Origin of the sequence: Streptomyces sp. NPDC051364 (assembly GCF_040682115.1) — a bacterium.
GTDB lineage: Bacteria > Actinomycetota > Actinomycetes > Streptomycetales > Streptomycetaceae > Streptomyces.
This window is the reverse complement of record NZ_JBFBAH010000021.1, coordinates 55,300-110,784: the sequence shown is the minus strand read 5'-3', so window position 1 is coordinate 110,784 and position 55,485 is coordinate 55,300. Positions and strand designations below refer to the sequence as shown.

51 protein-coding genes and 2 pseudogenes (2 of these 53 cut by a window edge) are annotated in these 55,485 nt (G+C 73.7%); 28 read left to right on the top strand and 25 right to left on the bottom strand.

Going from position 1 to position 55,485, the window contains the following annotated elements; translation table 11 throughout:
• From AB0M76_RS31690 to AB0M76_RS31680, 3 genes are all read left to right on the top strand, one after another.
• Positions 1-1,065 carry the 3' portion of an MFS transporter gene (locus AB0M76_RS31690; RefSeq protein WP_365956174.1) on the top strand. It extends 183 nt beyond the left edge of the window, so the window shows 1,065 of its 1,248 coding nt (coding positions 184-1,248); the start codon falls outside the window, past its left edge; it ends in the stop codon at positions 1,063-1,065.
• 155 nt (positions 1,066-1,220) lie between these two features.
• On the top strand, positions 1,221-2,147 hold the full coding sequence (gene surE / locus AB0M76_RS31685; RefSeq protein WP_365956173.1) for a 5'/3'-nucleotidase SurE: 927 nt from the start codon (positions 1,221-1,223) through the stop codon (positions 2,145-2,147).
• Entirely contained in the window at positions 2,144-3,754 is a 1,611-nt protein-coding gene (locus tag AB0M76_RS31680; RefSeq protein ID WP_365956172.1) for a carboxylesterase family protein, read from the top strand. The genes surE and AB0M76_RS31680 overlap by 4 nt, the downstream gene beginning before the upstream one ends.
• An 87-nt stretch (positions 3,755-3,841) precedes the next feature.
• On the opposite strand, the gene AB0M76_RS31675 is transcribed toward AB0M76_RS31680, so the two are convergent.
• Entirely contained in the window at positions 3,842-4,912 is a 1,071-nt protein-coding gene (locus tag AB0M76_RS31675) for a DUF2330 domain-containing protein (RefSeq protein WP_365956171.1), read from the bottom strand.
• A 151-nt stretch (positions 4,913-5,063) separates the two neighbouring features.
• Between AB0M76_RS31675 and AB0M76_RS31670 the strand changes: the two genes are divergently transcribed.
• Complete coding sequence (locus AB0M76_RS31670) at positions 5,064-5,543, top strand: hypothetical protein (protein WP_365956170.1); 480 nt, start codon at positions 5,064-5,066, stop codon at positions 5,541-5,543.
• On the opposite strand, the gene AB0M76_RS31665 is transcribed toward AB0M76_RS31670, so the two are convergent.
• Genes AB0M76_RS31665 through AB0M76_RS31645 form a run of 5 tightly spaced genes read right to left on the bottom strand, consistent with a single transcriptional unit; the run spans position 5,501 to position 10,287 of the window.
• Positions 5,501-6,214 (bottom strand): HAD family phosphatase, encoded by a 714-nt coding sequence (locus tag AB0M76_RS31665; RefSeq protein ID WP_365956169.1) that lies wholly within the window; start codon positions 6,212-6,214, stop codon positions 5,501-5,503. The two genes, AB0M76_RS31670 and AB0M76_RS31665, sit on opposite strands and share 43 nt — an antisense overlap.
• On the bottom strand, positions 6,211-7,317 hold the full coding sequence (locus AB0M76_RS31660) for an ABC transporter ATP-binding protein (protein ID WP_365956168.1): 1,107 nt from the start codon (positions 7,315-7,317) through the stop codon (positions 6,211-6,213). The genes AB0M76_RS31665 and AB0M76_RS31660 overlap by 4 nt, the downstream gene beginning before the upstream one ends.
• Before the next feature lie 5 nt (positions 7,318-7,322).
• Positions 7,323-8,267, bottom strand: a complete 945-nt coding sequence (locus AB0M76_RS31655; RefSeq protein WP_365956167.1) for an ABC transporter permease subunit — start codon at positions 8,265-8,267, stop codon at positions 7,323-7,325.
• Positions 8,255-9,163, bottom strand: coding sequence for an ABC transporter permease subunit (locus AB0M76_RS31650; protein WP_365956166.1), 909 nt, complete (start codon positions 9,161-9,163; stop codon positions 8,255-8,257). Before AB0M76_RS31650 ends, AB0M76_RS31655 begins: the two co-directional genes overlap by 13 nt.
• Positions 9,163-10,287 carry an extracellular solute-binding protein gene (locus AB0M76_RS31645; protein ID WP_365956184.1) on the bottom strand — a complete coding sequence of 375 codons (1,125 nt, stop codon included), beginning with the start codon at positions 10,285-10,287 and terminating at the stop codon, positions 9,163-9,165. Before AB0M76_RS31645 ends, AB0M76_RS31650 begins: the two co-directional genes overlap by 1 nt.
• A gap of 279 nt (positions 10,288-10,566) precedes the next feature.
• On the opposite strand from AB0M76_RS31645, the gene AB0M76_RS31640 reads away from it, so the two are divergent.
• Positions 10,567-11,313 carry a GntR family transcriptional regulator gene (locus AB0M76_RS31640; protein ID WP_365956165.1) on the top strand — a complete coding sequence of 249 codons (747 nt, stop codon included), beginning with the start codon at positions 10,567-10,569 and terminating at the stop codon, positions 11,311-11,313.
• A 4-nt stretch (positions 11,314-11,317) separates the two neighbouring features.
• Here the strand turns inward: AB0M76_RS31640 and AB0M76_RS31635 are convergent, their stop codons facing one another.
• Positions 11,318-12,184 carry an NAD-dependent epimerase/dehydratase family protein gene (locus tag AB0M76_RS31635; RefSeq protein WP_365956164.1) on the bottom strand — a complete coding sequence of 289 codons (867 nt, stop codon included), beginning with the start codon at positions 12,182-12,184 and terminating at the stop codon, positions 11,318-11,320.
• 71 nt (positions 12,185-12,255) lie between these two features.
• On the opposite strand from AB0M76_RS31635, the pseudogene AB0M76_RS31630 reads away from it, so the two are divergent.
• Both AB0M76_RS31630 and AB0M76_RS31625 read left to right on the top strand, forming a co-directional pair.
• A pseudogene (locus tag AB0M76_RS31630) lies at positions 12,256-12,465 on the top strand (LysR family transcriptional regulator); the annotation flags it as partial.
• A gap of 2 nt (positions 12,466-12,467) precedes the next feature.
• Positions 12,468-13,544 carry a hypothetical protein gene (locus AB0M76_RS31625; RefSeq protein ID WP_365956163.1) on the top strand — a complete coding sequence of 359 codons (1,077 nt, stop codon included), beginning with the start codon at positions 12,468-12,470 and terminating at the stop codon, positions 13,542-13,544.
• Between the two features lie 239 nt (positions 13,545-13,783).
• On the opposite strand, the gene AB0M76_RS31620 is transcribed toward AB0M76_RS31625, so the two are convergent.
• The gene (locus AB0M76_RS31620) at positions 13,784-14,494 is read right to left on the bottom strand and encodes an ABC transporter ATP-binding protein (RefSeq protein ID WP_365956161.1); all 711 of its coding nucleotides are present in this window, start codon (positions 14,492-14,494) and stop codon (positions 13,784-13,786) included.
• Between the two features lie 180 nt (positions 14,495-14,674).
• On the opposite strand from AB0M76_RS31620, the gene AB0M76_RS31615 reads away from it, so the two are divergent.
• The 4 genes from AB0M76_RS31615 (at position 14,675) to AB0M76_RS31600 (ending at position 23,315) form a co-directional block, all read left to right on the top strand.
• A complete protein-coding gene (locus tag AB0M76_RS31615) occupies positions 14,675-17,953 on the top strand; it encodes an ABC transporter permease (RefSeq protein WP_365956160.1) in 3,279 nt (1,092 codons plus the stop codon).
• Positions 17,950-20,745, top strand: a complete 2,796-nt coding sequence (locus AB0M76_RS31610; protein ID WP_365956159.1) for a hypothetical protein — start codon at positions 17,950-17,952, stop codon at positions 20,743-20,745. The genes AB0M76_RS31615 and AB0M76_RS31610 overlap by 4 nt, the downstream gene beginning before the upstream one ends.
• Entirely contained in the window at positions 20,742-21,707 is a 966-nt protein-coding gene (locus tag AB0M76_RS31605) for an ABC transporter ATP-binding protein (RefSeq protein ID WP_365956158.1), read from the top strand. The genes AB0M76_RS31610 and AB0M76_RS31605 overlap by 4 nt, the downstream gene beginning before the upstream one ends.
• A 93-nt stretch (positions 21,708-21,800) precedes the next feature.
• Positions 21,801-23,315 carry a condensation domain-containing protein gene (locus AB0M76_RS31600; protein WP_365956157.1) on the top strand — a complete coding sequence of 505 codons (1,515 nt, stop codon included), beginning with the start codon at positions 21,801-21,803 and terminating at the stop codon, positions 23,313-23,315.
• Between the two features lie 19 nt (positions 23,316-23,334).
• On the opposite strand, the gene AB0M76_RS31595 is transcribed toward AB0M76_RS31600, so the two are convergent.
• Together AB0M76_RS31595 and AB0M76_RS31590 are read right to left on the bottom strand one after the other, a co-directional pair.
• Complete coding sequence (locus AB0M76_RS31595) at positions 23,335-24,555, bottom strand: RNA polymerase sigma factor (protein ID WP_365956156.1); 1,221 nt, start codon at positions 24,553-24,555, stop codon at positions 23,335-23,337.
• A gap of 79 nt (positions 24,556-24,634) precedes the next feature.
• On the bottom strand, positions 24,635-24,994 hold the full coding sequence (locus AB0M76_RS31590; RefSeq protein WP_266632097.1) for a YciI family protein: 360 nt from the start codon (positions 24,992-24,994) through the stop codon (positions 24,635-24,637).
• A gap of 174 nt (positions 24,995-25,168) precedes the next feature.
• On the opposite strand from AB0M76_RS31590, the gene AB0M76_RS31585 reads away from it, so the two are divergent.
• The gene (locus tag AB0M76_RS31585) at positions 25,169-25,543 is read left to right on the top strand and encodes a hypothetical protein (RefSeq protein ID WP_365956155.1); all 375 of its coding nucleotides are present in this window, start codon (positions 25,169-25,171) and stop codon (positions 25,541-25,543) included.
• A gap of 28 nt (positions 25,544-25,571) precedes the next feature.
• On the opposite strand, the gene AB0M76_RS31580 is transcribed toward AB0M76_RS31585, so the two are convergent.
• The gene (locus tag AB0M76_RS31580) at positions 25,572-25,841 is read right to left on the bottom strand and encodes a hypothetical protein (protein WP_365956154.1); all 270 of its coding nucleotides are present in this window, start codon (positions 25,839-25,841) and stop codon (positions 25,572-25,574) included.
• Positions 25,842-26,238: 397 nt separating this feature from the next.
• Between AB0M76_RS31580 and AB0M76_RS31575 the strand changes: the two genes are divergently transcribed.
• The 3 genes from AB0M76_RS31575 (at position 26,239) to AB0M76_RS31565 (ending at position 28,110) form a co-directional block, all read left to right on the top strand.
• Complete coding sequence (locus tag AB0M76_RS31575; protein WP_365956153.1) at positions 26,239-26,577, top strand: thioredoxin domain-containing protein; 339 nt, start codon at positions 26,239-26,241, stop codon at positions 26,575-26,577.
• 136 nt (positions 26,578-26,713) lie between these two features.
• The gene (locus AB0M76_RS31570) at positions 26,714-27,901 is read left to right on the top strand and encodes a cytochrome P450 (protein ID WP_365956152.1); all 1,188 of its coding nucleotides are present in this window, start codon (positions 26,714-26,716) and stop codon (positions 27,899-27,901) included.
• A 5-nt stretch (positions 27,902-27,906) separates the two neighbouring features.
• The gene (locus AB0M76_RS31565) at positions 27,907-28,110 is read left to right on the top strand and encodes a ferredoxin (RefSeq protein WP_365956151.1); all 204 of its coding nucleotides are present in this window, start codon (positions 27,907-27,909) and stop codon (positions 28,108-28,110) included.
• A 47-nt stretch (positions 28,111-28,157) separates the two neighbouring features.
• Here AB0M76_RS31565 and AB0M76_RS31560 read toward each other — a convergent pair whose 3' ends face one another.
• The gene (locus tag AB0M76_RS31560) at positions 28,158-29,156 is read right to left on the bottom strand and encodes a BtrH N-terminal domain-containing protein (protein ID WP_365956150.1); all 999 of its coding nucleotides are present in this window, start codon (positions 29,154-29,156) and stop codon (positions 28,158-28,160) included.
• A gap of 112 nt (positions 29,157-29,268) precedes the next feature.
• Between AB0M76_RS31560 and AB0M76_RS31555 the strand changes: the two genes are divergently transcribed.
• Together AB0M76_RS31555 and AB0M76_RS31550 are read left to right on the top strand one after the other, a co-directional pair.
• Positions 29,269-29,622 (top strand): DUF1304 domain-containing protein, encoded by a 354-nt coding sequence (locus tag AB0M76_RS31555; protein WP_365956149.1) that lies wholly within the window; start codon positions 29,269-29,271, stop codon positions 29,620-29,622.
• Positions 29,619-30,218 (top strand): TetR/AcrR family transcriptional regulator, encoded by a 600-nt coding sequence (locus AB0M76_RS31550; protein WP_365956148.1) that lies wholly within the window; start codon positions 29,619-29,621, stop codon positions 30,216-30,218. Before AB0M76_RS31555 ends, AB0M76_RS31550 begins: the two co-directional genes overlap by 4 nt.
• Before the next feature lie 65 nt (positions 30,219-30,283).
• On the opposite strand, the gene AB0M76_RS31545 is transcribed toward AB0M76_RS31550, so the two are convergent.
• Complete coding sequence (locus AB0M76_RS31545; protein WP_365956147.1) at positions 30,284-30,490, bottom strand: cold-shock protein; 207 nt, start codon at positions 30,488-30,490, stop codon at positions 30,284-30,286.
• Between the two features lie 124 nt (positions 30,491-30,614).
• Positions 30,615-30,983 (bottom strand): HGxxPAAW family protein, encoded by a 369-nt coding sequence (locus tag AB0M76_RS31540; RefSeq protein ID WP_365956146.1) that lies wholly within the window; start codon positions 30,981-30,983, stop codon positions 30,615-30,617.
• Between the two features lie 108 nt (positions 30,984-31,091).
• On the opposite strand from AB0M76_RS31540, the gene AB0M76_RS31535 reads away from it, so the two are divergent.
• Together AB0M76_RS31535 and AB0M76_RS31530 are read left to right on the top strand one after the other, a co-directional pair.
• A complete protein-coding gene (locus tag AB0M76_RS31535) occupies positions 31,092-31,601 on the top strand; it encodes a MarR family transcriptional regulator (RefSeq protein WP_365956144.1) in 510 nt (169 codons plus the stop codon).
• A 70-nt stretch (positions 31,602-31,671) separates the two neighbouring features.
• Positions 31,672-33,171, top strand: a complete 1,500-nt coding sequence (locus AB0M76_RS31530) for a DEAD/DEAH box helicase (RefSeq protein ID WP_365956143.1) — start codon at positions 31,672-31,674, stop codon at positions 33,169-33,171.
• Between the two features lie 79 nt (positions 33,172-33,250).
• Here AB0M76_RS31530 and AB0M76_RS31525 read toward each other — a convergent pair whose 3' ends face one another.
• From AB0M76_RS31525 to AB0M76_RS31495, 7 genes are all read right to left on the bottom strand, one after another.
• Positions 33,251-34,228, bottom strand: a complete 978-nt coding sequence (locus AB0M76_RS31525; protein ID WP_365956142.1) for a class I SAM-dependent methyltransferase — start codon at positions 34,226-34,228, stop codon at positions 33,251-33,253.
• Between the two features lie 166 nt (positions 34,229-34,394).
• The gene (locus AB0M76_RS31520) at positions 34,395-34,922 is read right to left on the bottom strand and encodes a hypothetical protein (RefSeq protein ID WP_365956141.1); all 528 of its coding nucleotides are present in this window, start codon (positions 34,920-34,922) and stop codon (positions 34,395-34,397) included.
• 84 nt (positions 34,923-35,006) lie between these two features.
• Complete coding sequence (locus AB0M76_RS31515; RefSeq protein WP_365956140.1) at positions 35,007-35,339, bottom strand: hypothetical protein; 333 nt, start codon at positions 35,337-35,339, stop codon at positions 35,007-35,009.
• Positions 35,340-35,344: 5 nt separating this feature from the next.
• On the bottom strand, positions 35,345-36,079 hold the full coding sequence (locus AB0M76_RS31510; protein WP_365956139.1) for an SDR family oxidoreductase: 735 nt from the start codon (positions 36,077-36,079) through the stop codon (positions 35,345-35,347).
• Positions 36,080-36,229: 150 nt separating this feature from the next.
• Positions 36,230-36,760, bottom strand: a complete 531-nt coding sequence (locus AB0M76_RS31505) for an SRPBCC family protein (protein WP_365956138.1) — start codon at positions 36,758-36,760, stop codon at positions 36,230-36,232.
• Positions 36,761-36,933: 173 nt separating this feature from the next.
• Positions 36,934-37,560 carry a hypothetical protein gene (locus AB0M76_RS31500; RefSeq protein WP_365956137.1) on the bottom strand — a complete coding sequence of 209 codons (627 nt, stop codon included), beginning with the start codon at positions 37,558-37,560 and terminating at the stop codon, positions 36,934-36,936.
• A 42-nt stretch (positions 37,561-37,602) separates the two neighbouring features.
• Positions 37,603-38,616: an NUDIX domain-containing protein gene (locus AB0M76_RS31495; RefSeq protein WP_365956135.1), complete on the bottom strand. Its 1,014-nt coding sequence runs from the start codon at positions 38,614-38,616 to the stop codon at positions 37,603-37,605.
• Positions 38,617-38,911: 295 nt separating this feature from the next.
• Here AB0M76_RS31495 and AB0M76_RS31490 point away from each other — a divergent pair, with 295 nt between their 5' ends.
• The 3 genes from AB0M76_RS31490 to AB0M76_RS31480 all read left to right on the top strand — a co-directional run bounded on the left by AB0M76_RS31490 (position 38,912) and on the right by AB0M76_RS31480 (position 41,527).
• Entirely contained in the window at positions 38,912-40,195 is a 1,284-nt protein-coding gene (locus AB0M76_RS31490) for a DUF418 domain-containing protein (protein WP_365956134.1), read from the top strand.
• 77 nt (positions 40,196-40,272) lie between these two features.
• Entirely contained in the window at positions 40,273-40,743 is a 471-nt protein-coding gene (locus tag AB0M76_RS31485; RefSeq protein ID WP_365956133.1) for a hypothetical protein, read from the top strand.
• 133 nt (positions 40,744-40,876) lie between these two features.
• Complete coding sequence (locus AB0M76_RS31480) at positions 40,877-41,527, top strand: NAD(P)H-binding protein (protein WP_365956132.1); 651 nt, start codon at positions 40,877-40,879, stop codon at positions 41,525-41,527.
• Here AB0M76_RS31480 and AB0M76_RS31475 read toward each other — a convergent pair.
• Entirely contained in the window at positions 41,521-42,492 is a 972-nt protein-coding gene (locus AB0M76_RS31475; RefSeq protein WP_365956131.1) for a WYL domain-containing protein, read from the bottom strand. The genes AB0M76_RS31480 and AB0M76_RS31475 overlap by 7 nt on opposite strands.
• 101 nt (positions 42,493-42,593) lie before the next feature.
• Here AB0M76_RS31475 and AB0M76_RS31470 point away from each other — a divergent pair, with 101 nt between their 5' ends.
• The 6 genes and pseudogenes from AB0M76_RS31470 to AB0M76_RS31445 all read left to right on the top strand — a co-directional run bounded on the left by AB0M76_RS31470 (position 42,594) and on the right by AB0M76_RS31445 (position 52,259).
• A complete protein-coding gene (locus tag AB0M76_RS31470) occupies positions 42,594-43,211 on the top strand; it encodes a TIGR03086 family metal-binding protein (RefSeq protein ID WP_365956130.1) in 618 nt (205 codons plus the stop codon).
• Between the two features lie 96 nt (positions 43,212-43,307).
• Positions 43,308-45,104 carry an RNA ligase family protein gene (locus AB0M76_RS31465; RefSeq protein WP_365956183.1) on the top strand — a complete coding sequence of 599 codons (1,797 nt, stop codon included), beginning with the start codon at positions 43,308-43,310 and terminating at the stop codon, positions 45,102-45,104.
• On the top strand, positions 45,104-48,040 hold the full coding sequence (locus AB0M76_RS31460; RefSeq protein ID WP_365956129.1) for a poly(A) polymerase: 2,937 nt from the start codon (positions 45,104-45,106) through the stop codon (positions 48,038-48,040). The genes AB0M76_RS31465 and AB0M76_RS31460 overlap by 1 nt, the downstream gene beginning before the upstream one ends.
• A 326-nt stretch (positions 48,041-48,366) precedes the next feature.
• Positions 48,367-50,523, top strand: coding sequence for a discoidin domain-containing protein (locus AB0M76_RS31455; RefSeq protein WP_365956128.1), 2,157 nt, complete (start codon positions 48,367-48,369; stop codon positions 50,521-50,523).
• A gap of 155 nt (positions 50,524-50,678) precedes the next feature.
• Positions 50,679-51,323 (top strand): annotated as a pseudogene (locus tag AB0M76_RS31450) (paraslipin); the annotation flags it as partial.
• Positions 51,324-51,383: 60 nt separating this feature from the next.
• Positions 51,384-52,259, top strand: coding sequence for a serine/threonine-protein kinase (locus AB0M76_RS31445; RefSeq protein ID WP_365956182.1), 876 nt, complete (start codon positions 51,384-51,386; stop codon positions 52,257-52,259).
• Positions 52,260-52,271: 12 nt separating this feature from the next.
• Here the strand turns inward: AB0M76_RS31445 and AB0M76_RS31440 are convergent, their stop codons facing one another.
• The 3 genes from AB0M76_RS31440 to AB0M76_RS31430 all read right to left on the bottom strand — a co-directional run.
• Positions 52,272-53,189: an NADP-dependent oxidoreductase gene (locus AB0M76_RS31440; protein ID WP_365956181.1), complete on the bottom strand. Its 918-nt coding sequence runs from the start codon at positions 53,187-53,189 to the stop codon at positions 52,272-52,274.
• A gap of 128 nt (positions 53,190-53,317) precedes the next feature.
• On the bottom strand, positions 53,318-54,715 hold the full coding sequence (locus AB0M76_RS31435; RefSeq protein WP_365956127.1) for a GH1 family beta-glucosidase: 1,398 nt from the start codon (positions 54,713-54,715) through the stop codon (positions 53,318-53,320).
• 22 nt (positions 54,716-54,737) lie between these two features.
• Positions 54,738-55,485, bottom strand: partial view of a carbohydrate ABC transporter permease gene (locus AB0M76_RS31430; protein WP_365956126.1) — the 3' portion only. Its footprint extends 119 nt past the window's final position; only the last 748 of its 867 coding nucleotides appear in the window; the start codon falls outside the window, past its right edge; its stop codon occupies positions 54,738-54,740.

Here is a 55,485-nt window from a genome sequence, read left to right as displayed (position 1 = left end):
CTCGGTGTGATCGGCGGGATCAGCGCGGTCTTCGCGACCGCCTTCAACCCGATCGCCGGCGCGCTCTCCGACCGCAGCGGCCGCCGCAACCCGTGGATCCTCGGCGGCGCCTTCGCCTCGCTCGCCGCCCTGGCCTTCGTCGGATACGCGACCACCGCGCTGCTGGTCGGCATCGGCTGGTGCCTCGTACAGGCGACCATGAACGTCTACCAGGCCGCGGTCACCGCGATCGTCCCCGACCGGGTGCCCGTCACCCGGCGCGGCACCGCGTCCGCGCTCGTCGGGCTGGGCCTGCCGATCGGCGGCACGGTCGGGGTGCTGATCGCCTCCAAGACCGCGGACCACCTGCAGACCGGATACCTGGTCTTCGGCGCGATCGTCGCCGCTTCCGCACTGCTGCTCACCCTCCTGTGCCGGGACGTCCCGCGTACCGGTCCCGCCCCGGCCGCCGCCCCGAAGCGGGCCCAACTCGCCGCGTTCCTCTCGGCGTTGGCGAACCACGACTTCCGGTGGGCGTTCATCGGCCGGGCCCTGATGGTCCTCGGCTACTTCTCCGTCGTCGGCTACCAGCTGTACATCCTGGACGACCACATCAGCCTGCCCTCCGGGCTGACCCCGCCCGCCGCGATGGCGGTGCTCACCCCCGTGTCGATGGTCGCGATGGCCGTCTCGACCGTGGTGGGCGGGATGCTGTCCGACCGGTGGGACCGCCGCAAGGTGTTCGTCGGCGTCTCGGCCGCCCTCGCCGGGCTCGTCATGGTGGTCCCCGTCATCAGCCCCACCTGGACCGGCATGCTCGTCTTCAGCGCGCTCAACGGGCTCGCGTTCGGCTGCTTCATGGCCGTCGACACGGCACTGGTCACCCTGGTCCTGCCCCGGGCCGAGGACGCCGCCCGCGACATGGGCGTCCTCAACGTCGCGAACGCCGGGCCGCAGATCATCGCCCCCTTCGTCGCCTCGGCCGTGGTGACCGCCCTCGGCGGATACACCCCGCTCTTCCTCGTCGGCGGGGCCCTCTCGCTGATCGGCGCACTCGCCATCCTCCCGATCCGCAGCGTGCGCTGATCCCCGGGCCGCCGCTGCCGCATCGCGGCGGCCCGGCTCGAACTCCGGCGGGCGCATGCCGAGGGTCGTGCGCCCGCCGGTCCTGCACCACACCCTCCTCGCACCACCCGTACCGCACCCTCGCCTCCCTCCCCTCCCCTTCCAAGGAGTTCTCTGTGAGACGCAAGCGAGTTCTGCCGCCGGCCGTGTTCATCGTGTGCACCGCAGCCCTCGCGGGTACGGCGCCCGCGGTCGCCTCGCCGCAGACCGCGCCCGCAGCGAGTACGGCGGCGCCCGCGGCCCCGCTGCGGATCCTGCTCACGAACGACGACGGCTACAACGCGCCCGGCATCCGCAAGGCGTTCGAGCGGCTGACCGCCGCCGGGCACGACGTCACCATCGTCGCCCCGCTCACCAACCAGAGCGGCGCCGGCACGAAGATGATGAGCGCCCCCACCATCGCGGTGAAACACCCCGAGCCGAAGGTGTGGGCCGTGGACGGCACGCCCGGTGACTCCGTCGCCTTCGGACTCTCCGAGGTCTTCGAGGGACGCGCCCCCGACCTGGTGGTCTCCGGCACCAACTTCGGCCCGAACGTGGCCGGTCTCGCCACCCACTCCGGTACGGTCGGCGGCGCCGTCGCCGCCCTCGAGAGCGGCGTCCCGGCGATCGCGCTGAGCACCGGCGGACTGGCCGTTCCCGATCCCACCGCCACCGTCAATGCGATGGGCCCCACCGTCGACTTCGCCGTGAAGCTGATCGACCGGCTGCGCAGCCGGGCAAGGTCGGGCCCGCTGCTGCCGAAGGGCGTCGGCCTGAACATCAACCACCCGATCGTCGGAGCGGACGGCAAGGGCACCGCCGCCGGTGTGGCCGCGACCTTCCAGGACCCGCAGGCCCCGCTCCAGCCGGACTTCACCGACTCCGGGGACGGCACCTGGAAGGTGAACGTGCAGTTCCGCCCGCAGCCGGCCGCCAAGGGCGGTGACGTGGAGGCGGTGAGTGCCGACAAGATCGCCATCAGCCCGATGAACGCCGACTGGAACACCGGGCCGGCCGACTTCGCGGTCACCTCGGCCCTCATCGCCGGGCTCCGCCCATGAGGCGGCCGCGTACGGCACGGTCGCTGCTCGCCGCCGCATGTGCGCTGGCGGCCCTGCTCACCCCGGCGCTCCCCGCAGCGGCGGCCACGGCGGCTTCGTCCGGCGGGTCTGCGCGCCCGCAGGCCACTGTCGCGCAGGGCGTGCTGCGCGGTCGGCACGACGACGGCTCCGGCGCCCAGGAGTTCCTCGGCGTCCCCTACGCCGCTCCCCCGGTCGGGGACGCGCGGCTGCGCGCGCCGCAGCAGCCACGCCGCTGGACCGGGGTCCGGGAGGCTGTCCAACAGGCCCCGGCGTGCCTGCAGTTCTCGCCGTTCGGGCTGCGTGATCCGCAGGCCGTCAGCGAGGACTGCCTGTACCTCGACGTGTACCGGCCCCGCACGGCCCACGCCGGAGCCCGGCTGCCGGTGATCGTGTGGATGCACGGGGGTGCGTACAGCCAGGGCACGGGCACGCAGTTCGGCGGCCGTACCATGGCCGATCTGACCGGCAGTGTCGTGGTCAGCATCAACTACCGGCTGGGGCAGCTCGGTTATCTCGGGCTGCCCGAGATAACCGGGGAGAATGCGCAGCGCTCCGGCTCCTTCGGGCTGATGGACCAGATGGCGGCGCTGCGCTGGACCCGGGAGAACATCGCCGGTTTCGGCGGGAACCCCGGGAACGTCACGGTCTCCGGGCAGTCGGCGGGCAGCGGTTCCGTCTGCTCCCTGCTGGCCGCGCCGTCGGCGGCCGGGCTGTTCCACCGGGCGGTGCTGCAGAGCGGGCCGTGCACACTGCTGCGTCCGCCGGACGGCGCGCGGGCCGAGTCGCAGGCGCGGGCTTTCGCCGCGGCCGCGGGCTGTACGGAGACGGCCGCGCTGGCCGGGTGCCTGCGGGCCGCTTCCGGGGCGGCGCTGGTCGAGGCGGCCCGTACGGTGCCCACCTCGGGTCCTGCGTCCGGTGACGGGCTGCTGCCGGTTGATCCGGCGACGGCCATCGGGAGCGGGCGCTGGAACAAGGTGCCGGTGTTGATCGGGAGCACCCGCTCCGAGGCGCGCCTGTTCGTCGCGCTGACCCAGCCGTACCTGACGCAGGAGCAGTACACCGCGCAGGTCCTGGCGGGGTACGGGGCGGCCGGCCCGGAGGTGCTCGCCCGGTATCCGGTGTCGGCGTACGGGTCCCCGTACCTGGCGCTGTCTGCGGTCACGACGGACTCGACGTTCGCCTGCCAGACGGCGTGGACGGCGCAGCTGTTCGCCTCCCAAGTGCCCACGTATCTCTATGAGTTCGACGACCCGAACTCGCCGACGCTGGCAGGGGCGCAGGTACCCGGTCTCGACGAGTCGAATGCGCACAGTGCGGAGCTGGCCTATCTGCACGACTTCACCATGGGCGACCGGCCGCTGACCGCGGAGCAGGTCGCGCTCGCGACCCGGATGAAGCGCTACTGGGGTGCGTTCGCGCGCTACGGCGTCCCGGCGGTGCCGGGGCAGACGGCGTGGCCGGCGGCGGGGGCCGGGGCCACTGTCACGGTGCTCACGCTCAACCCCGCGGCGACGCGGACCGGTACCTCGTTCGGGTCGGACCACCAGTGCGCGTTCTGGCGGACGCAGCCGCCCCGGCCGGTGTAGATCCAGCCGAGCGCATTGGTACGGGGCGGCCGCGGCACCGGGTTCTCGGCGATCCCGGTGCCGCGGCCGCGCTGTGCGCCGGGTCGGTCAGGCGCTCGTACTGCGGGACCTGCGTCGGAGCAGGGTGAAGGTGCCCGCCGCGAGGGCGACGAGGACGGCCCCGACGGTCAGCAGCCAGGCCGGGATCCCGCCGACGGTGAGTAGTTCGCCGGTGTAGATCACCTTGTGGTACGGGGTGTCGGCGGCGGTGGCGCGCAGTTCGTGGTCGCCGTCGATGCGGCCCGGCTCCGGGAACTCCTGGTCGATCGCCGTCAGGAACGCCGGCTTGCCGCCGGTGAGCGTGGCGAGGCCGCCCTCCGGGGTGACCGTGTCGGCGAAGGTGACCTTCGGCTTGGCGCCGCCGATCGGGGAGGCGGGCTCCATGCGGTGGTCGGCCAGGATGTACAGCCCGAGGGACTGCGGGGTCTTGGCCAGCCGGGACAGCCGCATCGGATAGATCAGCCGGTTGCTGTCGAAGCGGATCTTCAGCGGGTCGAGGGTGCCCGTCAGGGTCTTTCCCTGCTGCCGGGGGGCGAGGCGTACGGCGACGTACTCCCACTTCTGGTCGACGTACGGCTTCAGCTCGGCGGCGAGGCCCTCGGGCAGCTTGAAGCCGTTGGCTTCCAGCCAGTTGCGCAGTGCGTCGGGATCGGTCGCGGTGAGGCGTGCGACGTCGAAGTCGCCGAGCTGTTCACGGCCGACGACGCCGACCGAGGGGTCGCCCGCGCCGGGCATCGGGGCTCCGACGGAGTCGCCCGTACCGGAGGAGAACGGCCAGTCCCGGTCGCGCGGCCAGAAGTAGCTGCGGGTCTTGAACTGCGGCCGGGTCAGCCAGGTCAGCTGCCGGAACATCTCCCCGTCGCCCAGCTCCACCGTGGCCCGCCCGGGTACCGGCATGATCCACGCCGCTCGCGGGGCGTCCCCGCGGACGACGAACCGCATCACGATCTGTTCCGTACGGCCGTCGAAGCGCACGACGGAGGTCTCCCGTTCGACGCCGATGCGGGCGTAGCCCTCGGGGATCATCGCGCCGCAGCCGCAGGCGTAGGCCGGGCTGATCAGGGATCCCAGCTGTGTCGCGAGCAGGGCCAGCAGCAGGGCGGCAATTCTTCGTTTCATCCACACGGGGTCTCAGACGTGGGCCCCCGCGATCCGGTTCCGGCCATGATCCGGAACTCTGTCCGGTCCCCGCTCCCGCCCCTGGTCACGAGGCCGTTCCGACTGGCGGAACCCCCTGGTCAGTCCGGTCCCCGATCCCCATACTGCTCGCATGAGAGGGACGGACAAGCCGCGCAGCAGCCCCTTGGTGCCCGACGCGGTGGGGGCGGAGATCGCCCGGCACGACTGGGAGATCGTCACGTGCGGCTGCGGCCGCAGCGCGGGGCATCTCGTGGACACCCTGTGGGCGGTGGCCGAGGGACACCCGGCCGCCTTCCGCGCGTTGGAGGGCCACGCCTTCCTGTCCGGGCATCTGCACCCGCCCGCTCCGGCGGTGTGCGGGGTGCTGATGGCCGTCTGGTCGGCGGGCCCGCCGCGGCTGGCCACCCGCGAGGCGCTGCTGTGGACCCTGCTGTCCCTGCTCGGCACCGAGGACGACGGGTCCTCGCACGAGGCCGGGCTGTACGGGCAGTGCGCGGCGTTCGTCCGTGCCGCTCTGCCCTCGCTGCGCCACACGGCGGCCGCCGCTCCGGGCTCCGTGTCGGCCGCCTACGTGGACGGCGTCGTGGAGCTGCTCGGCCTGGTTTCCTGACGGTCCTGCCGCGGAACACCCCCGGCGAGGCAGCGCCGCAGCAGGTCCGGAGTCACGTCCTCCAGGGACTGCGCGAAGGTCCGTACGGGTGAGGCCGGCACCTCCAGCAGCGACGGGACCACCAGCACCCCGCACCCGGCGGCTTCCGCGGAGGCCGCCCCGTCGGGCGAGTCCTCCACCGCCACGCAGTCCCGTACCGCGGCGCCGAGCCGGTCGGCGGCCGCCCGGTACGGGTCCGGGTGCGGCTTCGTCCGGTCCGTGTCGTCGGCGGACAGGGTGAACGCGAACGGGACATGGGCCAGCGAACCGCCGACGACCGAGTCGACGACCAGCCGCGGCGAGGCGCTGACCAGGGCGAAGGGCACGCCCTCGGCCTCGAGCGCGGTCAGCAGGCGCTGGGCGCCGGGCCGCATCGGCGCCCCGGCCTCCACCCGGCGGAAGAAGTCCGCGGTCAGGGCCTGCGCCACCTCGGACGGATCTCCCCCTCCGGAGACCCGTACGAGGTGGGCAGCCGTGTCCTCGACGGCCCGGCCGACGACCTCGGGCGCGTCCGCGCCGGTGAGTTCGTGGCCGAGGCCCTGCGCGATCCGCTCGGTGGTCCGCCACCACAGCACCTCGGTGTCGACCAGGGTGCCGTCCATGTCGAACAGGACGGCGGCGAGGCCGGTCACGCGGACCGGGCCACGACGAGCACCGGACGCTCGGCCAGGCCGACGGCGGCCCGCGCACCCGGCGCCAGCTCGCCCGCGTCCCGCGAGGGCAGGTCCGCCTTGACGGAGGTGCCGCCGGGCAGTTCGAGGTGGAGCCGGGTCACCGCGCCGAAGAAGGACGCGGAGACCACGGTGGCCGTGCCTTCGGGGTCGGCGGTCGCCGTCACGTTCTCGGGCCGGACCAGCACCTCCACCTCCCGCGTCGCCGTCGGGACCGGGCCGTCGACGGGCAGCCGGGTGCCGGCCACCTCCACCAGGCCGGAGTCGGTGAGCTGTCCGGGCAGCCGGTTCATGGTGCCGACGAACTCGGCGACGAACGGCGTCGCGGGGCGCTCGTACAGCTCGGCCGGGGCCGCGCACTGCTCGAGGCGGCCGGCGTTCAGGACGGCGACGCGGTCGGCCATCGACAGCGCCTCCTCCTGGTCGTGCGTGACGAACACGGTGGTGATGCCGAGGGAGAGCTGGAGCCGGCGGATCTCGTCGCGCAGGTTGGCCCGTACCTTGGCGTCGAGCGCGGAGAGCGGCTCGTCGAGCAGCAGCACGCGCGGGCGCAGTGCCAGGGCGCGGGCGAGTGCGACGCGCTGCTGCTGGCCGCCCGACATCTGGTGCGGGTAGCGGTCGCCGTGGTCCGGCAGGCCGACCAGGTCGAGGAGTTCGGCGGCCCGCTCGCGGCGCTGGGCCGCGCCGACCTTGCGTACGCGCAGGCCGAAGGCCACGTTGTCGCGGGCGCTGAGGTTCGGGAAGAGGCTGTACGACTGGAAGACCATCCCGGCGTCGCGCCGGTTGGCCGGTACGCGGGTGATGTCCTCGCCGTCGACCAGGACTTCACCGGAGTCGGGCTGTTCGAAGCCCGCGACCACGCGCAGGGCGGTGGTCTTTCCGCAGCCCGACGGGCCGAGCAGGGCGACGAGTTCGCCCGGCTCGATGGTCAGGTCGAGCCCGTCGAGGGCGACGGTGGACCCGAACGCCCGCCGCAGGCCGCGGAATTCGACGCGCGCGCCCGCGGGGGTCGCGGAGTTCGCGGGCTCCTCGGGCTTCCTGGCCGCGGGAAGGGTGGTGGACATGGAGGTCAGGACTCCTTGCGGGAGGTGGGGGACGTGCTGGGGGCGGAGGACACCGTGGCGGCGTTGGTCCCGGCCCGCGAGAGGACGAGCAGCAGCAGCCAGGTGATGAGCAGGCTGAGGATGGAGACGGCGACCGACATCCGGGCGTGGGCTCCGGAGATCGTGACGATCCACACGGCGAAGGGCCGGAAGCCCAGCAGGGAGGCGATGGTGAACTCGCCGAGGACCAGGGCCAGCGTGAGGAAGGCGGCTCCGGCGAGGGAGGACCGCAGGTTGGGCAGCAGCACGCGCAGGACCACGTACGGCCAGCTCGCCCCGCAGCTGCGGGCCGCCTCGACGAGCGTCGGCACGTCGATGGCGCGCAGTCCCGCGTCGAGCGAGCGGTAGACGAAGGGCAGCGCCAGCACGGTGTACGCGAGGACCAGGACGACGGGGAACTGCTCGTTCTGCACGGCCAGGAAGGTCTGGTAGAACGGCGTCCGCGACAGGTGCTCGGGGCCCCAGCGCAGCACGGTGGTGATACCGGTGACCAGCGCGATCGGCGGGACCACCAGCGGCAGCATGCACATCACCTCCACGACCGGGCGCAGCCGCGGCGAGCCGAGCCGTACGGCGACCAGCGCGGGTACGGCGAGGAGCAGCGACAGCGCGATGGTGGCGGCGGCCAGCCCGAGGGAGAGCAGCATGCTCTCGGTGAACCCGTCGGCGGAGAGCAGCTGGGTGTACGCCTCGAAGCTGATGCCCTGGCCGGGCACGTGCACGGTGAAGACGAAGGAGGCGATGAGCGGGACGAGGAAGTACGCGCCCGCCGGCAGGAGTACGGCTCCGCGCCAGACCCGGGGACGGGGGCGGCGGCGCGGCCGGGAGGCCGGGGCCTGCGCCGTGGAGCCGGCGGGCGCCGCCCCTGTGTCCGGGGCGGTCGGTGCGGGCGTCGGGGTCATCGCAGCCATCGGGCGCTCCGTCGCTGGAGGGGCAGGTAGACCGCCATGACGAGGCCGGCGATCAGGATCATGTCGAGGCCGAGGGCGAGCGCCACGTTCTCCTGTCCGGTCAGTACGTTGCCGGACAACGCGTCGGCGATCTTCAGCGTGACCAGCGGTACGGAGCCGCCGACGAGGGCCGCGGCCGTGGCGTGCGCGGCGAACGCGGTGCCGAAGAGCAGCACGAACCCGCCGAGCAGCGAGGGCGCCAGGACGGGCAGTCCGACGTGGCGCCAGAACTGCCATCCGGTGGCCCCGTTGTTCTGGGCGGCTTCGCGCCACTGCGGGCGCAGCCCGTCCAGCGCCGGGGCGATCACGAGCACCATGAGCGGGATGAGGAAGTACAGGTAGACCACGGCGAGGCCGGTGAAGGAGTACAGGCTCCAGCCGAGGCTCGTGAGGTCGGCGAGCTGGGTGACGACTCCGGAGATGCCGACGGTGGCGATGAACGCGAACGCGAGCGGTACGCCGCCGAAGTTGGCGAGGACACCGGAGGCGGTCAGCGCGGCACTGCGCAGGGCCTGGGACCGGGAGGTGACCACGGCCTGGGCGATCAGGACCCCGAGCACGCCGCCGATCAGTGCGGTGAGCGCGGAGAGCTGCACGCTGCCGATGAGCGAGCCGAGGTAGGGCCCCTGGAGCGAGCGCGCGAGGTGCTCGCCGGTCAGCCGGGTGGCGCCGCTCGACGGGTCGGTCCGGGTGACCGCGCCGAAGGCGATGGCGCCGAGCGGGACGCCGAAGCAGAGCCCGGTGAAGACGAGGAGCGGGAGGGCGGCGAGCCAGGTGCGCGGGCCGCGCCGCCGGCGGCGGCTGGTGCTGCCGCCGGCGGTGCCCTCCGAGTGGGAGGCGGGGGTGGAGGGGGACATCAGGAGAGGGCCTTGTCCCACTTCTCGGCGAGGGTGGCCTTGGCCTTGTCCAGCTCCGCGGAGGCGGGGAAGGCCGGGGTGCCCTGGATCTGCGGGAGCTGGGCGGCGGCGTCCTTGTCGACGGTGCCGTCCTGGGTCATGACCGGGAGCAGGACCGGGCGGGCGTGGCCCTTCAGCCACAGGTTCTGGCCCTCGGCGCTGTACAGGAACTCCATCCACAGGCGGGCGCCCGCCGGGTTGGGGGCCTCCTTGTTGATGGCCTGCGAGTAGTACTGGGCGTAGACGCCGTCGGTGGGTACGGCGACCTTCCAGTCGACGCCCTTGCCCTTGAACTGCTCGGCGTAGCCGGCGTTCAGGTAGTCCCAGTCGATGGAGATGGGCGTCTCGCCCTTCTCGACGGTGGCCGGGGTGGACTCGACCGGGATGAAGTTCCCGCTCTTGCGCAGCTGCCCGAAGAAGTCGATGCCGGGCTGGATGTCCGCGAAGGAGCCCTTGTTGGCGAGGGCGGCCGCGTAGACGCCGCCGAAGGCCGAACCGGACTTGGTCGGGTTGCCGTTGAGGGCCACCTTGCCCTTGTACTCGGGCTTCAGCAGGTCCGCGAAGGTCGTCGGGCAGTTCGGGATCCTGGCCGCGTCGCAGCCGATGGAGATGTAGCCGCCGTAGTCGTTGTACCAGCGGCCGTCGGCGTCCTTCTGGCCGGCCGGGATCTTGTCCCAGGCGGTGACCTTGTACGGGGCGAACAGGTTCTCGCCGGCTCCGCTGCGCGCGAAGGCGATGCCGAGGTCCATGACGTCGGGGGCGCGCTTCTGGCCCTTGCGGGACTTCACGGCGGCGATCTCGTCGGAGCTGGAGGCGTCCGGGTTCTCGCTGTTGACCTTGATCTTGTACTTGGCCTCGAAGGCCTTGATGATCTCGCCGTAGTTCGCCCAGTCCGGCGGCAGCGCGATGACGTTGAGCTGGCCTTCCTTCTGGGCGGCCGCGACGAGGGCGTCCATGCCGCCGAGGTCGGCGAGCGAGGCGGCGGCGCCCGGCTGGACCTTGGACTTGCCGTCGGCAGCACCGGCGGCCTGGTCGGGAGCGGCGCCACACGCGCTGAGCGTGGTGAGGAAGGCGGCGCTGAGCAGTACGGCTGCACCACGGCGGGCGGAGGAACTGAGCACGGTCTCTCCCGGAGACGGGTTCCTGACGGGGGTCTACTTGTCTGAACAAGTTGGCTCCAGTTCGCCCGGCTTCCCTGTACGGACGATGAACGGAGCCTGGACCGTGGGGCACGGCTCGACGAAGAGACGAGAATGACCGAAAGAAGACGTGACAGGAGGGGTGTAATGATCTTCGAGGCCTAAGCTGGCAGGCACTTCGGGTTACGGTCGTCGGCAGATTCGACAGCAAGGGGGCGGCACGGAATGGGCACGGTCCGGTATCTGGAGATCGCCGAGGCACTGCGTACGGCGATCCTGTCCGGCGAGTACGCCGTGGGCGCCCAGCTGCCCTCGGAGAGCGATCTGGCCGCGCGCTGGTCGGCCTCGCGCGGGACCGTCCGGCAGGCGGTGGCCACGCTCGCCGCGGAGGGGCTGATCGGTTCCCGGCAGGGCGCCCGGAGGATCGTTCTGCGCCACGAGCGCCGGCACAGCTTCGGCGAACTGAACAGCTTCGCCCAGTGGGCCGAGGGGCTCGGCCAAGAGGTCACCAGCCGCTTCCTCTCCCGGACCCGCCGGCCGGCCACCGCCGAGGAGGCGGAGCGGCTCGCGCTCGCGCCGGGCACCGTCATCCTCTACGTGGTGCGGCTGCGGCTCCTCGACGGGGAGCCCACCATGGTGGAGCGGACCGCGTACGCCGACTGGGTCGCGGCCGCGGTCGAGGCGATGCCGGACGACGTCCGCTCGGTGATGGACGGCCTCGCGAACGACTCCGGGATCGTCGCCCATTACGGCGAGCACCTCATCGACGCCCTTCCGGCCGGCAGCGAGGATGCCCGGCTCCTGGAGATCCGGCGCGGGAGCCCGCTGCTGCGCCAGCGGCACGTTTCCGCCACCGCCACCGGTCGCCCGATCGAGTGGACGGACGACCGCTACCGCGCGGGAAGCGTCACGTTCAGTGTGAGCAACTCGGCGGTAGCCACCCCGTTGGAGCGCCGTACGGGCGACGGGTGAGTGGTCAGCGGGCCGCCTCGGCGAGCTCCTCGGTGATCGCCCCGGGCAGCCAGTCCGCGACCCGGCCGAAGCCGAAACCCAGGCCGGCGGCCCGGCTGTTGTCCAGGGCGTAGGAGCGGTCGAAGGAGAACGGCGAGGCGGGGGCGCCCTGTTCGACGACCCGGTGGCGAGCAGGCCGGCCGACCCGGTCGGCGACCAGCTCGCACAGCCCGAGGACATCGAGCGCTCCGTGGGAGGCGGCGTCGACCACCCCGGTGAAGGACTGCCCGGCCGCCCACTGCAGGAAGCGGGCGATCTCCCGGTGGTGGATGAAGGAGGTGGCGTACGCGGCTGCGTGGACGTCCACCGGGGTTCCGGCGGCGATCCGCCCGACGTAGTGCGCGAGGCGCCCGGTGAACTCCTCCCGGCCGCCGCCGAGGACGTGCGCGGTCCGTACGGCGGCGAAGCCGAACGGCGCGGGACCGCCGCCCTCGGGACCGACGGTCTCCGGTGCACCCTGGAGGACGGCTTCGGCCTGCCGCTTGCCCTCGGCGTAGGCGCGGGCCTCGGGGTTGGGCGGCGCGGGGTCGTACACCTCCATCGTGGAGGTCATCACGTACCGCGCGGTCCGGCCCGCGAAGACCCGGCGGGCGACGGCGGCCTGCCGGGGTGTGTAGCAGACCTGGTCGACGACGGTGTCGAAGGTGCGCGCGCCCAGGGCGGCGAGCAGCTGCGCCGCGTCGTCGCGGTCGGCGACGAGACGGCGCACGCCGGGCGGCGCAGCGGCGGAGCCGCGGTTGAGGACGGTGACCTCGTCGCCCGCATCGCGCAGGAGGGTGACGAGGTGCCTTCCGAAGTACCGGCTTCCGCCGATCACGAGAATCTTCTGCATGGCTTCGACTGTGCCGCTGTATCGTCCCCAGCAGAACCGATCACCTGCTGAACAGGTATGAAGGAAAACTGATGATCGATGTGCAGCGGCTGCGTATCTTGCGCACCGTCGCCGAGCACGGCAGCTTCAACAAGGCGGCCGGGTCCCTGCGGCTGACCCCGTCGGCCGTCTCGCAGCACATCGCCTTGCCGGAGCGGAGTCTGGGCCACCCGGTGGCGGTGCGCAGCACCCGCGGAGCCACCCTGACCGAGCCGGGGCGGCTGCTGGTGGAGGCGGCGGAGCGGTGACCGGGCACCTGCTGTCCGGTCTCGCCGCCAACCCGGCGCTGCCGGCCGAGCTGCTCGACCGGCTGATCGCCGGGCTGCTCGCGCGTTCGGCCTCGGACGCGGACACGGGCCCGGACGAGGACGATGCCGACCTCGCCCAGGCCCTCGGCGAACGCACGGACCTCGGGCCCGCCCGGGTGGCCGCGCTCGCCGCGAGCGACGAAGACGCCGCGCTCCATCTCGCCCACGCGGGCCTGCTGGACGCCGCGGACGTGGACCCGGCGGCCCGGCCGGCGGTGGCCCTCGCCCTGCTGGACGAGGGCGCCGGACCGCCCGGCTGGGCCCGCCTGCTGGCGGCCCATCCGGACCGGCAGATCCGCCGGCGGCTGGCCTCCCGGCCCGGTCTGCCGCTCGACGTACTGGAGACGCTGGCTGCCGATCCGGATGTCGAGGTGGTCGCCGAGCTGGCCTTCTCGACGACCGAGCCGTCCATCGCCGCACGCCTCGCGGCGCATCCGCATGCCGAGGTGCGCAGGGACGCCGCTTCCAACGAGGCGACGCCGCCCGCTGCGCTGGCCGCGTTGATCACCGGCGAGGGGCTCGCTCCGGCCCGCTCCTGCCTGGTCTGCGACCGTGAGGAGATCCCCTTCACGCACCATCCGAACTGCCCCCGGACGGACTGCGACCTGCGCGGCGGCGCGGCGTGCGCGGGCGGGCACGAATCTACCCTGCACGAGATCCGGCAGCAGGCCGCGCGGAACCCGGCCACGCCGACGGCCGCCGCGGCATCCCTCGCCGGCTGCACGGCGTACGGGTCCTCGCGCGGGTGGCGGCCAACCCGGACGCCCCGCCGGCCCTGCTGGTGGACCTGGCCCGGCACGATCCGCCGGTGCGGCGGGTCTTCCGCGAGATCGCCGGCCATCTGCACGCGACGGCCGAGGCGCTCCTGCCCGCTCTCGCCGACGAGAGGGCCCGGCCGCGCGCCGCCGGTCACCCGGCCCTGCCCGCGGAGGTCCTCGTCGGCCTGCTCACCGACGCCGATCCCGAGGTGGCGCGGGCGGCGGCCGCCAACCCTTCCCTTCCGGTCGACGTGATGACGGACCTGCTCACGGACCTGCTCAGGGATCCGCGGCGGCCGGGGCGCGCCGCCCGCAGCCGGTGAGCAGTACGGCGGCGGTCACGGTCACGGCGGCCGTGCAGGCATGCTGTGCGACAGTGCGGCGGAGCATCATCGGTGTCCCCCCCCTCGCGAACCGGTGCCGGTCGGCACCTCTGGAACGCGTGGCCCGCCGCAGCGGTTCCGCGCGCCCTGATGCTGGCTCGGCCCCGCCGCTCAGGCGCCCGGGCCGTCGACGATCCGGCCGTCGCGCAACTCCACCACCCGGTCGGCGAGTTCGATCAGGCTCTGGTCGTGGGTGGCGACCAGGACGGTGACGCCCTCGCTGCGCACCACCGCGCGCAGCAGCTGCATGATCGAGCGGCCGGTCTCGGAGTCGAGCTGGCCGGTCGGCTCGTCCGCGATGATCAGCGCGGGCTCGTTGGCCAGGGCGCGGGCGACGGCGACCCGCTGCTGCTGGCCGCCGGAGAGCTCGCCGGGGCGCTGGTCCATGTGGTCGGCCAGACCCACCAGGGCCAGCAGGGTACGGGCGCGCTCCTCGCGCTGCTGCGCCGGTACCTTGCGCATCCGCATCGGGATGCCGACGTTCTCGAGGGCGGTCAGTACGGGGATCAACCCGAAGGACTGGAAGACGAAGCCGATCCGGTCGCGGCGCAGGGCGAGCAGTGCGGCCTCGTCCTGCCCGGCGAGATCGGTGCCGTCGAGCGTGACCGTGCCGCCGGTCGGGGTGTCGAGGCCGCCGACCAGATTGAGCACGGTGGTCTTGCCGGAGCCGGACCGGCCCTTGAGCGCGGTGAGTTCGCCGCGGCGAATCTCGAACGACACCCCGCGCAGCGCGTGGACGGCCCGGGGGCCGCTGCCGAAGCTCCGGCGGAGGTCCTGCACCGCCACCATGGGTGCTGACATGCCGTTCTGATGCTGCGTCATGGTCTGGATCCCCCTGGAATCGGCCCGGCGGACACCGTCTGACATCCCGCCCCTTCGAATTTGCTCATCCGTCACATCATTCGCGCAAGTCCCTTCCGGTCCCTTCCACTCTGCATTCGAATCTGACAGCATCGTCCGCTATCCGGTGCCATCGGTCCGGATGGGGGAGGAAAACGGCACATGCTCGGCTTCGTCGTGCGCCGGCTCCGGGGGCGCCTGCCGCTCGCCGCCGCCGTACTGCTGACCGTACTGATCACCACGACCGTGCTGACGGCACTGCTCGCGTTCAACCGCGGCGTGGGCGAGGCCGGGCTGCGCCGGGCGCTCCAGGCACCGGGCCAAACCCGGACCACCGTCCTGGTCGCCGGCGAGCATCCGGCGGCCTCGCGCAGCAAGGACGACGAGGCCGTACGGGCCTTCTCCGACGAGGTGTTCGGCAGGCTGCCGGTCACCGTCGAGAGCGTGGCGCGCAGCCGCTCGTACGGGCTGCCCGGCGTACGCGCCCCCGGCCGGGACGCCGACCTGACCCTGCTCGCGACCCTCGCCCGGGACCGCGTACGCCTGGTCTCCGGGCAGTGGCCCGAGCCGGCCGCGGCGCCGGGCGGCCGGGTGCAGGCGGCCGTCCCGCAGGCGGCCCTGACCCGGCTAGGGCTGGCGCAGAGCGCGCTCCCCGCCGAGGTGCGCCTCGACGACCGGTACGGCGGCGCCCCGCTCACCGTGGTGATCACGGGCGTGTACCGCGCGGCCGACCCCGACGCCGCGTACTGGCGGCTCGACCCGCTCGGCGGCCGGGAGTTCCAGGTCGGCAGTTTCACCACGTTCGGACCGCTGCTCGTGGACGACACCGTCTTCGGCGCCGGCGGGCTCGTGCAGAACAGCCGCGACTCCCTCCTCACCGCCGACTTCGCCACCGCTCGCGTCGCCGAGACCAGGGCGCTCCGGGCCCGCGCCACCGGCGCGGCGGACGCCCTCGCCGGCGCCTCGGGGCTCCACGCCAGGACCGAACTTCCGGAGCTGCTGGGCGAATTGGAGTCCGGGCTGCTGGTCGCCCGGTCCACGCTGCTGGTCGGCGCACTGCAGCTCGCTGTCCTGGCCGCGGCCGCACTGCTGCTCGTCTCCCACCTCCTGACGGACCGGCAGGAGACCGAGCGCCTGCTGCTCGCCGCTCGCGGGGCCTCCCGGCGCCGCCTCGGAGCCCTCACCGCGGCGGAAGGCCTGCTGCTCGCGCTGCCGACCGCCGTCCTCGCACCTCTGCTCACCCCTCCGCTGCTGCGGCTGCTCGCCGGTTTCGGCCCGCTGTCCCGGGTGCCGCTGGACAGCTCCGGGACCTGGCTGCTGTGGCCGGTCGCGGCGGGCTGCGCCCTCGCCTGTGTCCTGCTGACCGCGCTGCCGGCCGTACTGCGCGGCGCGGCGGCCGCGGCCCTGCGCCGTGCGCGCGGCCGGCAGGTGCTCACCGCGCGCGCCACCCGTTCCGGGGCGGACCTCGCGCTGGTGGTGCTGGCCGCCCTCGCCTACCAGCAGCTGTCCCGGTACAACGACGCCGGGCACGGGTCGGGCCGGCCCGGGGGCTCCGGCGCGTCCGGCGCTCTGGGCATCGACCCGGTGCTGGTCGCCGCGCCGAGCCTCGCGCTGTGCGCCGGCACCCTGCTGGTGCTGCGGCTGCTGCCGTTCGCCGCCGCCCGGCTGGGCGGGCGGCTGGCGGCCCGCGGACGCGGCCTCGGCCCGGCGCTGGTCGGCTGGCAGCTCGCCCGGCGGCCCGGTCGCGCCACCGGGCCGGTGCTGCTCCTCGTCCTCGCCGTCTCCAGCGGGGTCCTGGCCCTCGGCCAGCAGAGCGCGTGGTCCGCCTCCCAGCGCGACCAGGCCGAGTTCGCCACCGCGGGCGGGCTGCGGATATCCGGGGCCGATCTGTCGGCCATGGGCCAGGGCGGCCGGTACTCGGCGCTGCCCGGCGGCGAGCGGGTGATCCCGGTGATCCGCGAGCAGCAGGAACTGGTGGGCGGGACTCCCGCGGAGTTGCTCGCGCTGGACGCCGGGGCCGTGGCGGAACGGGTGCCGCTGCGGGCCGATCTGCGGGACGGGCGCCCGATGGCGGAACTGTTCACCCCGCTCGCCGCCGACGCGGGCACGCCCGCTGCCGGCGGTGTCGTACTGCCCGGCACACCCGTGCGGATCGACGTCGACGTGACGCTGCGCGGGCAGCAAGGCAGCAACCCCGGCATCTCGCTGCTGCTGCGCGACCGGTTCGGCCTCACCTTCCGGACACCGATGATGACGATCCCCGCCGACGGCGAGGCCACCCTCTCCGCGCATCTGGGCGCCCTGACCGATGCCCCCGTCGGGTCGGCCGCCGCGCCGCTGAGCCTCGTCGGCATGGCGGTCGGATACTCCGCCCTGATGCCGGAACCCGGGGAGTTCCGGGTGTCCGCCGGAGAGCTGGCCGTCCGCCGGATCTCCGCCTCCGACACGGCGAGCGGCGCAGCCGTCCCCCTCCCCCCGTCCGCGACGGCCGGCTGGAAGCTGTCGGCGCCGGCCCTCAAGGACGGAGCCGCCGCCGCGCAGTTGCCGGGCGCCACCGACGGCTCGGAGCTGCTGCGGATGAGCTACCGCGGCGGGGCCGACGCCCTGGGCGGCGCCGGCATCATGCTGAACCCCGCCGCCATGCCGCCGGCCGCCCGCGAGCTCCCCGGCATCGCCACGCCCGGCTACCTCGACGCCGTGGGAGCGAAGGTGGGCGATACGATCCCCGTCCGGTTCGGCGTCTCGAACCTGCGGGTCCGGGTGACCGCGGCCGTGAGCTCGCTGCCCGTGGCCGGAGACACCGCGCTGGCCGTCGATCTGGCCGCCCTGGGCCGGATGTTCGCCGCGGAGAACGGGCGCGCGCTCCCACCGCCCACCGAATGGTGGCTCCCGGCGGCCTCCGCCGACGATCCGCGCCCTGCACAAGCTGCCGCCGAACTGCGCTCCGGCGCCGGCCTGCAGAAGGTGCAGCTGCGCGAGGAGGTGGCCACGGAACTGCTCGACGATCCGCTGAGCGCGGGCCCGCAGAGCGCGCTGGCCGCCCTCGCCGTCGCGTGTGCGGTCCTGGCCGCGATCGGCTTCGCGGCCTCGTCCGCGGCAGCCGCACGGGAGCGGACCCGGGAGTTCACCGTGCTGTCGGCCCTCGGTGCGCCCCGGCGGAGCCTGGCCCGCACGACTGCCGCCGAGAGTCTGCTCCTGGTAGGCCTCGGCAGTGCCGTGGGTGTGGGGCTGGGCGCCGCGATCGTGCACCTGGTCGTACCGCTGATGGTGCTGACGCCGGCCGGCCGCCGCCCGCTGCCGTCTGTGGTGGTGGATCTGCCGGACGGCCGGACGCTGCTGCTGGCCGTCGCGATCGCCGTGCTGCCGCTGCTGTCGGCCCTGGCCGGCGGCCGACGTGACCGAGATGTGGCCGCCCGGCTGCGGTACGTGGAGGAGATATGACCAGCCCGGCCACACCGGACGCCGGCACGGCGCCCGAGTCCCCGCCCGGCACCGCGCCCGGTGCCCGGCCCGGCACCCCGCCCGGGTCCGGCATCCGCCCGGCACCCTGGGTGCGTACCCGGCTGAGTGCGGCGCCGCTGACCGCCCTGCTCGCCGCCGCGCTGGCCTTCGTCACCGTGCTGCTGTCGGCCGCCCTGCCGCGCGCCATGGACCGCGGCGCCGATCAGGGGCTGCGCTCCTTCCTGCACGACCGCGGCGCGAGCGCGACGAGCGTGCTGGTCACCTCCCCCGCGCAGGACGGGCCGCAGAGCCCGGAGGGCCTGGACACGGCGCTGGCCGCCCTGCTCGCCCGGACCGGCCCCGGATACGGCATCGCGCCGAGCGGGCCGGTGTACGGCGCCCGGGGCGTCAAGCCGCGCTCCCTCGACAATCCCGAACTGGCCCGCCCCGAGAAAGTTGCGCCGATTCTCCACCTGATGCACGTGCACGGGGCCGAGGAGCACGTACGCCTGGTGGAGGGGCGCTGGCCGGGCGGCGGGACGCCCGACGGCCCGATCCCCGTCGCGCTGCCGCAACAGACTGCGCAGACCCTCGGTGCCAAGGTCGGCACGGTGCTGCAGAGCTCCTCCGGCACCTCGGACGGCATGAGCGCCGAAGTCGTCGGCCTCTACGCCGCGCACGACGAGGCGGACGTCTTCTGGACCGACCTGCCCTGCCCCACGCACGCCTGTCAGCGGTACACCCGCGCTGCCCTGCCGGAGATGTACTGGGAGGCCGCCGCCCTCGTCGGGCCGGACGCGCTCGGCCGGCTCGGCACGTGGGGCGGGAAGGCCGAGGAGTTCTGGCGGCTCCCGGTGGACACGGACGTGCTCCGGGCCGATCAACTGGCCACCGTCGGGCACCGGATCGCGGCGTATACGGCCGGGCGGACCGCCACCGACCTGGCGCAGGCCACGGGCCGGCCCAGGCTGCGGATCAGCTCCGGGCTGCCGGTGCTGTTCACCCAGGCCCGGGCCCGGGAGGCGGCTGCCGCGCCGCTGGCCGCGATCGGCCCGGCGGGGGTCGCCGGGGTGGCCGTCGTGGTGTTCTGCCTGGCCGGCGCGCTCACCGGGGACCGCCGCGAGGCCGAGCTGCGGCTACTGCACGCCCGCGGTGGGTCCCGCCGCGGCATCCTACTCCGCCTGCTCGGCGAGGGTGCGGTCACCGTCCTGCCGGCCGCCGCGTTCGCGACCGCGCTGGCCGTACTGCTGCTGCCGACCCCGCGGTGGACGGCCACCCTGCTCGCCGCGTCGGCCGCCGCGCTGTTCGCGCTGCTCGCCTTCCCCGTACGGGCCGCCGTGGTGCTGTCCGCGCGGCGCGGCCCGCGCCCCCGGCGCCGGCTGGCCGGCGAGCTGCTCGTCCTCGTCGCGACCGCCGCCGCCGTGTTCGAGGTCCGGCTGCGCGGGGTCGCCCCGGCCGGGGAGGGCGTGGACCCGCTGCTGGTCGCCGCCCCGCTGCTGCTCGCCCTGTGCGGCGGCCTGGTGCTGGCACGGCTCGTACCCGCCCTCGTCGGAGCGCTGGCCTGGCTCGCCGGACGGCGGTCCGGACTCATCGGCTTCCTCGGGCTGGCCCGGGCCGGCCGCGGCACCGGCGGCCGGCGACGCCCCTCCGTACTGCCGGTGGTCGCCCTGCTGCTCGCGATCACCACGGGAGGCTTCGGGGCCGCCGTCCTCGCCACCGTGGACAGTGCCAGGACCGAGGTGGCGCGGGTGAACGTGGGCGGCGACGCGCAGGTCACCGCGCCCTACGGGCAGATCCTGCCGGAATCCCTCCTCGAGGCCGCCGCCGCACTGCCCGGGGTGCGGCTGTCCGTACCGGTGTGGACGGACGACGACGCGTTCGTCTTCGGCACCGAGCAGGGTTCCACCAAGGTGCGGGTGGTCGTCGCCGACCCGGTGGCGTACGCGCAGCTGGCCCGGGCCGTGGGGTGGGGCGAGTTCGATCCGGCCCGGCTGGCGGGCGGCGGTGCCGGAGCGCCCGTACCCGCCCTGTTCAGCCGCGACTTCGCCCGGCTGGCCGGTTCCGGCCCGCACGAGCTGCGCCTCGACAACGCCGGGGCGTTGCCGGTGAAGGAGGCGGGAGTGGTCGAGGGCACGCCCGCCCTGCCGGGCGTCGGCGGCTCCTTCATCGTCCTGCCGGCCGGCCCGGCCACGGCGGCGATCGCCCAGACGGCCCGCCCGACCCGGTGGTTCGCCCTCGGCTCCCCCGACAAGGCCGCGCTGGACGAGCTGGTCCGCGCCGCGCCCCATAGCCCCACCTTCGATGGCTGGGCCGTGCACACCAGCGCCGACGAGAAGGCCCGGCTGGCGCGCGACCCGCTGGGGCGCTCGGCGGCCCGGCTGTTCTGGGCGTCGGTGGCCGGCGCGGGGGGCCTCGCCCTGCTGGCCGTCCTGCTCACCATGGTCCGGGCCGCTCCCGAACGGGCCGCGCTGCTCGCGCGGTTGCGCACCATGGGGCTGCGTCCCCGGCAGGGCGTGGCGTTGATCCTGACGGAGGCACTGCCCCAGGCCCTGGCCGCCGCACTGGGCGGCGCCCTGGTCGCGGCGGCCGCCGTGGCCCTGCTGGGTCCGGCCGTGGACCTGTCCGCGCTGGTGGGCTCGCGTGCGCACACCGGCGTACGGCCGGCCGTGCGGCCCGTGCTGACACAGGCCCTGATCCTGGCCGGGCTGGTCGCGGCGGCCGTGCTCGCCGAGGCGGCCGTGACCGGGCGGCGCCAGATCACCACCGACTTGAGAGCGGGAGACCAGCGTTGAACAGCGACCAGCCGACCTACGAAGAGCTGCGCCGGCGGGCCCTGGCCGCCGCCGAGCCCCGGAGCATCGGGGCGGACACGGCCATCGCCTGCGACCGCCTGGTCCGGATCTTCAGCAGCGACGGCATCGAGGTACAGGCCCTGCAGGGGCTGGAACTGACCGTCGCCCAGGGGGATCTGGTGGCCCTCGTGGGTGCCTCCGGCAGCGGCAAGTCCACCCTGCTCAACATCCTGGCGGGTCTGGACGTGCCCACCGCGGGCACCGCGACCGTCGGCGGCTACAACCTGCTCGAGATGTCCGCGAAGGACACCCTGCGCTACCGCCGCGAGGCGGTGGGCTTCGTCTGGCAGCAGACCGCCCGCAACCTCCTGCCCTTTCTGACGGCAGCTCAGAATATCGCGGTGCCGCTCCAGTTGAAGGGCGGTATGGGGCGCGGTGCGGCGAAACGCCATGCCGCCCGGGTCGCGGACCTCCTCGAAGCACTCGGGATCGGCCACCTCGCCGACCGCCGCCCCGCCCAGCTGTCCGGCGGCGAGCAGCAGCGCGTGGCCGTCGCCGTCGCCATGGCCAACAACCCGCCGGTCCTCCTCGCGGACGAGCCCACCGGCGAGCTCGACTCCGAGACCGGCGCCGCGATCTTCGAGGCGTTCCGCACCGTGAACCGGGAGCTCGGCGCCACGGTCGTCATCGTGACGCACGACCCGCTCGTCGCGGGCGAGGTCCGCCGTACGGTGGCCATCCGCGACGGCCGCACCAGCAGCGAGGTGCTGCGCCGCACGGTCACGGACGAGCACGGCGCGGAGTCGGTGAGCGAGCGCGAGTACGTGATGCTGGACCGGACCGGCCGTGTGCAGCTCCCGTACAAGTTCCTGGAGGCCCTGGGCATGGAACACCGCGTGGCGGTCGACCTGGCCCCGGACCGCATCGAGATCCGCCCCGACTCCGCGGAGGACCCGGCCTGAGCCGGGATCGGCTGTCCTGACCCGGGCGTCACTTCCGTGGGGCGGGTGTCGTTAGGGCCTCGGGGTTGACTCTGGGGGCGAAGGGATGACGGAATGCGGCAGTTTCCTCTGGAGATGCACCACATGGCACCCGGACGGGTCGTCGAGTGGCGGTTGCGGTCCACGGCCGGGGCGGCGGCGGACACCGACGGCACGGGCGATGCGCCGGGCGGTGCAGCGAGCGATGCGGCGGGCAGGAGGGCTTCGTTCAACCAGGACAAGCACTTCACCGTAGCCGAGGAGAGCCGCGGCGCCGACGATCCCGTGGCGTCCTGGGTCGCGGTCACCTTCGAGGTCGCGGGTGCGCTCGACGAGCAGGCCCTGACCCGGGCCCTGCTGGCCTTCGTACGCCGGCACGAGGTGCTGCGGTGCGAGTTCCGGCGCCTCGCGGGCGAGTTGGCGTGCGAGCCCATCGACGCCGGCGAACTCGCCCTCGACACCACGCCCGTGGCCGCCTTCGACTCCTCCGAGGCGCTGCGCGGCTTCCTCGTCGAGCGGTTCACGCGCAGCATCGACACGCTCTCCTGGCCGCTGTTCACCATGGGCGCCGTCCTGCGCGAGGACTCCGCGACCGTCTACCTGGCCTTCGACCACATCGTCTGCGACGGCCTGTCGATGCCGATCGTCGTCCAGGAAGTGCAGAACGCGTACGAGGCGCTGCTTCGCGGCGAGGACGTCGATCTGCCGCCCGCGCCGAGCTACCTCGACTTCGCCGAGGAGCAGCGGCGCCGCTACCTCTCCATCGACGCCGACGACGAACGCCTCGGCTACTGGAAGTCGTTCATGGCACGCGGCGACGGCGAGTTCTTCCCCCGGTTCCCGCTCGAACTCGGCGTGGAGCCGGACCGGATGTACCCGATCGTCAACGAGGCCTCGACACTGCTGGACGCCGCCGAGGCCGAGGTGTTCGAGAAGGCCTGCCGGGCCGTCGACGGCAAGCCGTTCATGGGGGTCCTCGCCGCCGTCGCGGTCTGTCTGCGCGAGGCCGGCGGGCCGGGCGCGTACCGGGGCTTCATGCCGCTCAGCGAGCGCGGCCGGGGCGGCTGGGCGAACTCGGTGGGCTGGTTCGTCAACACCCTCCCCATCGAGTTCGACGCCTCGCCGGGCCGGGACTTCGCCCAGGTCATCGCGGCGGTCCGGGCCGGGTTCGGCGAGATGATGAAGCACATCGACGTGCCGTTCGTCCGGGCCTGGCAGCTGCTGGCGCCCGCCGAGTTCGCCGCCCGCTCCTGGCCGTACCCGGTGAACTTCTTCTCGTACATCGACGTCCGCAAGTGTCCCGGCGCCGAGCGGCACGAGGACTGGCGCCCGACCTCGCACGTGTGGTCGGCGCGCGCCAACGGCGCCTGCTCCTGGTTCCAGCGGGACACGGACGGCCTGCACATGAACTCGCTCTACGTGGATACCGCCGCCGCACGCCGCACCATGGAGGACTTCCAGGAGGCGCTGCGTCAGACGGTCCGGGAGATCGCCCGGCACGGCGCGTTCCGCCGGCCGGTCGCGCTGACCTCGCCGCGCCGCGCCGTCGGCACCCCGCTCGACACGGCCCCGTACGCCCGCCGCTCCTGACGCCCCCGGCCGCCCGTGTTCACGCGCGGGCGGCACGCCCCAGCAGCAGCGCCTGTTCCCGTGCGTTGCGCGTGAGCGAGGCGGCGCGTTCGAACTCCGCCCGGGCCTCCTCCCGGCGGCCCAGCCGCTCCAGCAGGTCGCCCCGTACGCTCGGCAGCAGGTGGTAGGCGCGCAGGGCCGGTTCCCCGGCCAGGGCGTCGACCAGCGGGAGCGCCGCTTCCGGGCCCTCGGCCATCGAGACGGCGACCGCCCGGTTGAGTTCCACGACCGGTGACGGGACCAGCTCGACGAGCCGTCCGTAGAGGGTGGCGATCGTCGCCCAGTCCGTGTCCTCGTAGCGAACCGCCTCCGCGTGGCAGCCGGCGATCGCGGCCTGGACGGAGTACGGGCCGCTCCCCGCGTGCTGCATCGCCAGGGCTCCGCGGCGGATCAGCATCCGGTTCCACTTGGACCGGTTCTGGTCGGCGAGCAGTACGGGCTCGCCGTCGGGGCCGGTGCGGGCGGAGATCCGGGAGGCCTGGAACTCCAGCAGGGCCGCCAGTCCGTGCACCTCGGGCTCCTTGGGCATCAGGGCGGCCAGCACGCGGGCCAGGCGGAGGGCGTCCTCGCACAGGGCGGGGCGGACGAGGTCGTCGCCGGCGGTCGCCGAGTAGCCCTCGTTGAAGATCAGGTAGATGACCTCGAGGACCGAGGCGAGCCGCTCCTCGCGGTCGGCTCCGTACGGGACCTCGAAGGGCACGTCCGCCGTGGCGAGCGCCCGCTTGGCCCGGACGATGCGCTGGGCGACGGCCGGCTCCGAGGCCAGGAAGGCACGGGCGATCTCCTGGGTGGTCAGTCCGCCCATCAGGCGCAGGGTGAGCGCGATCCGGGCCTCGGTGGCCAGGACGGGATGGCAGGCGGTGAAGATCAGCCGCAGCAGGTCGTCGTCGATGTCGTCCGGGGCAGCGGGCTCGGCGGGCGGCGGCACGTCCTCCAGCGTCCGGCCGACCTCGGCGAGCTTGCGGGCGTACGTCTCCTTGCGGCGGACGAGGTCGATCGCGCGGTGTTTGGCGGTGGCCATGAGCCAGGCGCCCGGCTTGTCCGGGACACCCGACTCCGGCCACTGTTCCAGGGCGGCGACCAGTGCGTCCTGGGCGATCTCCTCGGCGATGCCGAGGTCGCGCACGATACGCGCGACACCGGCAATGATCCGCGCCGACTCGATCCGGAACACCGCTTCGACCGCCTGGGTCGCACTCACTGCCGTCACGGCCACCCATCAGAGCAGCCGTGACGGGGCAGGGCAAACGCAGCGCGGCGCGAGGCGCAGCCGCGTGCGGTCAGCCCTCGTCGATCTGGCGCAGCTCGGCGCCGACCGTCCACTCCACCGGGTGGATCTCGAGGAACCGCTTGGTCCACTCCAGCGCCTCGGCCTTGTCCTTGGCCTGGAGGATGGCGTAGCCGCCGACGACCTCCTTGGTCTCGGTGAAGGGCCCGTCGGTGTAGCTCAGCTTGCCGCCGGACCAGGTCACCCGGGTCCCCTCGGAGGTCGGGAGCAGCCCGGCGGTGTCCAGCATCACCCCGGCCTTGGTGATCTCCTCCATCAGCGCGCCCATTCGCTGCCCGAACTCGGGCGGGAACTCGGTGTCGGCGGGAAGGGCCTGCTCGTCGATACGGATCATGGAAAGGAAGCGCGGCACGGTGACTCCTCGGTCGGACGGGCGGAGGCTTTCCCCGCCTCTCACTCCTGCGTCGAACGGGAGACGCCCGGATCGACAGCTCCCCGGAGATTTCTTCAAAAGAAATCTTCCAGGCCGAAAAGCCCTACCCGCGAGTAGGATCGCGGGCTCCGGCCCCTCCGAGAGGACCTTCCGATGCCACGCACCCCTTCTTCCCCCGTCCTGCTCGCCGGCCTGCTGGCGACCGCGGGCGTGGCGCATGCGATCGCGCCGAAGCAGTTCGACGCGACCATCCCGAGTTCTCTGCCCGGCACCCCGCGGCAGTGGACGTACGCGAGCGGCGCGGCCGAGCTGGTGCTCGCCGCCGGTGTCGCCCATCCGCGGACCCGCCGGGTCGCGGCGCTGGCCGCGGCGGCGTTCTTCGTCGGGGTGTTCCCCGCGAACGTGAAGATGGCCGTCGATGCCCGCCGCCGCTCCCCCGCCGTGCAGGCCGTGACGATCGCCCGGCTGCCGCTTCAGCTCCCGCTGGTCCTGTGGGCCCGGAACGTGAGCCGCGGGGCGGCCGGCTGACGCCCCGCCACCGGGATCACGGCCCGGGTCACCGGCTGTCGCCCGACCAGTCCCAGCGGTCCGGGTCGGCCGCGCGGCGGCGGTAGTGGGCGCGGCCGCCGGCTCCGTAGCGCCCTATCTCGGTGGGGAGCCGGGCCTCCTCGGCGAGTTGGGGCGCACTCCAGCCCGTGATGTCCAGGAGGAGCCCGTCGAGGGGGCCGCCCACGAGTTCGCCGTAGACATGGCCGGGGCGCGGGCCGGGGTCGGGGTCGTCGTGGTCGGCGCCGTAGACCCGGCGCCGTAGCATCCTGTCGTCCATACCGCCCAGCTTCACAGGCACCACTGACAATGAGCCCGGGGCGGCGGGAGCCGGCCTGCCTGAGGGACCTCCGGCTTCAGCCTTCGAGCAGGCCCTGCCCGAAGTACTCCCCCGGCGCGGCCCCGCCCGGCACGGCGAACAGGGCGGACGTCTCGTTCCGGACACGGAACCGGAACCGGACCCGGCGGACGCAGCCGCCCCGGCCGGCCGGGTGAAACCGGACATCACCCAGCGGGTCCGTGCCGCGCCCCGGCCGGCCGCTGGAGGGCGTGCACGGCGACGAGCGGGTCGTCGGGAAACACCCATTCCGGACGGGATTTCGGGGTCGGCGGAGCCTGCGGCGATGATGGGGCCGACCGCCCACGGCCACTCGGCACACGAAGCAGGAGCACCACCCATGACACGTCGGGTACACCAGCCGCTGGAGAACCAGGAGTTCGACTTCATCCTCGGCATGACCGAGGGGCCGGTTCTCGCCTACTTCATCGGGACCTGGCCCAAGGCCCTGGAGGCCTGCCGGGCGATGGACGCGCTCGTGGCCGAGGCGGCCGAGGAGTACGGCACGCGGCTGACGGCCGTCCGCACCGACATGACCCGGTGCCCCGGGCCGACCAGGCGGTTCGGCGTGACCGGCGCGCCCACCGTCGTCATCGTCAAGGACGGCGAGGCCGTGGCGTGCCGGGCCGGCGCGATGAGCCGCGCGGAACTCCGGGAGTTCCTGGACACCCACCTCTGAGCGGCTCGGCGGCCACCCGGGCGGGCGGGCCAAAGTGGGCTATCTGGCCGAAACTGGCATAGGTCAGATAGGTGCCTAGGGCATGTAATGGGTTCCGGTGAAACGGACACACGGAACCATGCTTACGAGGTGCTGCATGTCAGAAACCGTTGCCTTCCCTCAGGACCGAACCTGCCCCTACCACCCGCCGGCCGCCTACCAACCCCTCCGCGAGGGCCGGCCGCTCTCCCGGGTCACCCTCTTCGACGGCCGCTCGGTCTGGGTGGTCACCGGGCACGCCGAGGCGCGCGCCCTGCTCTCCGACGGACGGCTCTCGGCCGACCGGCAGAACGAGGCCTTCCCCGCCCCCACGAAGCGGTTCAAGGGCCTGCAGAACCGCCGCACGGCCCTCCTCGGCGTCGACGACCCCGTGCACAACGCCCAGCGCCGGATGCTCATCCCGAGCTTCACCCTGAAGCGGACGGCGGCCCTGCGGCCCGCGATCCGGCAGACCGTGGACCGGCTGATCGACGACATGATCGCCAGGGGGCCGGAGGCCGAGCTGGTCAGCGCCTTCGCCCTGCCCGTGCCGTCGATGGTGATCTGCGCCCTGCTCGGAGTCCCGTACGAGGACCACGAGTTCTTCGAGGCGCAGTCCCGGCGGCTGCTGCGCGGACCGGAGCTCGCCGACGTCGAGGACGCGCGGTCCCGGATCAACGGGTACCTGGCCGATCTGATCGAGCGCAAGCGGACGCACCGGGGCGACGGACTGCTGGACGAGCTCGTCGAGCGGCGCCTGGAGACCGGTGAGACCGACATCGACGAGCTGGTCTCGCTGGCCGCGATCCTGCTGATCGCGGGCCACGAGACCACGGCGAACATGATCTCGCTCGGTACGTTCACCCTGCTGCGGCACCCGGAGCAGCTCGCCGAGCTGCGCGCCGACCCCTCGCTGATCTCGGTGGCCGTGGAGGAGCTGATGCGCTTCCTGTCCATCGCGGACGGAATGCTGCGGGTGGCGACGGAGGACATCGAGATCGCCGGGGTGACGGTCCGCGCCGACGACGGGGTGATCTTCTCCACCTCCGTCATCAACCGGGACGCGGCGGTGTTCGAGGAGCCCGACGCGCTGGACTGGCACCGGCCCGCCCGGCACCACGTCGGGTTCGGCTTCGGCGTCCACCAGTGCCTCGGGCAGAACCTGGCCCGCGCCGAGATGGAGATCGCCCTGGGGACGCTGTTCGCCCGGCTGCCGGGGCTCCGGCTGGCAGCCGAACCGGACCGGATCCCGTTCCGGCCCGGCGACACCATCCAGGGCATGGTCGAACTCCCCGTGGCATGGTGAGAGGCATGTCGCCACAGCGCATCGACATCGACACGGCCGTCTGCATCGGCGCCGGGCAGTGCGCCCTGACCGCGCCGGACGTGTTCACCCAGGACGACGACGGCTTCAGCCGGTTGATCCCGGGCCGGGAGCACGGCAACGGCAGCCCGCTGCTCCGCGAGGCCGCCCGCGCCTGCCCGGTCGCCGCCATCCGGATCCAGGAGGGGTAACCGGCGCAGGCGAAGCAGAGCAACCCCTTCGCGGGGGCCCGTACGGCTCAGAGCAGGCCGACGGCCCGGCGCTCCAGGTCCAGCGAGCGGTCCACCAGGTCGGCGCACGCGTCGAACAGGGCCCGCCGCCCGCCGGCGTCGGAGTCCGGGTCGGCCGTACGGGCCAGGGCCGCCAGCTCAGACCAGTGCCGGGCGGAGTCCCGCAGGAGCGAGGCCGCCTCCGGCCGCCCGGCGAGGTCGAGGAAGTCGGCGTACAGCGGCCGGGTGGCGCCGGGGGCGGTCCACTCCTCCTCCAGGCAGGCGTACAGCCGCCCGGTGCCCACCCGGAACGCCTCCGGGCTGCCGAACCGCCGCTCCCAGCCCGTCTTCGTGCTGGTGTCCCGCAGCTGCGCGGCGAACTTCGCCATGCCGGAGAAGCCGAAGTTGACGTCGAACTGGTTGCCGAGCACCGGCCCGGTGAGCCGGGCGGCGGTGGTGGCGACGGCCTCGTCGAGGTCCGGTTCGGCGGTGGCCGGCCCGGTGGGCACCACCATCTGGTGGTGGCCCTTGCGGTGCCCCGTCCAGGCGGCGCCGAACTCCTCCCGGCCGATCCGGTACGGGACATCGGCCCCGTCCTCGACGTACAGGGTCTCGCCCTCGGCGCCCTCGTAGCCCACCACGACCACGGTGTACGGATCCGCTCCGGCCATCTCCGGAACGCCCTCGTGCCACGGCAGCCGGGACCGGTCGACCGTGCAGAACACCGGACGCCCGTCGTCGAGGGCGACGCACACCCGCCCCCAGCGCGGTTTGGCGCTGCGTGTGGCCTCGTACGGGACGTGCAGCCGGCCCAGAGCCGTCTGCACCCAGGGCTGGGGGTGGGCCTGCGCGACGATCGTCGGCATCGGCGGGTGGCCCGCGTACTCGAAGACGAAGTACATGAAGCCGATCCCGCCCGCGAGGCCCGCGACCAGCACCTCGTCGTGCACGCTCCCGAGGGCGTGGCGGATGAGCGAGGCCTCACGGTGGCGGCCGGTGCCGAAGTCCGAATGGACGAGGGGGGTCATGCGGTCAGCGTAGCCGCGCCCGTCCGGGTGACCGCACATCCGACTTCCTGTACAGTTGTCCAGGAAGTCGCCCGCCGGCGCCTGTCCAACAGCCCGAGAAACGGAGGTGGCCGTGCACACGGTCGCTCAGGTCCTCATCGGTGTCGTCGCCGCGCTGCACGTGTACTTCCTGATCCTGGAGATGTTCCTGTGGCAACGGCCGCCCGGCCGGTCCCTGTCCGGGTTCGACGAGGACCTCGCCCGCCGCACCGCACCGCTCGCCGCCAACCAGGGCCTCTACAACGGCTTCCTGGCCGCCGGCCTGGTCTGGTCGCTGGTCATCGACTCGCTCGCCACGCAGATCTTCTTCCTCGCCTGCGTGATCGTCGCCGGGGTGTACGGCGCCGCGACCGCCAATCGCCGCATCCTGATCGCCCAGGCCCTGCCCGGCGCACTCGCCCTGGGCGCGGCGCTGCTGGCCGCGTGAGCCCCGAGCACCCCGTGAGCCCCGAGGACCCGCGGACCGCCCGCACCAAGGCCCGGCTGCGTGAGAGCCTGCTCGCCGAGTGCGCGGACCGCCCGCTCGGCGAGGTCAGCGTCTCGGCGGTGGTCCGCCGGGCCGGGATCGGCCGCGCCACGTTCTACCTGCACTACGAGGACCTCCCGGCGCTGGCCGTCGACGCGTGCGCCGATGTGGTGCACGCGGCGGTCGACGCCCTGCACGCCTGGCAGACGGAGCCCGGGGCGCGGGCCCCGGTCCGGCCCCCGGCCGCGCTGGCCGGCTTCCTCGCCGACGCCGCCGCGCATGCGGCCCTCTACCGCACCCTGCTCCTGCCGGGCGGCGGCGGCCCGCTCGGCGAGCGGCTCCACCGGGAGCTGCGCGCCCGCGCCCACGCCGAGCGCACGGCGGCCGGCGCCCCGCACGCCGACCTGGTGGCCTCGGCGGTGGCCGCGACCTTCACCGGGATCCTCGCCGACTGGCTGCACGACAGCGTTCCGGGCTCCCCGGCGGAGCTGGCGGACCACCTCTGGCCGCTCCTGCTGGCCCTGCACCGCGCGGGCTCCCGGCCGCCCGCCCCATGACAGCGATGAGCCCCGCCGGACCGACCGGCGGGGCTCATGTCACGGGCTGGGCTCGTGAGGTGGCGTCACTGGCCGGGGACCACGTTCTCCGCCTGCGGGCCCTTGGGGCCCTGGGTGACGTCGTACTCGACCTTCTGGTTCTCCTGCAGCTCCTTGAAGCCGGTGCCCTGGATGGCGGAGAAGTGCACGAACACGTCGGGGCCGCCGTCATCCTGCTGGATGAAGCCGAACCCCTTCTCCGAGTTGAACCACTTCACGGTGCCTGTTGCCATCAGTACTGATCCTTCTCAACGTTCCACGCGGGCCGCACGTGCGGTGCAGCCAGTTCCATCCTGCCCACCCGTCACGCCCACCACACCCCAGGCGCGGCCGATCGGGGACACTTCGAACTTTCGTTCACACACTGCCGTCCGCTGCGGGCGACAGTTCGGCGGGCCGGGGCAGCGTGGCCGCCGCCGCGGCGCGCCGGGGTCCACCGACCCGGCAGCCCAGGCACTGCGCGTGCCCGGTCCGGGCGACGGTGCCCCGGGTGCGCCAGTCCCAGTCGGCGCGGGGGCGGGGGCCGCCGGGCTTGCCCCAGCCGGCGAGGTGCAGGACCCAGGTGACGACTCCGGCCACGGCGACGAGGCCGAGGCCGAGCCAGATGCCGGGGGTCCAGGCCGCACAGACGGCAACCCCGGCTCCGGTGCAGCCCAGCAGGGCCAGGGCGGTGCCGCTCCAGCCGGCGACCGTGTGGCCCATGTCGACGTCTCCGTGCGCGCTCATGATTCTCCCCAGACGGACGGGCGGCAGTAGGGTCGAAGGGCGAGATGCCTTAGTGAGCAAGATAAGCATCTCACGAGCTAAGTTACTTAGACACTAAGGAGTATCTGCGTGCAGGGCAAGTCCCGCCCCGCGGCCACGCCCGCGGAGGCGCTGTCGCGCATGGACCGGTACGTCGCGCTCGGCCTCATCGGCCAGCAGGAAGTGGCACAGCTGCTGGGGCTGAACGTCACCGACCTGACCTGCCTGGGCCACGTCCTGGGAGCCGGTGACACCCCGCTGGGCGCCGGCGACCTCGCCGAGCTGACGAACCTGACCACCGGGGCCGTCACCGGGGTGCTCAACCGTCTGGAGCGGGCCGGATACGCCCGCCGGCAGCCGGATCCCGCGGACCGGCGCCGGGTGCGCGTGGTCGCCGACCCGGCGGCCGCCGCCCGGGTCTTCGCCGTGTACGAGCCCTTCTACGCCCGGCTCGGCGCGGTGTTCGCCGAGTACTCCCCCGACGAGATCGCCGTCATCGCCGACTGGTTCGCGCGGGCCACGGTCGAGATGACCGGCCACCTCGCCGAGGTGCGGTCCGGGCAGCTCGGCCCCGTGGCTCCAGGTGCCGTTGCGCCGTAGTCCCGTGGCGCCGTAGTCCCGTGGCCCCGATGGTAAAATTTCTCTTTTCACGTCTCACGGAAGGTTCTGCATGAGGAACCCGTCAGCTCACGGGCGTTTCGGCATCAAGGCCGGAGCCAAGGCAGGCCCCAAGGGCGGTGCGAAGTCCGGCGGCAAGACCCCCCGGACCGCCCCCCTGAAGGGCGAGTTCGCGATGCCGAAGACGGTCGAGCCGGCGCTGCCGCCGGTGGAGGCCTTCTCCGAGCTCGACCTGCCCCGTGAGCTGGTGACGACGATGACCGACCTGGGGGTGACGCAGCCGTTCCCCATCCAGGCGGCCACGCTCCCCAACTCCCTGGCCGGCCGGGACATCCTCGGCCGCGGCCGGACCGGCTCCGGCAAGACCCTGGCGTTCGGCCTGGCCCTGCTGGCGCGCACCGCGGGCCAGCAGGCCGATCCGAAGCGCCCGCTGGCCCTCGTCCTCGTACCGACGCGCGAGCTGGCGCAGCAGGTGACCGAGGCGCTGACTCCGTACGCGCGAGCCCTGGACCTGCGGATGGCCACGGTGGTCGGCGGACTGTCGATCGGCAAGCAGGTGAGCGCGCTGCGCACCGGCGCCGAGGTCGTCGTGGCCACCCCCGGGCGCCTCAGCGACCTGGTCGGGCGGCGCGACGTCCACCTGGAGCGGGTGAAGATCACCGTCCTCGACGAGGCCGACCAGATGTGCGACATGGGCTTCATGCCGCAGGTCACCGAGATCCTGGACCAGGTGCACCACGCCGGGCAGCGGATGCTGTTCTCGGCCACCCTGGACCGCAATGTCGACCAGCTCGTCCGCAGCTATCTGAAGGACCCGGTCTCCCATTCCGTGGACCCGTCGGCGGCCTCGGTCAGCACGATGGACCACCACGTGCTGCACATCCACTCCGCCGACAAGTACTCGGCCGCCACCGAGATCGCGGCGCGCGAGGGCCGGGTGCTGATGTTCCTGGACACCAAGCACGGCGTGGACCAGTTCGTGAAGCACCTGCGGGCCATGGGCGTACGGGCGGAGGGGCTGCACAGCGGCAAGTCGCAGCCGCAGCGCACGCGTACGCTCGCGCAGTTCAAGACCGGGGCCGTCACGGTCCTCGTCGCCACGAACGTCGCCGCGCGCGGCATCCACATCGACGACCTCGACCTCGTCGTGAACGTGGACCCGCCGGCCGACCACAAGGACTACCTGCACCGGGGCGGCCGTACCGCCCGCGCGGGCGAGTCCGGCAAGGTCGTCACCCTGGTCACCCCGAACCAGCGCCGGGACATGGTCCGGCTGATGGCCGAGGCCAAGATCCGGCCGACCACCACCCAGGTCCGCTCCGGCGAGGCCGCGCTGAGCCGGATCACCGGGGCCAAGCCCCCGTCCGGGGTGCCGCTGGCGGGCGCCGAGCCGACCGACGCGAAGGGCCGGCCCTCGGGCTCGGACCTCGGCTTCCGCGGGATCGGCACCCGCCCGGGCCGGCCGGGTGCGGCCAAGGAGTCCCGCAAGACCGCGGAGGCCCGGCAGCTCGCCGAGGCGCGCCGCGCGGCCCGCGTCCGCCGAAGCGGCTGAGACCCGACGCTTACAGTGCCGGCCCCCGGATGCGGGGACCGGCACCGTACGTGCATACGCGTGCGGGCGGCGCGACCGGTCAGCCGCGGCGGCGGCGCCGCCAGGACACGATCGCGCGGGTGACGACCGGCGGGAGCAGGTCCTTGGCCAGCCTGCGCCACGCGGTTCCGGCCCGCGGGCGGGGTCCGGGCTGGTGCACGGGCGGCGCGGGCGCCACGACGGGCTCGGGCTCGGGCTCGGGACGCAGCGGCTCGGGGGGCGCCGGCGGGACGGCCCCTTCGTCACCGATGCGGACGAGGGACTGGCCGGCCACGGCGTCCACCCCGTGCCACAGGTCCGTGCGGCCCTCCAGCCAGGCGAGCAGCGCCGACTGGTAGGCCGCCGGGTCGTCCCAGGTCGCGTACAGCTTCGACCCGGACACGGCGATCAGGTGCAGCTCGCCGGTGGCCACCGCACCCCACACGGCGGCGGCGACGCCGGGGCAGTGTTCGGAGCGGTAGTCGTCGAAGACGACCACGGCGCCCGGGGCAGCCACGACGCGCGAGGACGCGATGTCCTGGACGACGTGCTCGAAGAGGTGCGAGGCGTCGATGTGGATGAAGCGGCAGCTCGCCGGGCGCACCCGGTCGGCGACCACGAACGTCGGTGCCTGGATGAGCGTGGGCAGGGCCTCGTGGAAGGCCAGGTAGTTTGTCTCGAACCCGCGGCGGGTGAGGGTGGGGTACGAGTCCTGCATCTCCGCGAGGTTGGAGTCGTCCGGTGCGGGCGAGTCGAAGAGGTCACAGACGGTGAACTCCTCACCCTCCCGCAGGTACCCCCCGAGGAAGATCGCGCTCTTCCCCATGAAAGCGCCGAGCTCGAGAAGATCGCCCGGTTTTTCCTCTTCGCCGTTCTGGCGTGTCAGGAACCAGTCGAAGAGCACCTGGTCATAGTCCGAGAACCAACCCTTGACCTGGCTGTACTCGGTCGGGGCGGTCGGGGCCGGCTCGCCGTCGGGGGTGGTGACGGGAGCTTGGGAAACGTGCGACACGGAGAGCAGCCTCCAGTGGAACGGCATCGGATCAACGCTGATACCCGGCCAGGTAGGCAGACCATAAACCCCCGAACAGCCGTGTGACGAGACTCCTGTGTGGAGCGGACAAAACCGCCGGCGCTGTTTTCCCATCTTGCTCCCGATTGCCCCTTTCCTCCCAGCTGTACCGGGGGCGGGCGGGCTCGCGGCCTCAGCTCGCGATGTTGCGGCGGTGCAGGCGCTGGGCGGCGGTGTTGCGCACGCGGCGGGTGCGGGCCGTGGCGGCAAGCAGGTCGAGGGCCTCGTACGAGGGCAGCGACTGGGCGGCGGTGCGCTGGCACCAGTCGGAGGCGGCGGTGAGCTCGGCCGGCGACCACGGCACGCCGTCGGTGATCGCCTTGAGCAGGGTCCACTCGCGCAGCCGGCGGGCCGGGAAGGCGCGGGCGCCGATCGCGGTGTCCATGGCCCGGGCCCAGCCGGGGAAACCTGCGTCGGTCAGCAGGTGGGCGGCGCGGCGGTCGAGGTGGGTGACCACCGCGCTCTCGGCCATCACCGGGTCGCGATCGCGCAGCACTGCGGCCACGGCGTCCGCCTCGGCCCCGACCGTCGTACCGGCCGCGGCGGCCAGGGCGTCGAGGTGGCGGGCGTAGCGCCAGCGGTCGGGCGCTGTGGTGGTCGTGCTCTCGGCGCGGTGCGCCGGGCCGCCCCCCTCGCGTATCTGGTTCTCGCTTCTCCCCATGCCGCCCATTCCACACGACCGCCGTGAACGACCGGCGCGCAGGGGTGCCTCAGCCTGCGCCCGGGTCGCTGTTCACCGCGGCTGCTACTGCGGCAGCAGCAGGGCCTCCGAGCCGACCGGGCGGAACCCGGCGGCCTGGAAGGCGCGAATGCTGCGGGCGTTGCCCGCGGCCTGCTGGGACCAGACCGGGCCGCCGTCGGGGACGAGATGGCGGGCGGCGCGGGCCGGCTCCCGGCCCGTGCCCCGGTGGCGGACGGCCTCGTCCACCTCGTCGGTGAACACCACGGAGTGCGCGGTGAACGCGATGACGCCCGCGTCGCGAGGGCTCGGCTGCGGGATCACGGTCGTGCCGCCGTCGGGCGGCGGGAACCGCCCGTCGGCCGCCGCGTCCAGGATCACCTCGAGGGTGCGTCCCATACCCGTCAGACCTGCTCGAAACGGAAGGACTTGATGAAGCAGTCGCGGGGCTGGCCGATGGCGAAGAAGATGCAGTCCACCAGCGACTGGGCGGTGAGCGGGTCCTTCGCCGTGCGCGGGGCGCTCTCCCATTCCGGGGACAGCGGGTCGTGGTTGTCGAAGTCCGGTGGATAGAGGGAGATGACGCGAACGCCCTGGTCGCGCAGCCGACGCGAGAGGATCTCGGTGAATCCGGCCTGGGCGGACTTGGCTGCGTAGAACGCGTCGTGCGCGTCGGAGCGGTGGTTTCCGGTTTCGCCGCAGCCCGAGACCATCGTCACGATGTCGGGCTTGTCCGAGTTCAGCAGCAGCGGGAGGAAGGCTTTGGTGACGAGGACGGTGCCGGTGGCGCCCGAGGCGAGGGTGTCGACGACATCGGCGTCGGATGCGGAGAGCAGGTCCGCCCCGTGCTGGTAGCGGGAGCCGTTGTTCACGAGTACGTCGATGCGGTCGGTGCGGGCGGCCACCGCGGCGGCGAACTCCCGTACGGAGGCCGGGTCCGTGAGGTCGCACGCGAAGGCGTGGACGCGGTCGGCGGCGTGGCCCTGCGCGAGGATCTCCTCGCGGACGCGTTCGGCGGCTTCGAGGGTGCGCGCGGAGAGGTAAACCGCGGCGCCCCGGGCGGCGAACCGGAGGGCGAGGGTGCGCCCGAAGTCGCGGCCGGCGGCGGTGATGACGACGCGGTGGTGGTCGAGGGTCATGTCAGCGCTCCTGATTCCGTGGTCGTTACACATGATCTCAGGCGCGACGTACGACTGTTCGGGCGGGGCTGCGCGGCGCGGGGCGCGGGGCGGGCACGGCGGGGGTGGGCGGACCGGCGCCGGAGCCGCCCCCGGCCGGTGCGCCCGGGCTCAGCCCCCGTGGCTCTCGTACCCGCCCCGCCCCTGGTCCGTATCGTGCCCCGGTTCCGGCAGCGGAGCCCCGGTCTCCAGCAGGGTCTTGAGGCTGGAGGCGAGCATCGGCCAGGCCCGGCTGCACATGCCGATCAGGGTGCCGCCGGGTTCGAAGCCTTCGTGGAGGATGGTCAGCCGCGCGAGCGTGTCCCCGACGGGCTCGATCTCGTACGTCACCGTCGTACGCCGCTCCTGTGCCAGCTCGGCCCGCAGCTCCTCGGCGATGCCGACCGAGGCCGCCCACTGCGGGGTGAAGGTGTGCCAGGTGTACGAGAGCCGGCGGTTCGGGACGCAGTCGAGGACCACCTGCTCGGGATCGCTGGTCCGGGCCCCGCGCTCCACCCAGTCCATCCTCGATCCCACCGCCCAGTCGGTCTCGAAGCTCAGCCCCCAGTACCGCCGGGTGAAGGCGGGCTCGGTGAGGGCCTGCCAGACCCGGTCGGGATCGGCCTGGACGTACAGGGTGTAGGTGATCGTGCTGTCGCTCATCCCCCCATGCTGCGGGACCGGAACCCGCGGACCCCGGATTTCCCAGGTCGCGGCGGGGGCCGCCCGGTACCTGGCATCCGGCGAACACCCGGGCCATCGGGATGAACCGCCGCCTCGGCTTCACCGACGCCGCATGGGCCTACCCCTGAACCCGTGATCCCCCGCCGGGCCGGTCAGTCGACATGCAACGCGACCGCGCAGAGCCCGCGCCCCGCCGCGGCGGCGGACCGCCAGAGGCGGAGCGGACCGTCGGTGACGTGCTCTTCGCGGGCGCCGTAGTCCAGCCAGTCCCGGTCGGCGACGTGGGCCCGTTCCCCTGAGGTGAAGGTCAGCGCCTGCTCCACGCCCGGCAGCGTCCGGCGCACCTCGGCCGCGGTGAGGAGCACGTTGCCGCACCAGCCGGGCAGCAGGGCGGCCCGGTCCGGGCCGATGGCGTGGAACAGGGCGGCGACCGCGTAGTCCTTGCGGTGCACGGAGACGAACATGTCCGCCGGGTCCGGTTCGGGCTCCCAGAGGTCGTGCATGACATGGAACTCGGGGTCGGTGATGCCGCTGCAGACGTCGTCGACGTGCTCGCCGGGGCGGGTCAGGTTCCAGAACGAGTCGATGGCATCACCGTGTGCCCGGTCGGTGTACCAGGTGCGGTGGTCCGGCAGCGGGGCGCCCTGCCAGGCCTCCCAGCGGTGGCGGGCCGCCGGGTTCGTGCGGTCGGCTTCGAGGGCCGGCGCGAGGCGGGGCGCGAGCTCCTGGATGACGGAGTCGGGGTGGCTGCTGATCGACCAGGCGCTGGTGAATCCCATGCCGATCACGCTACGGGGCACCACTGACAGGGCCCGGTGGCGTCACCAGTGCGTGCCGTGTTCGGGGAGTTCCGTGAGGGGGGTACGGGGTGGGCGCGGGAGGGAGAGGTGGGCGCGGGCCGTGTGCACCGCGGCGAGTTCTGCGTGGCCGGCCGGGCCCCAGTCGGCGAGTTCACGGACCTGCTCGGGGGTGGCCAGCAGGCGCGCGTACGCCGGGTCCGCGGCCGGTGGCGGGGAGCCGAGGTGTGCCGCGCTACGGGGGTGAGCGGCCTCGTCGGCGTACCGGTAGCCGAGCGGGGCGGAGCCCGCAGTCGGGGGCGGGAGCTGGGCGGCGCCGGTGGTGCGGCAGACCAGGAGCAGGACCCGGCCGTCGGGGGCGAACAGCCAGGCCGAGGGCTCCCGTACGGGCAGCGCCGCGGGCATCGGGCCGGGGTGCCAGGTGCCGTGGTGCGGGGTGCGGCGGGTGCGCAGGACCCCGAGCCGGTCCAGGGCGGTCGGCGCGACGGGGCGGCCGTCCTCCAGCAGGGCCGGGCCGCCGCCGTTGATGCGGGCGCGCAGCGCCGACAGGGCGCGGCGGGCGTCGCCCGGGTCCATCAGGGCGGGCAGGTCGGCCGGTTCGGCGAAGTGGACGCCGGTGATCTCCTGGGCGGGGAGGCGGATCGCGTCGATCCGGTCCGGGGTCCAGGTGCCGCCGTCGTACACGTACAGGACCTCTCCCGGGAAGCGCATCTCGGGCGGGAAGCCGGGGGTGTCCGCCGGGATCCAGTCCACGGCGAGGCCGTTCGGGTAGCTGCCGTCGACGCCGAGCTCCTCCCGCATCTCGCGGGCCGCGGCGGCCGACGGGGCCTCGCCCGCGTCCACCGCGCCGCCGGGCAGCATCCGGTCGGCGCGGTAGTCGACGCTCTGGACGAGGACCCGGCCGTCGGTGTCGGTGACCAGGACGACGGCGCCGGTCCAGAGCGCGGCCCGCGAAGCCCCGTACTCCTGCGGGGTCATCCACGTGCCCGGCCGTCCGCCGTCCTCGTCGGTCACGGCCTCGTCGGTCAGCTGCGGCATCGGAACTCCGTTCACCGTGGATGGACCCTCTCCCTGTGCAACAGCCCGCACGGCCTGCGGGTTACGCCGGTCGCGCCACTCCGGCCACTGACCGTCGCTTTGCCGCCCCCATACCTGCTTATTACCTTGTTACGCCCTCCTTGGTACGTTCGCGTCGCGGACTGGCGGCCTGAAAACCGCCGGTCCGACCACGTCACCGGACCCGCACCGGAACCGCCCCCAGGAGAGACACCGCCATGCGACGCGCTTCCCGTCCGGACCCGTCACCGGCCAACAGGCCCGCCACCGCCGGGCGGTGGAGCGCGCCGCCCGCGGCGGGCGGCCGGCCCGCCCGCACGTGCGCGTGACGGCCGTGCGCAACGGCGCAGCAACCGGCACCGGAGACGGCACCGGACCCGGCACCGGGCGGCTCGCCGTCGTCGACGCCGTCCGCGGGCTCGCGGTCCTCGGCATGTTCGCCGTACACGTCGGCCCGGGCGCGCACCCCGAGGGCGCCGGCTACCTGCTGGTCGCGGCCGACGGGCGGGCCCCCGCGCTGTTCACCCTCCTTGCAGGGTTCTCGCTCGCCCTCGCCCAGCGCGGCCGCACCCCCGCGGAGCAACCGGACGGCTGGGCCCGGCGCTACCGCCCGCTGCTGATCCGCTGTGCGGTCCTGGCCGGGCTGGGCCTGCTGCTGGCCGCGCTGTGGCCGGGGATCCTGGTCATCCTGGCCTTCTTCGCCGTCTACTTCCTCGCCGCCGAGCCGTTCACCCGGCTGTCCACCCCGATGCTCACCGCCGTCGCCGGGGTCTGCGTGGTGGCGGGTCCGCTGCTCTCGTTCCTGCTCGGCCCGGTGTTCGGGTACGAGGCCTCCGGGCGCGGCGCGGTCCCCGAACCGACCGCCCTGACCGGCTGGGCCGGGCTGGGCCGGGTGCTGTGCCAACTGCTGCTCACCGGCGCGTATCCGCTCGCCACGTACTTCCCGTACCTCCTGGCCGGGCTGGCCCTCGGCCGGCTGTGCGATCTGGGGGAACGCCGCGTCGCCCGGCGGGTGGCGCTCTGGGGTACGTCCGCCGCGGCCGCGGGCTACGGCACCGCCTGGGTGGCCGCCCATGTGCTCGGCGGCCGGGAGCGGCTGCTCGACGCGGTCGCGGCCCGCCATCCGGAAGCCCTCGGTGCGGCGGATCCCGTACGCGAAGTGCTGCGCGGGCAGTTCGGAGCCGTGCCCAGCACCTCCTGGGACTGGCTGCTCGTGGCCGATCCGTACAGCCAGACGCCGCTCGAGACGATCGGCAACGCAGGGGTGGGCTGCGCGCTCATCGGGCTCTTCGTGCTCGCCGCGCGCGGCCGGGCCGGTGCACGGCTGCTACGGCCGCTGACCGCGCTCGGGGCGATGACGCTGAGCGCGTACGTCCTGCATGCGCTGGCCCTGGCCGGACCGGCCCACGGGGCCGCCTCCTGGGGTGCGCTGGCCGGCTTCGCGGGTGTGGCGCTGTCGGCGGCCTGGGCCTGGCAGCGGTTGTGGGCGGACAGCCCGCTGCGCCGGGGCCCGCTGGAACACCTGCTCCGGCTTGCCACGCCGGGGCGCCCGGCCGCGTAGCCGGTCCGAGCCGGGCCGTCACCCGTGAGTGTGACGGCGCGTAGGTTCCACGGGCTGCCGTACGGCAGGGTGGGCGGATGCAGTTACGCCAGATGGCTCTGCCCCTGCCCTTGATCCTCGCTGCGCTGGCGCTGACCGCCGGGTGCGTGACCGTACGGCCGACCGGGCCCGCGAAACCGGCTCCGGAGGTGGACCGGACCGCGGCCCGGGAAAGGGCGGTCGGGGCCCTGCCGTTGGGCCGGCTGCCGACGCCGGAGCCCCCGCCGGCCCCGCCGGCGGCCGAGCCCGAGCCGGAGCCCGAGCCGGAACCTCCCGCGCAGCCCGCAGCGCAGCCCGGGGAGAACCGGCCGCCGCAGCACCGGACCGGCGATCGCGCGCCTGTTCGGCTAGCGCGGCCCGAGCGCGCCGCCCCGGCGCCGAAGCCCCGCAAGCGGCCGCCCGTACGGCCGAAACCGCGGTCCGCGCCGCCGCGCACGTACGACATGGCACCCCTGTGCGAGGCGGCCAAGGGGACGGTCTCCCCGTCGATCGTCGCCCTGTGCCGGTAGTCACCGCGCCCGGCGGGCCGGATCATCCGAGTGGACCCGGCCCGGCTGCCGGGTGACGGCGGGCCGGTTCGCTTGGATGGGCGGCGCGGGTCCGACCGGAGGCCCGTACCGCCTCCACCCCCAGGGAGTCGCCATGGCGAAGATCGCCCTGTTCGGCGCGACCGGCACCATCGGAGCCCTTGTGCTGCGCGAAGCACTCGGGCGCGGCCACGAGGTCACGGCGGTGGTACGCGACCCCGCGAAGCTCGCGGATTCCGGCGCCGAGGTGCTGCGCGGCGACGTCCTCGACCCGCACTCCGTCGCCGAGGCGGCCGCCGGCCGAGATGTGCTCGTCAGCGCGATCGGCCCCGGGTCCGGGGATCCGGGCGTGCTCGTCACCGCCGCCAAGTCCCTGATCGGCGGCGTCTGCACGCTCGGCGCGGACGTCCCCCGGCCCCGGGTGATCGTCGTGGGCGGGGCGGGCTCGCTGCGCACCCCCGGCGGCCCGCTGGTCCGGGACGCGGCGGGCGTCCCGGAGCCGGTCCGCGCGCTCATGCGCGCCCACGGGGAGGCGCTGGACTTCCTGCGCACCGTGCCGGTGGAGGAGGTGCGCTGGACCTGTCTGAGCCCCGCCGCGCAGATCGGTCCGGGTGAGCGCACGGGCACGTACCGGCTGGCCCTCGACGATCTGATCGTGGACGAGGACGGCCGCAGCCACATCTCGGCCGAGGACTACGCCGTGGCGCTGGTCGACGAGATCGAGCGCGACGCGCATCCGGGCCGGCGGTTCACCATCGGCTACTGACCGGGCGACGCGTCCCGCGTGTCCCCCGCGTACACCGCGGTGAGTTCGGCGCCGATCCGGGCCAGCCACTGACGTACCTCCGGCGGCTCCAGGACCTCGACCCCCGCTCCCAGCCCGGCCAGGTGGCCGGCCAGCGCCTTGGGGGCCGGGCCGTCGACCCACACCTCGGTCCAGCCGTCGGGCAGCGGGCCGCCGACGCGTACCCGGCCGCCGAGGAACCGTTGCAGCAGGGCCAGCGCGTCCGGGTGGACGCGGGCCCGCGCGGTCACCGCGTACATGCCGTCCTGGAAGGCCCCGGACAGCTCCCGCCAGGCCGTGGCGAGGTCGAAGCCGGGCGGCCGGACCACGGGTTCGCCGGTCGGCTCGACGGAGCGGACGCGGCTGAGCCGGAAGGTGCGCAGGCCCTTCTCCGTACCGGCTACCAGGTAGTCGACCCCCGCCTTGGCGACGAGCCCGAGGGGATCGACCGTACGCTCGCCGGCCGGTTTGCCGACGCCCGCGTACCCGAGGCGGACGCGGATCCCGTCCACGACGGCGCCCTGGAGCGCGGTGCGGTGGGCGGCATCGGCGGTGACGGCGTTGCGGGACCAGTCCGTCGCGTCGACGACTCCGGCGCGGGTGGCGGCCTCGGCCTCCGCCCGCAGGGTGGACGGCAGGGCCCGGACCAGCTTGCGCAGGGTGGTGCGCAGTTCGGGGGTGGCCGTCAGCGGCCCGGTGACGAGGAACAGCGCCCGGATCTCGTCGGCGGTGAGCCCGGTGAGGTTGGTCCGGGCGCCGCCGACGAGGGACCAGCCGCCACCGCGGCCCCGCTGCGAGTAGACGGGGATGCCGGACGCGGCCAGCGCCTCCAGATCGCGGCGGGCGGTGCGCTGGGACACCTCCAGTTCGGCGGCCACCTCGGGGACGGTGACGCGGCCGCGTTCCTGGAGGAACAGCAGGGTCGCCACCAGCCGGTCGGCTCTCATATCCCTCTTCCCTGCCTGCGTGCCGGGCGTTTTCGCCGGTCCGTTCATTCTCCTCGGGAAACTGGCCACAAGGTGGCCAGTTTTGCTTCCAGGATGAACTCATGACCGAGATCACTCAGCTCACCGAGACCCCGTCCGCCTCCACCATCACGTTCGACCCGCGGCTCGACCTCGCCGCGGCCGTCGTGCTGGCGGGCCGCACCCTTGCCGCCGTCCGGCCCGACCAGTACGACACCCCCACCCCCTGCGACGAGTTCGACGTCCGGCGGCTCTCGAGCCACCTCGTCGCCGTCGTCCGCCGGATCGCGGTGATCGGGCGCGGCGAGGACCCGTTCAGCGTCCCGTCCTTCGCCGACGAGCTCGCCGACGGGGCGTGGGCGGCGGCCTGGGAGCCGGGCGCCCGCGAGGTCGCCGAGGTGTGGGCGGACGCGGCCGTCCTCGGCCGGCAGCTGCGCCTGCCGATGGGCGTCATGCCGGGCGCGGCCGCCGCGGCCGTCTACACGCACGAACTCACCGTGCACACCTGGGACCTGGCCAGGGCGACCGGACAGCACCCGGAATGGGACGCGGCCCTGATCGAGCGGGTGATCGCCGTCGTACGCAGGGCACTGCCGGCCGAAACCCGCGGCGGGCGGATCCCGTTCGCCGAGGTCGTGGCCGTGGACCCCGGTGCGCCGGCCATCGAACGGCTGGTGGCCTGGGCCGGGCGGCGGCCCTGACGGACCGGGCGACCCCGCGCGGGGGTTATTGATTGGATGCACCGGCTCCGGATACCTAGAGTGACGACGCACCACGTCGTCGAGCAGGAGCCGGTCATGCGCACCCACTACCCCCGTACGCCGCATCTGCCCTGGTCCCCCGGGGCGGCGGCGGACGACGTGCGCGCCTCCGCGCTCCCGGGGCTGGCCGGGCGCGAGGTCGTCGTCACCGAGAAGCTCGACGGGGAGAACACCACCCTGTACGCGGACGGCCTGCACGCGCGCTCGCTCGACTCGGGCCACCACCCCTCGCGGGCCTGGGTCAAGGGCCTCCAGAGCCGGATCGGCGCCGGTATACCGGCCGGGTGGCGGGTGTGCGGGGAGAACCTGTACGCCCGCCACTCGATCCCCTACGAGGACCTCGACAGCTGGTTCTACGGTTTCTCGGTGTGGGACGGCGAGCACTGCCTGGACTGGGACCGGACCGTGAGCTTCCTGCACGGCCTCGGGGTGCCCACCCCGCGCGTGCTCTGGCGGGGCGTCTTCGACGAGCGCGCGCTGCGCAGGCTGCGGCTCGACACCGCACGGCAGGAGGGCTACGTCGTACGGACGGTGGCCGGCTTCGCGCGTGCGGACTTCGGGCGGTACCTCGCCAAGTGGGTGCGCGTCGGCCATGTGCAGACCGACACCCACTGGATGTACGCGCAGGTGGTGCCGAACGGGCTCGGTCCGCAGGCACCGCTGTGGGCGGTGCGCTCGGGCTCCGAGCCCGATGCGGCGGAGCTGGCGGCCGCCCTCGGCCCGGATCCCGCACCCGATACCGCGCCTGATGCCGCAGTCGCACCGGTCGTCGCCGAAGTGGCGGGCCGGCTGGACGCGTCGGGCCGCACCGGTGAGGACCGGCTGGCCGGCGTACTGGCCGCCGTACTGCACCGCGCGCCGCGGGCCCGGATCGGGGCGCGGCTGGCGGCGGGGCCGCTCGGGATGCCGCTCGCCCGGCGGGTCGCCGACCTGGTCGGGCTGTACCCGTCTCTGCAGCGGCCGTTCCCGGACGAGGGGCGGCGGGCCGGGCTGGTCCGGATGGCCGTGGCCGCGGATCTCGGGGTGCTGCACGCCCTCGCCGGTGCGGCGGCCGCGGGGGATGCCGAGGCGCGGGAGTGCGTGGAGTGGTCCGCGCTGTACGCCGAGGAGGCGGGGCTGCTCGGCCCCGATCCGCTGGGCCCGCTGCGCACCGGGCTGCGGGAGGCCCTCGGCGGGCTCGGCGCGGACGCGGCGGACCGGTGCTGGGCGGAGGCACGGGAGGCATTCGCGCGGGGCGGGATCTCCACCGCCGAGGAGGCGGTGGCCGCGACCTGGCGGTGGCGCGACGGCGGCTTCCCGCGGCTGGTCCAGCTGTGCGGGCCCTCGGGCAGCGGGAAGAGCACGTACGCCCGGAGCCTGCCGGGCGTGGCCGCGTACATCAGTCTCGACGATCTGCGCACCGTCCGGGGTTCCCGAGCCGACCAGCGGGCCAATGCGGACGTGCTGCGCGAGGGCCTGGACCGGCTGAACGCTGCGCTGGCCGCCGCCGCGGGCGCCGGCGGCACGGTGGTGTGGGACGCCACCTCCCTCACCGAGCAGCAGCGCGGGCTGGTCGCCGCGGTCGCGCAGCGCCGCGACGCGCTGGTCACCCAGGCCGTGGTGCTGGTCGAGGAGGCGGAGCTGGTCCGGCGCAACGCCGTCCGACCCCATCCCGTACCGCCGCAGGTACTGGCCACCCAGCTGCACCGGTTCAGCCCGCCGTACGCCGGACACGGGCCGGGGCACCGCACCTGGTACGTCGGGGCGGGCGGGACCGTGGAGGACACGGCGGGAACCATCGGTGCGGCGGCAGTGACAGCGGCCGTTGCCGCGGCAGGGGGCGAGGACGGCTGATGCGTACCAGTGAGGAGCTCTACCACCAGGTCCGCTGGGACCCCCGGTTCGATCCGGCGCGCTTCGTGTTCGGGCTGCACCAGCGCGGGGCGCCGCCGAAGCGGATCCCGCTGCACTCCTTCGTGCCCGGCGGCGACATCCCCTGGCACCGGGTGCTGTTCGTCGAGGCGGACGGCGAGCTCGTCTGGGACCGGGCGAGCGGCATCGACCGGATCGACTCCACCGAGGCCGGGCGGATCCGCGAACCGCGGCTGCTGCGGGCCCCGTTCTTCACCTCCCGGACCCCGCACGCGTGGGATCCGGCGGACGGCGGCGCCTGGCGGCCGGCCGAGGTGCCGGCCGGCGGGTCTGTTCCGTCCGGCCCGGCCGGCGGCCCGGGGCCGCAGCAGGTGCGGCTGCTGACCTGGAACACCCTGTGGGACCGGTACGACGCCCCGCGCATCGACACCGCCCGGCGCAGGCCGATGCTGCTGGCCGACCTGGCGGGCGCCGACGCCGATGTGATCGCCCTCCAGGAGGTCGAACCTGCGCTGCTCGGCATGCTGCTGGCGGAGCCGTGGGTGCGGGCCGGATACACGGTGGGCACCGATCCGCGCGGCAAGGACGTCGCCGCCAGCGGGCTGCTGGTGCTGAGCCGGCTGCCCGTGCGCGAGGCGGGGTTGCACCTGCTGGGGCCGCACAAGGCGGTCGCCGCGGTGACGGTGGGCACCGCGAGCGGCCCCCTCGTCGTGGCCTGCCTCCATCTGACGAGCGATCACACGGAGAACGGCGCCGGGCGGCGGACCGTCGAACTGGCCCGGATCGCCGAGGGCTTGAGCGGCATCGAGGCGGACGCGGTGCTGCTCGGCGACTTCAACGACGGCCGCTCCGGCCCGGAGGGGCCGGCGGCCGCACTCGGCATGCGGGACACGTGGAGCGAGGTCCACGGGGCGCTGGACGCCACGCCGACCTTCGACCCGGCGGCCAATCCGCTGGCCGCGGTGGGCTCGCTCTCGGGGCGGGCCGCCCGGCTGGACCGGGTCCTGCTGCGCTCGGCGGGGGCGCGGGTGCGGGAAGCCGTCCTGCGCGGCAACACCCCAGGTCCGGAGGGGCTGTTCATCTCCGACCACTTCGGGGTCGAGGCGGTGGTGGACTTCGCCGAGCGGGACGCCGGGAGCGCGGCGCTCGACGTACGGGCGACCGTGCGGACGGCGGTTGCTTGGCTGCCGCCGCACGATCCGGCGGTCGAAGAGCTGCGGCGGGAGCACGACCCGGCGGTCCACCGCTGGCCGGCGCACGTGAACCTGCTGTTCGGCTTCGTACCGGAGTCCTCGTTCGAGGAGGCGCTGCCGCTGGTGGCCGAAGTGGTGGCACAGACACCGCCGTTCACGGCCCGGGTGGCCGGTGTGCACAGCTTCGGACACCGCGAGGACGCCACGCTGTGGCTGGACCCGGCGGCGGCCGGCGACGCGCCCTGGCAGCAGCTGCGGCGGGGGCTCGCCGCGCGGTTCCCGGGGTGCCGTGGGCGCGACGGCTTCACCCCGCACCTGACGCTGGGGCGCAGCCGGGATCCGCAGCGGGCCCTGCCCCAGTTCGCCGCGCGACTCGGCGGATCCGGGACGGGGACGCCGGCCCGGGTCGGGGAGCTCGCGGTGCTCTCACGGCGCGGGGACGGGCCGATGCAGGTCCGGGCGACCGTGGAACTCGGCACCGGCAGGTGGCGGTGGGCACAGGAACCGGAGCCTGGACCCGGGCCTGGACCGGGGCCTGGACCGGGGCCTGGACCGGAACAAGAGGTCGGACCGGAAGCAGCATCCGCACGTGACGCGGAAGCCGAGTCCCTCACCGCCCGGATCGCGGACGCGCTCGGGGACGGCGTGCTGCACCTCGCCGGATCCCGCCGCATGGGCTGCGCCCTGCCCGGGGCCGACCTCGACCTGGTCGCGGCCCTGCCGGGCACGGTCGGCATCGAGGAGGTACGGAAGCGGGTGGCGGCAGCCCTCCCGGAGGCCGAGGGGCTGCGGGAGGTGAAGGGCGCTCGGGTGCCCGGGCTGCGGCTGCGTACGGCCGGACTGGATGTGGACCTGGTGGTCGTCGCCACGGGCGCGGTGGACCCGGCTCAGGCGGTGGAACGCCGGGCGGAGCTCGGCGAGGCGGCCGCGATCGCGCTGAGCTCGGTGAGCGACGCCGATGCGGTCCGGGACTTCGCGGGCTCCGAGCGGCACGCGGCGTTCCTCCGGCTGGCCCGGGAGGTGAAGGCGTGGGCCCGGGCCCGGGGGCTGGATTCGGCGCCGTTCGGCGGACTGCCGGGGGTGGCCTGGGCGGTACTGGCGGCGCGTACGGTCCGCGAGGCCGCCGACCTGTCCCCCGCGGCCCTGCTCCGGGAGTTCTTCGGAACCTGGGCGGCCTGGGACTGGCGCGACCCGGTCACCCTCACGCCCCCGGCCGCGGACCCGCACGCGGACCCTCTTCCGCACCCGGATCCCGTCACCGTCCTCACCCCCTCCGCACCGGCCCGCAGCTGCACGGCCCAGGTCGGCCCGGGGGTGCGCGACCTGCTGGGCCGGGAGCTGTACCGGACGTGGGAACTCCTGGAGGCTGAACCCCACCCCCAGGCCCTGCCCCTCGGCACCCCGCCGCTGCACCGCCGGCACGCGGCGTGGGCGGTGGTGACCGTACGAGCCGATGCTCCGCGGGAGTTCGAGGAACACCTGGGCCGGGCGCGGGGCCGGATGCGCGCCCTGCTCGGTGCGCTGGCGGAGGCCGGTGTCCGGGACGCGCACGCCTGGCCGCGGCCCTTCGCGGTCTCCCCCGTCTCGGCCCGGTATGCGATCGGGCTCGGCGCGAGCCCGCCGGATGCGACCGGTCTCGACGCGCTCGCGGGTCGCTGGTCCGCCGGCCTCATGGGCGTCGAGGTCGCCTGGGCGGAGTGCGGGGCGGTCCCCCCGCTCGGCTGACGCATCCGCCTCCCTGACGACAAGTAACGAACGCACGGCAGCGCTTGCCCTCCGGCCTGGGCCACTCCCCGAAGACGGCCGAGCTCTGTCCCGCCCAGCGGGAACGGCGGGACGGAGCGGCCTGAAGTCTCAGTAGATTCCTGACACCTTTTTTCGTCAACACTTTTCACAAGGATTGAAGAAACTCCGAGTTCACAGGCCTCAAGGGCAATTGACACCCACTCAGGCCTTCACTTCATGAACGCTGAAACCCTTGACGGCCCTCGTGGCGGGCAGTTCACTCACGCTTCGATCCCCCCGGATCCACGACGTCAGGAGAGCCCCCCATGTCCCGCCTCTCGGACCATCCACCGCGACCGACGGTCGCGGCTCTCGCCGCCGCGCTGGTCGCAGCCCTCCTCGTACTGCTGCCGGGTACCACCGCCCAGGCCGCGCCCGTCCTCCTCTCCCAGGGCAGACCCGCCACCGCCTCCAGTCAGGAGAACGGCGGCACCCCCGCCTCCGCCGCCGTCGACGGCGACAACGCCACCCGCTGGTCGAGTCAGTTCGCCGACCCGCAGTGGATACAGGTCGACCTCGGCGCCCCCGCCGAGGTCAGCCAGGTGGTGCTGCGCTGGGAGACCGCGTACGCGACGGCGTACCGGATCGAGCTGTCCGACGACGGCACGCACTGGAGCACCGCCTACTCCACGACCACCGCCACCGGCGGGGTCCGGACCCACGAGATCACCGGGACCGCCCGCTACGTCCGCGTGTACGGCACCCAGCGCGCGACGCAGTGGGGTTACTCGCTCTACGAGTTCCAGGTCTACGGCACCACCGACGGAGGCCCCACCCTCCCCGGCGGCGGCGACCTCGGCCCCAACGTGATCGTGTTCGACCCGTCCACGCCCGGCACCCAGGCCCGGCTCGACGAGGTCTTCCGGCAGCAGGAGTCGGCCCAGTTCGGCACCGGCCGCTACCAGTTCCTGTTCAAGCCGGGTACGTACAACGGCCTCAACGCCCAGATCGGCTTCTACACCTCCGTCTCGGGACTGGGCCTCAGCCCCGACGACACCACCATCAACGGTGATGTGACCGTCGACGCCGGCTGGTTCGGCGGCAACGCCACTCAGAACTTCTGGCGTTCGGCCGAGAACCTCGCGCTCAACCCGGTCAACGGCACCGATCGCTGGGCCGTCTCCCAGGCCGCGCCCTTCCGCCGCATGCACGTCAAGGGCGGCCTCAACCTCGCCCCCGACGGCTTCGGCTGGGCCTCCGGCGGCTACATCGCCGACTCCAAGATCGACGGCCAGGTCGGCAACTACTCGCAGCAGCAGTGGTACACGCGCGACAGCGCGATCGGCAGCTGGGGCAACGGCGTCTGGAACCAGGTCTTCTCCGGGGTCCAGGGCGCGCCCGCCCAGTCCTTCCCGAACCCGCCGTACACCACGCTCGACTCCACGCCCGTCTCCCGGGAGAAGCCGTTCCTCTACCTGGACGGGGCCGAGTACAAGGTCTTCGTCCCGGCGAAGCGCGTGAACGCCCGCGGCACCTCCTGGGGCAGCGGCGCGCCGCAGGGCACCTCGATCCCGCTGAGCCGGTTCTACGTGGTCAAGCCGGGCACGACCGCCGCGACGATGAACCAGGCGCTGGCCCAGGGCCTGCACCTGCTCTTCACGCCCGGTGTCTACCACGTCGACCAGACCATCCGGGTGAACCGCGCGGACACGGTCGTCCTGGGTCTCGGACTCGCCACGATCGTCCCGGACAACGGGGTGACGGCGATGAAGGTCGCCGACGTCGACGGGGTGAAGCTCGCCGGGTTCCTGATCGACGCCGGCCCGGTCAACTCGCCGAGCCTGCTGGAGGTCGGCCCGGCCGGGACGACCACGGACCACGGCGGCAACCCGACGACCGTGCAGGACGTGTTCATCCGGGTGGGCGGCGCCGGCGCCGGCAAGGCCACCGTCGGCATGGTGATCAGCAACCACGACACGATCGTCGACCACACCTGGATCTGGCGTGCCGACCACGGGGACGGGGTGGGCTGGGAGACCAACCGCGCCGACTACGGTTTCCGGGTGAACGGTGACGACGTCCTGGCCACCGGGCTGTTCGTCGAGCACTTCAACAAGTACGACGTGGAATGGAACGGCGAGCGCGGCCGCACGGTGTTCTTCCAGAACGAGAAGGCGTACGACGCCCCCAACCAGGCGGCGATCCAGAACGGTCCGACCAAGGGCTACGCGGCCTACAAGGTGGCCGACTCGGTGACCACCCACGAGGGCTGGGGGCTGGGCAGCTACTGCTACTACAACGTCGACCCGACGATCCGTCAGGACCATGGATTCCAGGCGCCCGTGAGGCCGGGCGTGAGGTTCCACGACCTGCTCGTCGTCTCGCTCGGCGGCAAGGGCCAGTACGAGCACGTCGTCAATGCCACGGGCGCGCCCACGTCGGGTACATCGACGACCCCGTCCACGGTCGTCTCCTTCCCCTGATCCACCGCTTGCCCCCGGCGGCGGGGGCGGCTCCGGCCGCCCCGCGCCATCCGGGCCGGGGGCAACCTCGCCCAATCGGCTTGCACCGCAAAGGTGTTCTGCGAGACTCCGCTCAACGGGGCAGCGCAGACGGCCGGAAGGGTACGGGGAACCGCATGCAACCGATCATCATCGTCCTGATCATTCTGGTGGTTCTGATCTTCATCGCACTGGTCAAGGCGATCCAGGTGATCCCGCAGGCCAGCGCCGCCATCGTCCAACGCTCCGGCCGCTACACACGCACCCTCAACGCGGGCCTCAACATCATCGTCCCGTTCATCGACTCCATCCACAACCGCATCGACCTGCGCGAGCAAGTCGTGCCGTTCCCCCCGCAGCCGGTCATCACCCAGGACAACCTGGTCGTCAACATCGACACGGTCATCTACTACCAGGTGACCGACGCCCGCGCCGCGACGTACAAGGTCGCAAGCTACATCCAGGCCATCGAGCAGCTCACCGTCACCACCCTGCGCAACATCATCGGCGGCATGGACCTCGAGCGGACCCTGACCTCCCGCGAGGAGATCAACACGGCCCTGCAGGGAATCCTCGAGGAAACCACCGGCAAGTGGGGCATTCGCGTCAACCGCGTCGAGCTCAAGGCGATCGAGCCGCCGATCGCCATCATGAACGCGATGGAGAGGCAGGTGCGCGCCGACCGCGACAAACGCGCCGCGATCCTCCAGGCCGAAGGTGACCGCCAGTCCGAGATCCTGCGCGCCGAAGCGGACCGGCACGCGGCGATCCTGCGCGCCGAGACCGAGGTTGCGGTCGCGGAGATCCACCGACGCGGCGCACGGGCGACGGCGCCGGCCGGTGTGTCCGTACGCCCCGTGCAGCACGATCCGCTGCTGACGGGCGACCCGCGACGGGTCGGCCGCTACCGGCTCACCGCCAGGCTCGGCGAGGGCGGGATGGGGACGGTCTACCTGGGGCTGTCGCCCGGTGAACGGCGTGTGGCGGTGAAGGTCGTACGGGCGGACTTGGCGGCGGATCCGGGCTTCCGGCAGCGGTTCGCCCGGGAGATCGACTCCGTGCGCCGGGTGGGCGGCTTCCACACGGCGCAGGTGGTGGACGCGTCGGCCGAGGGAGAACAGCCCTGGCTGGTGACGGAGTACATCCCCGGCCCGTCCCTGCACACCGTCCTGCGGGAGCACGGGGCGCTGCCCGCCCGGACGCTGCGGACCCTGGCGCTGGGGGTGGCCGAGGCGCTGGAGGGGATCCACGCCTGCGGGATCGTCCACCGCGATCTGAAGCCCGGCAACATCATCATCGCGGAGACGGGTGCGAGGGTGATCGACTTCGGCATCGCGCGAGCGGTGGACGCCACCGCCCTGACCCGGGCGGACTACCTCGTCGGCACCCGGGGCTTCCTCGCGCCGGAGCAACTGACGGGGGCTCCGCTCACACCGGCCGTCGACGCGTACGCCTTCGGAATGGTGCTGGGCCACGCGTGCGGGGCCGCGCCCTTCCCTGCGGGAGCGGAACTGGAGACAGCCCTGCGGCTGCTTCCCGCGGACCTGTCGGCGATCGTGAGGGCCTGCCTCTCCCCCGACCCGGCAGCCCGGCCGACCCCGGCGCAGATCCTGGAGCGGCTCGGCGCCGGGGACGAGAAGCCGGCCGGGGACTGGCTGCCCCCGGCCGTACGGACGATGGTGGATCTGCACAACATGCCGACAGCTGCGGCAGGCTGACGGGATCTCGGGTCAGACCTCGAGAATGATCTTTCCGGCGGCGCGCCCGGTCTGACTGAACTCGAAGGCCGCCGCCAGCTCCGAGAGCGGGAACGTCTTGGCGACGGTGACCGTGAGCTGCCCGCCGTCGGCGAGCCGGGCCAGCTCCGCCAGGCCCTCGGCGTCGGGCCGGACCCACATCCACTGGCCGCCCGCACCGAGCACGGTGTGGTCGGCGATGGAGGCGTGCCGGCCGCCGTTCGCCAGGACCGCCTGGGTGACGTCGAGGACGCCGCCGACGAAGTCCGCGGCGACGGTGACACCGTCGGGAGCGAGCGCCCGCACCCGGTCGACCAGGCCGTCCCCGTACTCGACCGGCTCGCAGCCGAGGTCGCGCAGCCGGTCGTGGTTGCGCGGCGAGGCGGTGCCGATGACCCGGGCGCCCAGCGCGCGGGCGATCTGCACGCCGAAGGAGCCGACGCCGCCCGCGGCCCCGTGGATGAGGACGATGTCGTCCTTGCCGGTGGCGAGCCGGGTGAGCAGCTGGTACGCGGTGAGCCCGGCCAGCGGCAGGCCGGCCGCCTCGTGCCAGCTGAGCGAGGCGGGCTTGGCCGCGGCGGCGCGGACGGGCACGCTGACGTACTCGGCGAACGTCCCTCCGTGCACGTAGTCCTTGCGGGCATACGCCATGACCTCGTCGCCGACCGAGAACTCGGGTGTGTCGATGCCGACCCGCTCGACAGTGCCGGCGACGTCCCAGCCGGGGACGACGGGGTACACGACGTCCATCAGGGCGTCGAGCCCGCCCGACATGATCTTCCAGTCGACGGGGTTGACCGAGGCGCACTTGACCCGGACGAGGAGCTCACCGGGGGCGAGCTTGGGCATCGGCAGCCGGGTCTCGGTGAGCACCTCCGTCCCGCCGTACGTCTCGTACGCCATCGCCCGCATGGTGTCCTCGGACATCTACCCGACCTCTCCGTGAGCTGGTGGAAGCACTCGTTCCCCATCCCATCACGAAAGGCCGGGCCCGCCCCGAGAAGCGGGGCGGGCCCGGCGCGGCGCGGGGGCCTGCGGTCTCACAGGGCCCGGTGCGCGGCGATCACCTCGGCGTAGCGGCGGCCGCTGGTCTTGATCGTGCGGCGCTGGGTGGCGTAGTCGACGCGGACGAGGCCGAAGCGCTTGTCGTAGCCGTAGGCCCACTCGAAGTTGTCCAGCAGGGACCAGGCGTAGTACCCGGCCACCGGCGCGCCGCGGCGGGCGGCGCGGGCGCAGGCCGCCAGATGCCCGGTCAGGTACGCGGCCCGCTCGGGGTCGTGGACGCTGCCGTCGGCGGCGACGGTGTCGTGGTACGAGGAGCCGTTCTCGGTGACGTGGATGCGCCGGGCCCCGTACTCCTCGGTCAGCCGCATGAGCAGGGCCTCGAGGCCGTTCGCGTCGACCTCCCAGTCCATGCCGGTGCGCGGGACGCCGGGCCGGTCGATCTGGCGGGCGTACGGGGCGGGGCCGGCCGGGTCGGCGGTGACGGTCTGCGGGAAGTAGTAGTTCAGGCCGGTCCAGTCGAGCGGGGCGGCGATGGCGGCCAGGTCTCCGGGACGTTCGGGGAGGTCCACGGCGTAGACCTCGCGCATGTCGGCGGGGAAGCCGCGGCCGTGGACGGGGTCGAGCCACCAGCGGTTGACGTGGCCGTCCATACGGAGGGCTGCCGCCCGGTCGGCTTCGCCGCCGGTTGCGGGCTCGACGGTGGAGAGGTTGTTGACGATGCCGATCTGCGCGCCGGGGGCGGCGGCCCGGACGGCCTGGGTGGCGAGCCCGTGGCCGAGCAGCAGGTGGTAGGAGGCCCGGACTGCGGCGGTGAGGTCGCTCCAGCCGGGGGCCATCCTGCCCTCCAGGTGGCCGATCCACGCCGAGCACAGGGGCTCGTTGAGCGTGGCCCACTGCGTGACGCGGTCGCCGAGGCGGGCGGCGACGAGGCCTGCGTACGCGGCGAAGTGCTCGGCGGTCGCCCGCTCGGGCCAGCCCCCGCGGTCCTGGAGGGCCTGGGGCAGGTCCCAGTGGTAGAGGGTGACGGAGGGGGTGATCCCGGCGGCGAGCAGCCCGTCGACGAGCCGGTCGTAGAACGCGAGGCCCTTGGGGTTGGCGGGGCCGTCGCCGCCGGGGACCACGCGCGGCCAGGCGACGGACATCCGGTAGGCGTTCGTGCCGAGCTCCCGCATCAGGGCGATGTCCTCGCGCCAGCGGTGGTAGTGCTCGCAGGCGGTGTCGCCGGTGTGGCCGCCGTCGACGGCGCCGGGGGTGTGGGAGAAGGTGTCCCAGATGGAGGGGGCGCGGCCGTCCTCGTCCACCGCACCCTCGATCTGGTAGGCGGAGGTCGCGGTGCCCCAGGCGAAGTCGCGGGGCAGGGCGGCGAGGTCGACGGATGCCGAGTCGCGAGCAGTGTCGGAACGGGCTTCGGAACGCGTTTCGGAAAGGGTCACTTGACGGCTCCTGCCGAAAGGGTCATTTGACGGCTCCCGCCGTGAGGCCGGCCACCAAGTACCGCTGCAGCAGCAGGAATCCGGCGACGACGGGGATGCTGACGACGAGCGAGGCGGCCATGATCTGGTTCCAGTAGACGTCGTTCTGCGTGGAGTAGCCCTGCAGGCCGACGGCGAGGGTGCGGGTGGTGTCGTTCGTCATGACGGAGGCGAAGAGCACCTCGCCCCAGGCGGTCATGAAGGCGTACACGGCGACGGCGACGATGCCGGGGACGGCGGCCGGGACCACGACCCGCAGCAGCGCGCCGAGGGGGCCGCAGCCGTCGACGGTGGCCGCCTCGTCGAGGTCGCGGGGCACCGAGTCGAAGTAGCCGATGAGCATCCAGATGGAGAAGGGGAGGGAGAAGGTCAGGTACGTGAGGATCAGGGCGCCGCGGGAGCCGTAGAGGGCGATTCCGGTGGCGTTGCCGATGTTCACGAAGATCAGGAACAGCGGGAGGAGGAAGAGGATCCCGGGGAACATCTGGGTGGAGAGCACGGTGACGGTGAACAGGCGCTTGCCGCGGAAGCGGTAGCGGCTGACCGCGTAGGCCGCGAAGACGGCGATGACGACGGAGGCGGCGGTGGCCGCGCCCGCCACGATCAGGGAGTTCACGAAGTACCGGGCGAGCGGGACGGTGTGCCAGATGTCGACGTAGGGGCGGACGGTGAGCCCGCTGGGGATCCAGCGGAATCGGCCCGCGACGTCCTGGAGCGGTTTGAGCGAGCTG

Excerpts from the sequence above, each read along its gene's own strand:
- AB0M76_RS31680 (WP_365956172.1), top strand. The coding sequence starts at position 2,144 with ATGAGGCGGCCGCGTACGGCACGGTCGCTGCTCGCCGCCGCATGTGCG.
- AB0M76_RS31675 (WP_365956171.1), bottom strand. The coding sequence starts at position 4,912 with ATGAAACGAAGAATTGCCGCCCTGCTGCTGGCCCTGCTCGCGACACAG.
- AB0M76_RS31670 (WP_365956170.1), top strand. The coding sequence starts at position 5,064 with ATGAGAGGGACGGACAAGCCGCGCAGCAGCCCCTTGGTGCCCGACGCG.
- AB0M76_RS31660 (WP_365956168.1), bottom strand. The coding sequence starts at position 7,317 with ATGTCCACCACCCTTCCCGCGGCCAGGAAGCCCGAGGAGCCCGCGAAC.
- AB0M76_RS31655 (WP_365956167.1), bottom strand. The coding sequence starts at position 8,267 with ATGGCTGCGATGACCCCGACGCCCGCACCGACCGCCCCGGACACAGGG.
- AB0M76_RS31650 (WP_365956166.1), bottom strand. The coding sequence starts at position 9,163 with ATGTCCCCCTCCACCCCCGCCTCCCACTCGGAGGGCACCGCCGGCGGC.
- AB0M76_RS31640 (WP_365956165.1), top strand. The coding sequence starts at position 10,567 with ATGGGCACGGTCCGGTATCTGGAGATCGCCGAGGCACTGCGTACGGCG.
- AB0M76_RS31635 (WP_365956164.1), bottom strand. The coding sequence starts at position 12,184 with ATGCAGAAGATTCTCGTGATCGGCGGAAGCCGGTACTTCGGAAGGCAC.
- AB0M76_RS31620 (WP_365956161.1), bottom strand. The coding sequence starts at position 14,494 with ATGACGCAGCATCAGAACGGCATGTCAGCACCCATGGTGGCGGTGCAG.
- AB0M76_RS31615 (WP_365956160.1), top strand. The coding sequence starts at position 14,675 with ATGCTCGGCTTCGTCGTGCGCCGGCTCCGGGGGCGCCTGCCGCTCGCC.
- AB0M76_RS31610 (WP_365956159.1), top strand. The coding sequence starts at position 17,950 with ATGACCAGCCCGGCCACACCGGACGCCGGCACGGCGCCCGAGTCCCCG.
- AB0M76_RS31600 (WP_365956157.1), top strand. The coding sequence starts at position 21,801 with ATGCGGCAGTTTCCTCTGGAGATGCACCACATGGCACCCGGACGGGTC.
- AB0M76_RS31585 (WP_365956155.1), top strand. The coding sequence starts at position 25,169 with ATGCCACGCACCCCTTCTTCCCCCGTCCTGCTCGCCGGCCTGCTGGCG.
- AB0M76_RS31580 (WP_365956154.1), bottom strand. The coding sequence starts at position 25,841 with ATGGACGACAGGATGCTACGGCGCCGGGTCTACGGCGCCGACCACGAC.
- AB0M76_RS31575 (WP_365956153.1), top strand. The coding sequence starts at position 26,239 with ATGACACGTCGGGTACACCAGCCGCTGGAGAACCAGGAGTTCGACTTC.
- AB0M76_RS31570 (WP_365956152.1), top strand. The coding sequence starts at position 26,714 with ATGTCAGAAACCGTTGCCTTCCCTCAGGACCGAACCTGCCCCTACCAC.
- AB0M76_RS31565 (WP_365956151.1), top strand. The coding sequence starts at position 27,907 with ATGTCGCCACAGCGCATCGACATCGACACGGCCGTCTGCATCGGCGCC.
- AB0M76_RS31560 (WP_365956150.1), bottom strand. The coding sequence starts at position 29,156 with ATGACCCCCCTCGTCCATTCGGACTTCGGCACCGGCCGCCACCGTGAG.
- AB0M76_RS31545 (WP_365956147.1), bottom strand. The coding sequence starts at position 30,490 with ATGGCAACAGGCACCGTGAAGTGGTTCAACTCGGAGAAGGGGTTCGGC.
- AB0M76_RS31540 (WP_365956146.1), bottom strand. The coding sequence starts at position 30,983 with ATGAGCGCGCACGGAGACGTCGACATGGGCCACACGGTCGCCGGCTGG.
- AB0M76_RS31530 (WP_365956143.1), top strand. The coding sequence starts at position 31,672 with ATGAGGAACCCGTCAGCTCACGGGCGTTTCGGCATCAAGGCCGGAGCC.
- AB0M76_RS31525 (WP_365956142.1), bottom strand. The coding sequence starts at position 34,228 with ATGCCGTTCCACTGGAGGCTGCTCTCCGTGTCGCACGTTTCCCAAGCT.
- AB0M76_RS31520 (WP_365956141.1), bottom strand. The coding sequence starts at position 34,922 with ATGGGGAGAAGCGAGAACCAGATACGCGAGGGGGGCGGCCCGGCGCAC.
- AB0M76_RS31515 (WP_365956140.1), bottom strand. The coding sequence starts at position 35,339 with ATGGGACGCACCCTCGAGGTGATCCTGGACGCGGCGGCCGACGGGCGG.
- AB0M76_RS31510 (WP_365956139.1), bottom strand. The coding sequence starts at position 36,079 with ATGACCCTCGACCACCACCGCGTCGTCATCACCGCCGCCGGCCGCGAC.
- AB0M76_RS31505 (WP_365956138.1), bottom strand. The coding sequence starts at position 36,760 with ATGAGCGACAGCACGATCACCTACACCCTGTACGTCCAGGCCGATCCC.
- AB0M76_RS31500 (WP_365956137.1), bottom strand. The coding sequence starts at position 37,560 with ATGGGATTCACCAGCGCCTGGTCGATCAGCAGCCACCCCGACTCCGTC.
- AB0M76_RS31495 (WP_365956135.1), bottom strand. The coding sequence starts at position 38,616 with ATGCCGCAGCTGACCGACGAGGCCGTGACCGACGAGGACGGCGGACGG.
- AB0M76_RS31485 (WP_365956133.1), top strand. The coding sequence starts at position 40,273 with ATGCAGTTACGCCAGATGGCTCTGCCCCTGCCCTTGATCCTCGCTGCG.
- AB0M76_RS31480 (WP_365956132.1), top strand. The coding sequence starts at position 40,877 with ATGGCGAAGATCGCCCTGTTCGGCGCGACCGGCACCATCGGAGCCCTT.
- AB0M76_RS31475 (WP_365956131.1), bottom strand. The coding sequence starts at position 42,492 with ATGAGAGCCGACCGGCTGGTGGCGACCCTGCTGTTCCTCCAGGAACGC.
- AB0M76_RS31470 (WP_365956130.1), top strand. The coding sequence starts at position 42,594 with ATGACCGAGATCACTCAGCTCACCGAGACCCCGTCCGCCTCCACCATC.
- AB0M76_RS31465 (WP_365956183.1), top strand. The coding sequence starts at position 43,308 with ATGCGCACCCACTACCCCCGTACGCCGCATCTGCCCTGGTCCCCCGGG.
- AB0M76_RS31460 (WP_365956129.1), top strand. The coding sequence starts at position 45,104 with ATGCGTACCAGTGAGGAGCTCTACCACCAGGTCCGCTGGGACCCCCGG.
- AB0M76_RS31455 (WP_365956128.1), top strand. The coding sequence starts at position 48,367 with ATGTCCCGCCTCTCGGACCATCCACCGCGACCGACGGTCGCGGCTCTC.
- AB0M76_RS31440 (WP_365956181.1), bottom strand. The coding sequence starts at position 53,189 with ATGCGGGCGATGGCGTACGAGACGTACGGCGGGACGGAGGTGCTCACC.